Raw genomic sequence first — 56,938 nt, forward strand, 5'->3', positions numbered from 1 at the left:
GTGTGCGCAACACCCTGGCGCACAAAAAGCCGGGCTATGTCGCCGTGACCCTGTCGCTCAAGCCTACCGGCGTCGCCCCCGGCGATATCACCGACAAGCAGCTGGACGCCGTGGCCGACCTGGCCGAGCGCTACAGCTTCGGTCAACTGCGCACCTCCCACGAGCAGAACATCATTCTCGCGGACGTTGAGCAGAGCCAACTGTTCACCCTGTGGGGTGAACTGCGCGAAGGGGGTTTCGCCACGCCGAACATCGGCCTGCTGACCGACATCATCTGCTGCCCGGGCGGCGACTTCTGCTCCCTGGCCAACGCCAAGTCGATCCCGATCGCCGAATCGATCCAGCGCCGTTTCGACGACCTGGACTACCTGTTCGACATCGGCGAGCTGGACCTGAACATTTCCGGTTGCATGAACGCCTGTGGTCACCACCACGTCGGCCACATCGGCATCCTGGGCGTGGACAAAAAAGGCGAAGAATTCTACCAAGTGTCCCTGGGTGGCAGCGCCAGCCGCGATGCGAGCCTGGGCAAGATCCTCGGCCCATCCTTCGCCCAGGAAGCCATGCCCGAGGTGATCGGCAAACTGATCGATGTGTACATCGAGCAGCGCACCGAAGATGAGCGTTTCATCGACACCTACCAGCGCATCGGCATTGACCTGTTCAAGGAGCGCGTCTATGCAGCGAATCATTAAGAACAACGAAGTCGTCGACGAAACCTGGCACCTGCTGCCCAAGGACGCGACCTTCGACGGCATCTCCAACTGCGACGACCTGATCGTGCCGCTGGCGCTGTGGCGCGAGCACGGTCATGCGCTCAAGGCCCGTGACGGCGGCCTGGGCGTGTGGCTGGACGCCGATGAAGAAGCCGAAGAGATCGGTGACGACGTGGCGCACTTCCAGGTCATCGCCCTGAACTTCCCGGCCTTCACCGACGGGCGCAACTACTCCAATGCGCGCCTGCTGCGTGACCGCTACGGTTACAAAGGCGAATTGCGCGCGATTGGCGACGTGTTGCGCGACCAACTGTTCTACCTGCACCGCTGCGGGTTCGATGCCTTCGCCTTGCGCCCCGACAAAGACCCGTATGAAGCGCTGGAAAGCCTCAAGGACTTTTCCGTGACGTACCAGGCTGCAACGGACGAGCCGCTGCCGCTGTTCCGTCGCCGTTAAGCGTTAGCATCGCGAAAAGCCCTGGCATGCCAGGGCTTTTTTATACATCGAGTTTGATCGACGCCAGCACCTGCTTCTGCTCCATGGAACACGGCGCACCCTCCGGCTGCGCGCGCACCGCCGCGATCACGCCCAGCAACTGCGCCTTGCTGTGCGCCAGTTGCGCCTGCATCCCTTCGATCTGCTGCACCTTACGCTCCAACGCCTCAATCAGCGCCTCGCGCTTGTGCTCGCCCGGCGTCGGCATCAGCGCCTTGAGTTCCTGCAAGGTAAACCCGGCCTGTTGCGCGCTCTGGATCAGTTGCAGGGTTTGCAGGGCCTCGGGGGCATAACGCCGATAGCCGTTGGCCTGCCTGCCCACCTGGCTGATCAACCCTTCGGCCTCATAAAACCGAATACGCGACGCCGCCAGCCCGCTCTGTTTCGCCAGTTCACCAATATTCATCGCCATGCCCGCTTGACATTAAAGTTAACTTTAAGCTTAGCCTGAGGCCTCCCCCGCTCAGGAGTCAACCATGTCACCTTTCGAACCCTTGCAACTGCCCAACGGCCAAGTCCTTGTCAACCGTATCGCCAAGGCTGCGATGGAGGAGAATATGGCCGACGCCCAACAAGCGCCGTCCCGTGAATTGAAGCAGTTGTACCAGGCCTGGGCGGATGGCGAGCCCGGCTTGCTGCTGACCGGTAACGTGATGATCGACCGCCGCGCCATGACCGGCCCCGGCGGCGTTGCGCTGGAGGACGAGCGGTCACTGGACAGCTTTCGCGAATGGGCCGCCGTCGGACGCAACAACGGCGGGCACTTCTGGGTGCAGCTCAATCATCCGGGGCGCCAGACGCCGGCCAACCTGCGCCAGCAAGCCTTGGCGCCGTCCGCCGTGGCCCTCGACCTGGGTATTTTTTCGAAGATGTTCGCCAAGCCCAGGGCTATGTCCGAAGACGAGATCCAGAACGTGATCACGCGCTTTGCCACCAGCGCGCGCCTGGCCGAGAAAGCCGGGTTTACAGGCGTGCAGATCCACGCAGCGCATGGCTATTTGCTCAGCCAGTTTCTCTCGCCCTTGAGTAACCGGCGCACCGATCACTGGGGCGGCTCGCTGCAGAACCGCGCACGCTTGCTGATTGAAGTGATCAAGGCCGTTCGCGCCAGTGTCAGCCCCTCGTTTTGCGTGGGGGTGAAACTCAACTCGGCAGACTTCCAGCGCGGCGGCTTCGACGCGGACGACGCGCGCGCCGTGATTGAGCTGCTCAATGCCCTGCCCATCGACCTGCTGGAGCTGTCCGGCGGCAGCTACGAAGCACCGGCCATGCAGGGCGAAGCCCGGGACGGGCGGACCCTGGCCCGCGAAGCGTATTTCCTGGAAATGGCCCGCGAACTGGCGACCCTCGCAAACATGCCGGTGATGGTCACCGGTGGCATTCGCCGCTTGCCGGTGGTGCAGCAAGTCCTCGACAGCGGCATCGCCATGGCCGGTATCGCCACCGCCCTGACCCTGGAACCGCAACTGATCAAACACTGGCGCGAAGGTCGCGACCCCAACCCGCAACTCACATCGATCAGTTGGCAGCGCAAGCCCCTCGCCGCCCTCGCCGTGGTGCGTCACCAGATGCGTTGCCTGAGCCGCGGCCATCGCCCCAATCCCAAGGTTGCGCCGTGCATGGCACTGGTCCGCGATCAATGGTTTATCGCCCGGCGCACTCGCCAATACCGCGCAACCATGACGCAATCTTCACATTAAGCACGGAGCATTCGCCGTGATCGAACTGTCCTCTATTGATCAGCCACTTTTAACCTCACTGACGATTGGAGTTCTTCATGGCGAAAATCAACCTGGCCCAGCAATTGGCAACCACCCTTGAACAGGCGGGCATCAAGCGCATCTGGGGCCTGACCGGCGACAGCCTCAATGGCCTCACCGACGCACTGCGCACCATGGACAGCATCGAGTGGATGCATGTGCGCCACGAAGAGGTCGCCGCGTTCGCCGCCGGTGCCGAAGCCGCCGCCACCGGCGAGTTGGCGGTGTGCGCCGGCAGTTGCGGGCCGGGGAATCTGCATTTGATCAACGGCCTGTTCGACTGCCATCGCAACCATGTACCGGTGTTGGCCATCGCCGCACAAATCCCGTCTTCCGAAATCGGTTTGAACTACTTCCAGGAAACCCATCCCCAGGAACTGTTCAAAGAGTGCAGCCACTTCATCGAACTGGTGACCAACCCCGAGCAGATGCCCCAAGTGCTGCATCGCGCCATGCGCGCGGCAATCCTCAATCGCGGCGTGGCGGTGGTGGTGATCCCCGGGGATGTGTCGCTGCTGGAAGTGGAAGACACGCTCAAACCCTGGCCGGCCCTGCATGCGCCGCGCACCCTGCCGGCGGAACAGGACCTGCAACGCCTCAGCGAAATCCTCGACAGCAGCCAGAAAGTCACCTTGCTGTGCGGCAGCGGTTGCGCTGGCGCCCATGCCCAAGTGGTGGCCCTGGCCGATGCCTTGGGCGCGCCGGTGGTACACGCCTTGCGCGGCAAGGAGCACGTGGAATGGGACAACCCGTTCGACGTGGGCATGACCGGCCTGATCGGTTTCAGCTCCGGTTACCACGCCATGCTCAATTGCGACACGCTGATCATGCTCGGCACCGACTTTCCGTACCGCCAGTTCTACCCCACCGACGCGAAGATCATCCAGATCGATCGCAACCCCCAGGCGCTGGGTCGACGTGCCACCCTGGACCTGGGCATCGCCGCTGACGTGAGCGAGACGCTCGACGCACTGCTGCCGCGCCTGACCCGCAAGGCCGACCGCAGCTTCCTCGAAACGTCCTTGAAACACTACGAGAAAGCCCGCCAGGGCCTCGATGACCTGGCGCAAGCGTCGAAGGCCAACCGGCCGATTCACCCGCAATACGTGGCGCGCCTGCTCAGTGAACTGGCCGACGACGATGCGATCTTCACCGCCGACGTCGGCTCGCCCACCGTGTGGGCGGCGCGCTACCTGAAAATGAACGGCAAACGGCGCTTGATCGGCTCGTTCAACCACGGCTCGATGGCCAACGCCATGCCCCAGGCCATCGGTGCCCAGGCGGCTTTCCCCGGGCGACAGGTGATCTCAATGTCCGGCGACGGCGGTTTTACCATGTTGATGGGGGATTTCATTTCGTTGGCGCAGTTGAAACTGCCGGTGAAGGTCATCGTGTTCGATAACGCATCACTCGGTTTTGTCGCCATGGAAATGAAAGCCGCCGGCTACCTTGAGGCCGGCACCGAGCTGAAAAACCCGGACTTCGCCGCCATGTCCAACGCCATGGGCATCCTGGGCATTCGCGTGGAGCAATCCGAAGACCTCGAACCGGCCCTGCGCCGCGCCCTGGCCCATGACGGCCCGGTGCTGGTGGACGTGGTGACGGCGACCCAGGAGCTGGTGATGCCACCCAGTATCAAGCTGGAACAGGCCAAGGGTTTCAGCCTGTACATGCTCAAGGCAGTGATGAGCGGGCGCGGGGATGAAGTGATCGAGCTGGCGCGCACCAACTGGTTACGCTGATGTGAACACAGGCTGACGGGCTTGCCCGCGATTGCGCGGCTTCAGTGCATGCATCTTCAACTGATACATCGCCATCGCGAGCCAGCCCGTTTCCACATCGGCGATCAGCCGTGCTGTTTTTCTACCCACTTGCCGTAGGCATCGATAAACGCCTGCAGGAACGGCTTGGTTTTCTCCGACAGCTTGCCCGCCTCGTCGAACACACTGCCCGCGCCGCCCAGGTAGGCTTCCGGCTGCTGCATGCACGGCACGTCGAGGAACACCAGGGACTGGCGCAGATGGTGGTTGGCGCCAAAGCCGCCGACAGCCCCCGGCGACACACTGATAATCGCCCCCGGCTTGCCGCTCCAGGCGCTTTGCCCGTAAGGGCGCGAGCCCACATCGATGGCATTCTTCAGCGGGGCGGGCACGGAGCGGTTGTATTCGGGGGTCACGAACAGCACTGCGTCGGATGAACGCACTTGTTGACGGAAAGTACTGTAGGCTGCGGGCGGTGATGCCCCGTCGATGTCCTCGTTGTAGAGCGGCAAATCGCCAATTTCGACAATGTTCAATGTGAGGTTGGCGGGGGCCAGTTCGGCCAATGCCAGGGCGACCTTGCGGTTGATCGACTCTTTTCTCAAGCTGCCCACCAGGACGGCAATCGTGTAGACCTTGCTCATTGAGGTTTCCCGACGTCTGACTAAAGGAGCTTGTAGTTATAGAGCCTTCGCGACGCGTTCACCAGAAGGTTTTGATAATTCCCCCGGCGTCTGCCTCGCGACCACCCGCGTAGGAAGCGTCTGAAAACATCAACGAATAGTATTTTTTTTCCATAGGTAAACTACCCCGCTCCATGACGGTCTACAGAACCGCAAATTGAGTGTTTATCTCCAGAGGTTCTAAACAGATGGCAGCAGTACTTGTCGGACAGTTCCATGCCAGAGACGCAGAAGGACGCGTGTATTCGGTGCATGAGTTCCAGGAATCCACCCCGCCGCTAGACGGCCTGGCTGGCTCGGCGCCCACCACAACCTACAAGCTGGCCATTGGCGACCGTGTAGAAAAACTGGAAGGCGATGAATTCAAATTGATTCAGTCCGGGACCATTATCGTCCGCGAATCGGAAACCGTCCGCGCGCAATAAGCTTGAGCCCCCGAGCGTACCTGCTCAGTCCTGGCCATTGACGGCATTGACTGGGCCGGGCGATCACGGGCGGCGAACCTCCGTCACTTCAATCCCCGGGTCTCCCTCAACCTGTTTGAGCGTGACCATCAGTCGCCCCTTCTCGCCCTCGACGTCATACATCAAGCGCTTGTAGCCCGGCGTACCATACGCGGGATACGCCACCACCTGCCTGACCAGCGTGATGCCCAACACCGCACCCACCTGCGCGCCCACCTGTTCCTGGGAACGGATGAACGCATCGAGTGCGAGGTTTTCGGACGTAGTGTCGTCGGGATTGCTCAAGAGATAAGCGGCCACGCCTCCCACGGTCACCAGGACCAGCAGTTGCCTGGCCGTTACCCCGAAGAAGTTCGCGGGCATCGGCATTTGAGACCAGACCTGTTTTTGTTGTAAGTACCGGGTAACCGGCATTGGTCGTTGATGATCAGACCAACCATTCTAAACAGGTCGATGGGTAATGCCAGATGAATCAGTTGTCGCCGTAGGTAATATCCTTGTTATCCCCGACACCGCCCAACGTCCGATCCTTGCCGAAGGAGAACAGGTCGAACGGAACCTGAGGTTGGCTCGGCGGAAAGTGATACTGATAGGCAACGCCCCACGGATCGGTCAGCAGCTCCTCGTTGACATAGGGGCCTTTCCAATTCGCGTCGGCGGCGGGCGGCTTGATCAACCCCTCCAGGCCTTCCTCATCGGTCGGATAGCGGCCAGTGTCTTGATGGAAGTGCTCGACGGCCTTGCCCAGCTCGGCGACCTGGGCCTTGGCCGTAGCGATTTCCGTCAGGGTCATCTCGCCAAACAGCCGCGGCCATAATGCCAGGGCCAACACGCCGATGACGACGAGTACCACCAGCACCGCCCACCGCGTAAAGCCGCCGTGGGTGCGCCGGTTGCCGACTATGACTGGTGCAGACATTCTGAGCTCCCTTGTCGCTCGGTTGATACGCTCGTTATATGCCCTGCTTGTTGCAGTTGCGCAAGGCTAACGTAAGTCGATGCGAATCAACGCTCCCGCTGTTTTTTTCCAGGCCATTGAATCCCGGCCCTGCTGACCCTAGACTCCGGCCATGCGTTTACGTCATATCGAAGTGATTCAGGCCATCTTGCAGACCGGACACCTCGGCACGGCCGCCGAATGGTTGCAGCTTTCTGTGGGCGATGTGGACGCGACGCTCAAGGACGCCGAGCAGCAATTGGGCTTTATGTTGTTCGCCAGCGTGCGTGGACGCCTGCAGCCAACACGGGAAACCCTGGAGTTACAGGCGCAAATCGCCCATGTGTATGAAGCGCTGGAGCCGGTACAACGCTTGGCCAGCCGCCTGAAGCACCATCACGCGCCAACTCTGCGTGCCCTGTGTACGCCGCCCCTGGCCAATCAACTGCTGCCGCAAAGCATCGCCGTGCTGCGCCGACGCTTCCAGGACACGCCGTGCAACCTGTCGAGCCAGCCGACCCGCGAGATCGTCAGGAGCCTGTTGCTGCACGAGGCCGACGTGGGCCTGAGCCTGCATGACCCGGAACATCCGCAAATCCAAAGCAGCGTATTGGCCCAGGGCAAACTGCAACTGCTCGCGCCCCATGGCTGGCTCAAACCCAAGCAGAAGTACATCGCCCTGCAGGACCTGGCCGGGCAGTCGATGATCGGGCTGGAGGGCCAGGACCCGCTCAGTCGCCTGCTCGACGCCAAGCTGCAAGCCCTGCGCCCGCTGCCGGTGGTGCAGACGCGGGTGCAGACTTACCAGATGATGCGCAGCATGGTGGAGGCCGGTGAAGGCCTGGCGATCGTCGATCCGTTCACTGCGTTCGGCGCCCGGGAGGCCGGGCTGGACGCGTGCCCGGTATCGCCGCCGATCATGGTCAGCCTGTATGCGCTGACCCTCCGGGAGGGCGTGACCTCACCGGCACTGAATGCACTGCTGGAGATTGTCACGCAGAAAGCCGAAGGCCTGCTCGCGAGCTGAACGCGTCAGACCGCCTCGACTTCCGTCTTGAACAAGCGATACCAGAAAATCGCCACCTCACGGGTTTGCGGGTCGATCCCGCGATAGCGCAGGTGGTCGATCCCGCCCACCACATACCCACAACGCTCATACAGGCGGCAGGCGCCGAGGTTGTTGTTCTGGGTCTCCAACATCATGCCCGGCAGGTTTTTCTTGCGACTCCAGAACTGCGCCACGTCCAGCAGCGCCTTGGCCACGCCGTGACGGCGCGCGGGCAACGCCACGGCCAGCTCATCGACGTGCGCGAAGCCATTCCAATTGGTACTGACCACGACATGCCCGACCGGTCTGTCGTCCAGAAAGGCCATGAAGATCGCGCTGTCGGGCGCGTCGCGAAAGCTGGCGAACTCCTCCGGGTCGATGCCGTAGCACTTGCGGTACGGCAGGATGCGCTCCACGAGCCACTGTTCGACCCGCTTGCCCAGCTCCGGCACGCCATAGGCGCTGACCTCAAAACTGAAATCATTGCCCCACACGTAGGCGTCGAAGCCTTCGTCGGCGACCCGCACACTGAGCCCTGGATACTTCGGGTTCATTACAGCTTGCATAAACATCCTTATCCCTTGATGCAATCGACGGTGTAACAACGACCACTGCCGTCGTCTTCGTGTTGCAACCCATGAACATCCGCGACAAAGCCGGGGAAACTGCTATCGAACGTGCGGGCAAAGGCCAGGTAGTCGATGATCGAACGCGTTGACTCGGTAAAGCGCTCACCCGGCATGATCAACGGAATGCCCGGCGGATAAGGCACCAGCATCACCGCGGCGATGCGCCCAGCCAAGGCATCGATGGACACCGCCTCGACGTCACCCCTGACCAATTGGTCATAGGCGTCGGCCGGTTTCATCGCGATGTCGGGCAACACGGTGTACATCCGCTTGAGGTGTTTGGCGGTGGCGTTGCTACGGTAACAGCTATGTAATTGGTCGCACAGGTCGCGCAGCCCCAGGCCTTGATAACGCACTGGGCCCTGGGCAAATACCGAAGGCAGGCAACTGGCAAGGCTGACATTGGCGTCGTAGTTGCGTTTGAATTCCAGCAATTCGGTGAGCAAGGTACTCCATTTGCCCTTGGTGATGCCCATGGAAAACAGCACGAGGAACGAATACAGGCCGGTTTTTTCCACCACCAGGCCACGCTCCCAGAGGAATTTGCTGACCACCGCAGCGGGAATCCCGCAGTCGCTCAACGCACCGCCGGCAGTGAGCCCGGGCATCACCAACGTGACTTTGATGGGGTCCAGCAGCACGTAATCTTCGGCCACGTCGCCAAAGCCATGCCAGTCATCCTCGGGCTGCAACAGCCAATCCGCCGTGGCGACCCGGTCGATGCCAGCCACGGACGGCGGCTGCCAGATGGAAAACCACCAGTCTTCGGCGGCGATGTGCTGGCGCAGGTTGGCCAGGGCACGGCGGAAGCTCAAGGCTTCGTCGAACATTTCCTGCAGCAGCGAGCGCCCCGCCGGGCCTTCCATCATCGCCGACGCCACGTCCAGCGAGGCGATGATGCTGTATTGCGGCGAGGTGGAGATATGCATCATGAACGCTTCGTTGAACCGATCGCGGTCCAACTGCCGCGCGCCGCCGTCCTGCACATGGATCATCGAGGCCTGGCTGAATGCCGCCAGCAACTTGTGCGTGGAATGCGTGGTGAACACCAGCGGGCTGTCCGGCGTGCGCGACGTGCCCATGCCATAGCGCCCGGCAAAGAACTCGTGGAACGCCGCGTAGGCGTACCAGGCCTCGTCGAAGTGCAGCACCTCGACACTGTTGCCCAATTGCTGCTTGATCAGCTCGGCGTTGTAGCACAGGCCGTCGTAGGTGGAGTTGGTGACCACCGCCAGCTTCACTTTCGCCGGCCGCCCGCAGGTCAATGGGCTGGCCTCGATCTTGGCGCGGATCGACGCGGGGCTGAATTCACTGAGGGGAATCGGGCCGATAATGCCCAGTTCGTTGCGCTCCGGGCACAAGTACAGCGGGATCGCGCCGGTCATGATGATCGAGTGCAACACCGATTTGTGGCAATTGCGGTCGACCAGCACCAGATCATCTCGAGCGACCATCGAGTGCCAGACGATTTTGTTGGCGGTCGAGGTGCCATTGATCACAAAGAAGGTGTGATCGGCACCGAAATTCCGCGCAGCACGCGCTTCGGCTTCGGCCAGCGGCCCGGTGTGATCGAGCAGCGAGCCCAGCTCCGGCACAGACACGGACAGGTCGGAGCGCAGCGTGTTTTCCCCGAAGAACTGATGAAACGCCTGCCCCACCGGGCTTTTGCGATAGGCCACGCCGCCACCGTGACCGGGGGTGTGCCAGGAATAATTGGAGTCGGCGGTGTGTTGTACCAGGGCTTTGAAGAAGGGCGGCAGCAGGCCATCAAGGTACGTGCGCGCGGCGCGGGCGACTTGCCTGGCGAGAAACGGCACGGTGTCTTCGAACAGGTAAAGAATGCCGCGCAGTTGGTTGAGTTCGCTCATCGCATCGGCCGGGGCGTTTTCCAGGGTGACTTGTTCACCCAGGGCGAAAATCGGCAGGTTGGGCGCCCTCAGCCGCGCCAGGCGGATCAGTTCGACCATGTTTTGCAGCAGATGGGTGTTTTCCCCAGCACCTTCGGCGGCGATCAGCATGCAGGCCAGGCCATGGTGGGTCGAGGCCACCAGCCGGCCTTCGGCATAGTCCACCGCAGAAAAGATACTGAAGCCCTCTTGTTCCAACTCTTGAGCGATACCCCGAACCCGGTCGCCGGCAACGGTGTCGGCCTTGATGTCGCGATGCACGATAAGGATGGGGAACTTCAGGTCTTTGTACATGGGGGCTTTGAGTCCTGAGGATGATGCACTCAGGGTAGAAGCTGTGAGCGGATGTAGCGAATGAAGATTTTGAAAGCAGCGACTCACCAATGTGGGAGGGAGCTTGCTCCCGATAGTGGCGGGCCAGTCGACATTGATGCCACAGATCCACCGCTATCGGGAGCAAGCCCCCTCCCACATTGTTTGACTGCGCTCAGCCAGATTATTGCTGGGTCAGTTGGGTCCACAACGCCGGCGCACCCGCCGACTTGGCAATCGCTTCAAGCCGCGCCGCATGCTCGGCCAGGTCCTGCTCGCTGGCGCGGATGATCGGCGTCGGTTTGCGATCCGCCGGCAGGCGACGGATTTCCGAAGGGCGATTGCCCGAACCCTCCGCCGAACCGGCACCGTCGGAGGCATTGCCGGCCAGGGACAGGCTGGTCTGCCCGCCGGTCATGGTCAGGTAAACGTCGGCTAGGATCTCGGAGTCGAGCAACGCGCCGTGCAGCTCACGGCCGGAGTTGTCGACGCCATAGCGTTTGCACAAGGCATCCAGGCTGTTGCGCTGGCCCGGGTGACGCTCACGGGCCATCATCAAGGTGTCGAGGATCGAGCAGTGCCGGGAAATATCCGCGCGATCCGTCTGCCCCATCAGGGCAAATTCGTTATTGATGAAGCCGACGTCGAACGCCGCGTTATGGATGATCAACTGCGCGCCGTTGATGAACTCGAAGAACTCGTCGGCGACTTCCGCGAAGCGCGGCTTGCCTTTGAGGAATTCGTCGGTGATACCGTGGACGCCGATCGCGCCCTCGTCACTTTCGCGGTCCGGTTGCAGGTAAACGTGGAAGTGACGACCGGTAAGGCGACGGCCCATGAGTTCGACACAGCCGATTTCAATGATCCGGTGACCATCGGTCACCGGCATGCCGGTGGTTTCGGTATCGAGTACAACAGATCGGATGGCCATCAGGGTTCAGCTCTCAACGGTGTGGTGTATTTCAAGGGGCGCAATCTTAACACGTCAGCCGGCATCAGCCCTGCTTGTAGCCCCGCACTTCGTCGACGCCACGGTTGGCCAACTGGTCGGCACGCTCATTGCCATGGTGGCCGATGTGCCCGCGCACCCATTTCCAGGTGATGTTATGGCGGTTGCATTGCTCATCGAGCAGTTGCCACAGGTCGGCGTTCTTGACCGGCTCTTTGGCCGCCGTCTTCCAGCCGCGCTTCTTCCAGTTGACCATCCACTCGTTGATACCCTTCATCACATATTGCGAGTCGGTCACCAGCAGCACGTCGCAACGCCGCTTGAGCTCTTCGAGGCCGCGAATGGCGCCCATCAGCTCCATGCGGTTGTTGGTGGTGTTGGCTTCGCCGCCCCACAGTTCCTTCTCCACGCCCTTGCACACCAGCAAGGCGCCCCAGCCGCCGGGGCCAGGGTTGCCTTTACAGGCGCCATCGGTGAAGAGTTCAACGCTATCGGTCATCGGTTACATCCATCAAAACGGGTTGCCGGGCTTAGGCCGGCAGTATCCCGAGGCCGACTGATCCGGCCTGAAATCAAAAAGAGGGTTCTACGGTTGGCTTTGCTTGCGGTTGACCTTGGCCATCGGCATCGGCACCAGCTTGCCCATGGGTTGGCGTAGCACCTGACGCACCGGCCGCAGCCCGACCACGATCTTGCGTGCGACCAGTAAATAGAAGCCGCCACCCGACAGTTGCCAAGCCCCCGCCCGACGCTCCCAGCCGGCCAGACGGGCCTGCCACTTGGTCGACGCCAGCGGCGGACGATAGCACCCGAAGCGGCGTTTCTCCAGCGCGAAGCCCAGCAGGTTCAGCCAGTCCCCCACCCGCGACGGCGAAATGCAACGGGCCTGGCGCAGGCCGTCATGGGCGAACACATGGCGCAGGCCCCAGCTGCTCCAGGGGTTGATACCGACAATCAGCAAATGGCCACCTGGACGCACGCTGCTGGCGGCTTCGCGCAACAAACCATGGGGTGACAGGCAGAAATCCAGGCCATGCTGCAGCACCACCACATCGGCGGCGTGCTCGCTCAACGGCCAGGCCTGCTCTTCGCAGACGATCTCCACCCCCGGCAACGGCGCGCCCAGGCGCACATTGCGTTGCACCTGCGGCGCGGACGGCGGCGTCTGGGCCGACGGGCCGTAATGCACCAGGTAACCGCCAAAGAACCGGCCCAGCTCGTCTTCGAGCATGCGCCGTTCTTCATCCAGCAAAAATTGCCCGATCGGCCCGGACAGCCAGTCACGGGCCGCGCTGATCAGGGCCAGCCATTCAGGATCGGCCTGGGCGAACGCTTTATCAGTCATTGCATTCTCCAACTCGCCTAGACGTTCTAAGATGCACCAATGTGTTCAGCTTGGCGAATCGAAGAATGATACAGATCAGTGCCCTGCCCGCCTTCACCGATAACTACATCTGGTTGTTACAGGAACCCCAGTCCCGCCGCTGCGCCGTGGTCGACCCCGGCGATGCCGCCCCCGTGCTGGCCTGGCTCAAGCAGAACCCGGGGTGGACGCTCAGCGACATTCTCGTCACCCACCATCACCATGATCATGTGGGCGGCGTCGAAGCGCTGAAACGCGTGAGCGGCGCCACGGTCTACGGTCCGGCCCACGAAACGATCCCGGCGCGGGACGTTGCCCTGCAGGACAACCAGCGCATCAGCGTGCTCGGCTGGGACTTCGCGGTGTACGCCGTACCCGGCCACACCCTCGGCCATATCGCCTTTTACCACCCAGGCGTGCTGTTCTGCGGCGACACGCTCTTCGCCGGCGGTTGCGGCCGCCTGTTCGAAGGCACGCCGGCACAAATGCATGCCTCGCTGCAACGCCTGGCCGCCCTGCCCGCCGACACGCGGGTGTACTGCACCCATGAATATACACAGAGCAATCTCAGGTTTGCCCAGGCAGTGGAACCGGACAACGCCGATATCGCCGAACGGGTGGAAAACGTCAACCGACTGCGCGCCCGTGGCGAGATCACGCTGCCGTCCAACCTGGCCCTGGAAAAACGCACCAACCCGTTCCTGCGTACCGCTGAAACATCCGTTAAACAAAAAGCGGACGAACGGAACGGCCGCGACAACCGCTCTGGGGACGAGGTATTTGCTAGCTTGAGGGCTTGGAAAGATAAGTTCTAACGTGACGCAATCTGATACGTAATTTCTGAATGGTTGACCGGAACCAAAGCGCTTTCTAGAATCGCCCGACATTTTTGCCCGGAACTTACTTCCAGCCAATGTCGTCATCTACTCGTAAATCCAATCATTCAGACGCATTGACCCGCCTGGCTCAAGCCGTGGCGGTGGCTGTCTCCGCAACTCTGGCGGGCTGCCAATCAACAAATTTCGCTGCACAATCCACCGTGCAACCCAAACCGAATCTTGCTGCCAAGATCAAGCAAAAACCTATTTGGCTCTCAGAGAAGCCGAGCCCCGAAGCGCCCCAGGATGTCTGGGAACGCATGCGTCGGGGCTTTCAATTGCAAGACGGTCTCGGCGTCAACCCGCGTATCGAGCAACAACGCCTGTGGTTCGCCAGCAACCCGTCCTTCCTGGAGAACGCCGGCGAACGCGGCAGCCTCTACATTCATTACATCGTCGAACGCCTTGAAGAACGCAACATGCCCCTGGAGCTGGCGCTGCTGCCAGTGATTGAAAGTGCCTACAACCCAATGGCCTATTCGCGCAGCGATGCCGTCGGCTTGTGGCAGTTCATTCCCTCCACCGGGCGCTACTTCAACCTGCGCCAGACCCGCGCCTACGACGGTCGTCGCGATATCACCGCGTCCACCACCGCCGCCCTGGACTATCTGACACGTCTGCATGACATGTTCAACGGCGACTGGCTGCTGGCCCTGGCCGCGTATAACGCCGGCGAAGGCACGGTAAGCCGGGCGATCGAACGCAATGAGAAGCTCGGCCTGCCGACCGACTACTGGAACCTGCCCCTGCCCCAGGAAACCAAGGACTACGTGCCCAAGTTCCTGGCGCTGTCCCAGGTGGTGCTGGCCCCCGAGGCCTACGGCATCAACCTGAACCCGATTGCCAACACGCCGTACTTCAAAATGGTTGAAGTCAAGCAAAGCATGGACCTGTCACGGGTCGCCGCGCTGGCCGAGATCGACGAAGACGAACTGTTCCAGCTCAACCCGGCGCTGAAACAACGCACCACCCTGGACGGTCCCCAGCATTTGCTGGTGCCCAGCTCCAAGGCACAACTGCTGACCAGCAGCCTTTCGGCGATGAAGCCTGAAGAATTGCTGGCATTACGCCCTAAAAAGCCGGTTTTCGACGAAGTCGAGAGCAAATCCGTGGCCGGTCGCAGCCGTAGCTACAAAGTGCGCAACGGCGACAACCTGACGCTGATCGCCAAGGCCAACAAGGTCGACGTGCATGACCTGCAGCGCTGGAACAAGCTCAACGGCCAGGCACTCAAGGTCGGCCAGACCCTGGTGATGCAGGACACGCGCAAGCTGGTGGCCAAGGCCGACAGCAAGAAGCCGGTGCAGTACAAGGTCAAGAAAGGCGACTCGCTGTATATCGTCGCCAAGCGTTTCAACGTCGAGATGCAACATCTCAAGCGCTGGAACCCACGCACTGGCATGGCGCTCAAGCCTGGGCAGATGCTGGTGGTTTCCGGGCCAAGATAAACCGCAGGCAAGCGCGCTCCTGTGTGAGCTGGCTTGCCTGCGATGCAGACACCGAGGTGTATCAGTTACATCAGGGTGATGCCATCGCAGGCAAGCCAGCTCCCACATTTGATCTCTACGCCGCTCAATACCTCGCCAGCCTCCTGCCACCCTTCCCAACAGCCTTTTTCCAACCGGAACAAGCTGTTACTGTACCGATCATAAAGCCCAAGCTGCCTGGATCGGATCTCTGACTTGACGCGTCCCCTCCTTCTACTAATAAGTCTGGCCTTGAGCTTTGCTGCGCACGCGACGATTACCGAAAGCCACGGTTATGCGCAGTTCGGCACGCTCAAGTACCCGACCAAATTCACCCACTTCGATTGGGTAAACCCTGCAGCGCCGAAAGGCGGGACGTTGCGGGTCATGGCGTTTGGCACGTTCGACACCCTCAACCCTTATACCTTCAAGGGTTCGAGCCCGGTTTCCACACCGAACTTCCTGCAATACGGCGTCAATGAGCTGAACGAACCGTTGATGGTCGGCACCGGCCAGTACGCGCCGTCCGGCGATGAGCCGACGTCCAGCTACGGGCTGATTGCCCAATCGGTGGAGTACAGCGAGGACCGCAGCTGGGTGGTGTTCAACCTGCGCCCGGAAGCGCGCTTTCACGATGGCAAGCCGATCACCGCGTATGACGTGGCGTTTTCCTATCGCACCCTGCTGACCGAAGGTCATCCGCAGTACCGCACCAACCTGCAGGAAGTCGCGCGGGTCGACGTCCTCAACCGCCACCGTATCCGTTTTGTGTTCAAGCGCGCCGGCAACCCGTTGCTGATCCTGCGCCTGGGCGAACTGCCAGTGCTGCCCCAGCATTACTGGAAAAACCGCGACTTCAAGGCCACCACCTTCGAACCACCGCTGGGCAGCGGGCCCTATCGCCTCAGCAAGGTCACCCCGGGCCGGCAACTGGTGTTCGAGCGGGTCAAGGACTATTGGGGCAAGGACCTGCCGGTCAACCAGGGTTTCTATAACTACGACAAGGTCGAAGTGGAGTTCTACCGCGACAGCGACGTCGCCTTCGAAGCCTTCAAGGCCGGCGAGTTCGATATCTATATCGAGCATCAGGCCAAAAACTGGGCGAATGGCTATGACTTCCCGGCGGTCAGCCGCGGCGACGTGATCAAGGCGCAGATCGCCCACCAGATCCCGACCCAAAGCCAGGGCCTGTTCATGAACACGCGGCGCCCGACCTTCAGCCAGGCCAAGGTGCGTGAAGCCCTGGGGCTGATGTTCGACTTTGAATGGACCAACCGCACCCTGTTCAGCAACGCCTATAAACGCACCTTGAGCTATTACCCCAACAGCGAATTTTCGGCGACCGGCGTCCCGGTCGGCCATGAATGGTTGATGCTCTCGCCCTACCGCGACCAACTGCCGGCCAATCTCTATACCCAACCGTTCAGCCTGCCCCGGACCGACGGGCACGGCATCCCTCGCGAGACCTTGCGCCGTGCCCTGGCCCTGCTCGGCGAAGGCGGCTGGAAGCTGTCCGGGCAGCGCCTGCTCAACAAGGACGGGCAACCGCTGCGCTTCGAGATCCTGCTGGTCAACCCGAACCTGGAGCGCATCCTGCAGCCCTACGTGGAAAACCTGAACAGTGTCGGTATCGACGCGCGCCTGCGCACGGTCGACCGGGCGCAGTACAAACAACGCCTCGATCAGTTCGACTTCGACATGATCCTGATGACCCTCAACCAGACCCTCAGCCCCGGCCTTGAGCAGTGGCAGTACTTCCACTCCAGCCAGGCGGCGATCAAGGGCAGCAAGAACTACGCCGGCATCGCCAACCCGGTGGTCGACCGCCTGCTCGAACAACTGCTGGCGGCACACACCCGCGACGAACAACTGGCCGCCGGCCGGGCCCTGGACCGGGTCCTGCTGTGGCAGCACTACAGCATTCCCAACTGGTACCTCAACTATCATCGCCTGGCCTACCGCAACCGGTTCGCCTTTGTCACCACGCCGCCCTACAGCCTGGGCCTGAGCGCGTGGTGGCTGAAAGCTTCGGAGAAAGCCCAATGATGTCTTTGCGTACGGCACTGCTCGGCAGTCTGTTGCTCTGCACGGCGGCCAACGCCGCCCCGCAACATGCGCTGACCCTCTACGACGAGCCACCCAAGTACCCCGCCAGCTTCAAGCACTTCGACTACGTCAACCCCGATGCCCCCAAGGGCGGCACCTTTCGCGAGTCGAGCATGGGTGGTTTCGACAGCCTCAACCCCTACATCAGCAAGGGCGTGCCGGCGGACAATATCAGCCTGATCTACGACACCCTGGCCATGCAGAGCCTGGACGAACCCATCACCGAATACGGCCTGGTGGCCGGCAAGATCGAAAAAGCCCCGGACAACAGCTGGGTGCGCTTCTACCTGCGCCCCGAAGCACGCTTCCACGATGGCCACCCGATCCACGCCGAAGACGTGGTGTTCACCTTCCAGATGCTGATGAAGGAAGGCTCGCCGCTCTACCGCACTTACTACGCCGACGTCGACGAAGTGGTCGCCGAAGACCCGCTGCGGGTGCTGTTCAAATTCAAGCGCACCAACAACCGCGAATTGCCGCTGATCCTCGGGCAACTGCCGGTATTGCCCAAACATTGGTGGGCCACCCGCGACTTCACCAAGGGCAACCTGGAAATCCCGCTGGGCAGCGGGCCGTACAAGGTCGCCGAGGTCAAGGCCGGGCGCATGATCCGCTACGAGCGGGTCAAGGACTACTGGGCCAAGGACCTGCCGGTCACCCAAGGTTTCTACAACTTCGATCAGCGCATCACCGACTATTACCGTGACAGCACGGTAGCCCTGGAAGCGTTGAAGGCCGGGCAGTTCGACTACTGGCTGGAGTTCAGCGCGAAGAACTGGGCCAACGCCTACAACATTCCGGCGGTGGCCGAGGGGCGCCTGGTCAAGGAAGAGATCCCCAACGGCAACCCCACCGGCATGCAGGGTTTCGTGTTCAACACACGCAAGCCGATGTTCCAGGACGTGCGCGTGCGCAAGGCCATCAGCCTGTTGCTGGATTTCGAATGGAGCAACAAGCAGCTGTTCAACGGCGCCTACACCCGCACCCGCAGCTACTTCGAGAACTCGGAGATGGCCGCCACCGGCCTGCCCGGCCCGGACGAACTGGCGATCCTCGAACCGCTGCGCGACAAGATCCCCGCCGAAGTCTTCACCCAGGCCTTCGAACCGTCCAAGACCGACGGCAGCGGCATGATCCGCACCCAGCAGCGCGAGGCCTACCAGCTGTTGCAGGAAGCCGGCTGGCGCATCGTCGACGACAAGATGGTCGACGCCACCGGCAAACCGGTGAGCATTGAATTTTTGCTGGCGCAGACCGAGTTCGAACGCATCCTGCTGCCCTTCAAGCGCAACCTGGCAGACCTGGGCATCGACCTGGTGATTCGCCGGGTCGACGTCTCGCAATTCGTCAATCGCCTGCGCTCGCGGGATTTCGACATGCTGGTGGGCAGCTTCCCGCAGTCCACCTCGCCGGGTAATGAACAACGCGAATTCTGGAAATCCTCCAGTGCCGACAAGCCCGGCAGCCGCAACTACATGGGCCTCAAGGACCCGGCCGTCGACCAACTGGTCGAAGAACTGATCGACGCCGACTCGCGCAAAAGCCTGATCGCCCATGCCAAGGCCCTGGATCGCGTGTTGCAATTTGGCTACTACGTGATCCCCAACTGGCACATCAAGACCTTCCGCGTGGCGTACTGGGACCATCTCGGTCATCCCAAAGTGCCACCGCGTTATGACGTCGGCACCGCCACCTGGTGGGCCAAACCCGACGTCAAACCTGCCACCACCCTGGACACGAGCGCCGACCCGGCGAGCGGAGGCGATTAAATGCTGGCCTATATCATTCGCCGCCTGTTGCTGATCATCCCCACGCTGTTCGGGATTCTGCTGATCAACTTCGTCATCATCCAGGCCGCCCCGGGTGGCCCGGTGGAGCAGATGATCGCCAAGCTCGAAGGCTTCGAAGGCGCCACCAGCCGCATTGCCGGCGGCGGCGCCGAAGTCGCGGTGGCCGGCTCCAGCTACCGTGGCGCCCAAGGCCTGGACCCGGCGCTGATCAAGGAAATCGAAACCATGTACGGTTTCGACAAGTCGGCACCGGAACGCTTGTGGATCATGGTCAAGAACTACGCCCGGCTGGATTTCGGCGACAGCTTCTTTCGCGACGCCAAGGTCATCGACCTGATCAAGGAAAAGATGCCGGTGTCGATCTCCCTCGGGCTGTGGAGCACGCTGATCATGTACCTGGTCTCGATCCCGCTGGGGATCGCCAAGGCCACGCGACACGGCAGCCACTTCGACGTATGGACCAGCTCGGCGATCATCGTCGGCTACGCGATCCCGGCGTTCCTGTTCGCGATCCTGCTGATCGTGGTGTTTGCCGGCGGCAGTTACTTCGACTGGTTCCCCTTGCGCGGGCTGACCTCCAACAATTTCGATGAGCTGAGCTGGGGCGGCAAGATCCTCGACTACTTCTGGCACCTGGCCTTGCCCATCACCGCGCTGGTGATCGGCAACTTCGCGACCATGACCCTGCTGACCAAAAACAGCTTTCTCGACGAGATCAACAAACAGTACGTGGTCACCGCCAAGGCCAAGGGCCTGACCAACCACCGCGTGCTCTACGGCCATGTGTTCCGCAACGCCATGCTGCTGGTGATCGCCGGTTTCCCCTCGGCGTTCATCGGGATCTTCTTCACCGGCTCGCTGCTGGTGGAAGTGATCTTCTCCCTCGACGGCCTCGGCCTGATGAGCTTTGAAGCCGCGATCAACCGCGACTACCCGGTGGTGTTCGGCACGCTGTTTATCTTCACCCTGCTCGGGCTGGTGGTGAAGCTGATCGGTGACCTCACCTACACCCTGGTCGATCCGCGTATCGACTTCGCCAGCCGGGAGCATTGAGATGAATCTATCCCCCCTCAATCGCCGCCGGTTCGAGCGGTTCAAGGCAAACAAACGTGGCTGGTGGTCGCTGTGGCTGTTCCTGATCCTGTTCGGCCTGAGCCTGGGCGCCGAGCTGATCGCCAACGACAAACCGCTGGTGGTGCATTACGACGGCGACTGGTATTTCCCGGCGCTCAAACGCTACCCGGAAACCACCTTCGGCGGCGAGTTCCCCCTGGAGGCCAACTACAAGAGCCCGTATATCCAGGAGCTGCTCAAGGCCAAGGGCGCGTGGACGCTGTGGGCGCCGATCCCGTTCAGCTATCAGAGCATCAACTACGACCTGAAGGTGCCAGCCCCCGCGCCGCCGTCTTCGGTCAACCTGCTGGGCACCGACGACCAGGGCCGCGACGTCTTGGCGCGGGTGATCTATGGCTTTCGCGTGTCGGTGCTGTTTGCCCTGACCCTGACCGTGCTCAGCTCGATCATCGGCGTGATCGCCGGGGCCCTGCAGGGCTTCTATGGCGGCTGGGTCGACCTGGCCGGGCAACGCTTCCTGGAGATCTGGTCGGGCTTGCCGGTGCTGTACCTGCTGATCATCCTCGCCAGTTTCGTGCAGCCCAACTTCTGGTGGCTGCTGGGGATCATGCTGCTGTTCTCGTGGATGAGCCTGGTGGACGTGGTCCGCGCCGAGTTCCTGCGCGGGCGCAACCTGGAATACGTGCGCGCGGCCAGGGCGCTGGGCATGCAGAACGGCGCGATCATGTTCCGCCATATCCTGCCCAATGCCATGGTCTCGACCATGACCTTCATGCCGTTCATCCTCACCGGCGCCATCGGCACCCTGACCGCCCTGGACTTCCTCGGCTTCGGCCTGCCGGCGGGTTCGCCGTCGCTGGGGGAACTGGTGGCCCAGGGCAAATCCAACCTGCAAGCGCCGTGGCTGGGCATGAGTGCCTTTGCCGTGCTGGCGATCATGTTGAGTTTGCTGGTGTTTATCGGCGAGTCCGCTCGCGATGCCTTCGACCCGAGGAAATGAGATGAATCAGGACAATCTGATCGAAGTCCGCGACCTCTGCGTCGAGTTCGTCACCGGCGAGCATCACCACCGCGTGGTGAACCACGTCAGCTTCGACATCAAGCGCGGCGAAACCCTGGCGCTGGTCGGCGAAAGCGGCTCCGGCAAATCGGTGACCGCCCACTCGATCCTGCGCCTGCTGCCCTACCCCTTGGCGCGGCACCCCGCCGGCACCATCGAATACGTCGGCCAGGACCTGCTGACCCTCAACGAAAAAACCATCCGGCATATTCGCGGCAACCGCATTGCGATGATCTTCCAGGAGCCGATGACCTCGTTGAACCCGCTGCACTGCATCGAGAAGCAGATCAACGAAGTGCTCGGCCTGCATAAAGGGCTGACCGGCAAAGTCGCGACCCGGCGCACCCTCGAGTTGCTCGAACTGGTGGGCATTCCCGAGCCGCATAAACGCCTCAAGGCGCTGCCCCACGAACTGTCCGGCGGCCAGCGCCAACGGGTGATGATCGCCATGGCCCTGGCCAACGAGCCGGAGCTGTTGATCGCCGACGAACCGACCACCGCCCTCGACGTGACGGTGCAGTTGAAGATCCTCGAGCTGCTCAAGGAACTGCAGGCGCGCCTGGGCATGGCGTTGCTGCTGATCAGCCACGACTTGAACCTGGTGCGGCGCATTGCCCACCGTGTGTGCGTGATGCAACAGGGTTGCATCGTCGAGCAAGCCGATTGCGAAACCTTGTTCCAGTCGCCGCAGCACCCTTACACTCAGGAGCTGCTCGCCGCCGAACCCAGCGGCGGGCCGGCCGCCACCGCCGTCGGGCCACCGTTGCTGGAAGTGGACGACTTGAAAGTCTGGTTTGCGATCAAGAAAGGCTTTTTGCGCAACACCGTCGATTACGTCAAGGCGGTGGACGGCATCAACTTCAGCCTGCCCCAGGGACAAACCCTGGGCATCGTCGGCGAAAGCGGCTCGGGCAAGTCCACCCTCGGCCTGGCGATCCTGCGCCTGATCGCGAGCAAAGGTGGGATTCGCTTCGAAGGCCAGCAACTCGACCGCCTGAGCCAGCAACAGGTGCGCCCGTTGCGCCGGGAAATGCAGGTGGTGTTCCAGGACCCGTTCGGCAGCCTCAGCCCGCGCATGTGCGTCAGTGAGATCGTCGGCGAAGGCCTGCGCATTCACAAGATGGGCAGCCCGGCGGAGCAGGAAGCGGCGATTATCGCAGCGCTCAAGGAAGTCGGCCTCGACCCGCAGTCGCGGCATCGCTACCCCCACGAGTTCTCCGGCGGCCAGCGCCAACGCATCGCCATTGCCCGCGCCCTGGTGCTCAAGCCACGCCTGATTCTGCTCGACGAACCGACCTCGGCGCTCGACCGCACGGTGCAGCGCCAAGTGGTGGAATTGCTGCGCGGTTTGCAGGCCAAGTACAACCTGACCTATCTGTTCATCAGCCATGACCTGGCGGTGGTCAAAGCGTTGAGTCACCAGTTGATGGTGGTCAAGCATGGGCAGGTGGTGGAACAGGGCGACGCGCCGGCGATTTTCGCCAACCCGCAGCATGCCTATACCCGGCAGTTGCTGGAGGCGGCGTTTCTGGTGCCGACGCCTTAGCCCAGGGCCGTGACCTATCCGTTCAGCGCGAAAGGATAGGTCGCTCGCCTCAGGCCGCCAGCCCGCGCCCGGCCCGCTCCAGGTTGCGCCACAACCAGCCCGGCAATACGTCCGGGTCCAGGCTGTCGATCAGGTTCTTCAAGCCCAGCCCCAACTCCGTGTCGCCTTCAATCACCAAGCGACGCCGGAAGAACAAGGTGTCTGGATCTTCCTGGCGACTGGCCAGCAACAAGAACTCGCGCCAGTTACCACTGATGGTCACCTGGGCCTCGGCTTTTTCAGCGATGCGCAAGCCATCCCGCGCCAGCGTCAGGTACCAGCACAGCCCAAGGTCGGGGATGCGCAGGCACATCCAGCGCCCGCGCAGCAGGTCGAAGCCACCGTCGCGCAACGGCTCGGCCAGGCAGCGGTTGAGGCCTTGCTGCAAGGCCAGGCGCTGCACCCGGAACGGCACGTGGCGCACCAGCGGCAACAAGCGATCGGCGCCCTTGAGCAGCCATTGTTTGCGACTCAACACAGGCCCACCTCCTCGACCCGCAGCATGCCGGCCTGGCCATGCCAGTAACCGTTGCAGCCGTCGACGCACAACGGCGGCATCGCGCCCTGGCGCACCTGGTCGAACGCCTGGACCACGCCGACCATCCCTTCGGCGCGTGGGCTCAGGCGCAACAGGTCAGCGCCACACGCGACCAGGCCGGGGTAATCGGCGAGCAGGTTGGTGACATCGGCCGACATCGTCTGAATCCCGTTCAAGGTGAACAACGGTTGCCCTTCCTGGCTGGTCAGGGCCATGCCGTCGGGGTAGTTGATGCAACAGAACTGGCAATCGTCCTTGGGCCGGTTTTCCGCGCGGGCGGTGAAGCAACGGGCCGAGTACGCCAGGGGCAAATGCCCATAGGCGAAGATCTCCACTTCGGGCAGCGGCCGGCCGAGTTCGCGCACCTGTTCCAGCACATCGGCGATCAGGCTTTGCGAGCACTCCACCGGCGGCACCCAGCGCTGCATGCCCGCATCGAGCAATTGCGCCAGGGCGTGGCCGTTGTACAGGTTGAGCGCCGGGCCGCCGACAAAAGGCAACTTGCGCTCGATCAGCAACTGCACCGCGCCCATGTCGTTGGCCTCGACCAGCACCTCGCCGTTGTCGCACAGGCGGCGCAGGCTCGACAGTTCAGAGGCGGCTTCGATCAAGGTCAGGCTCGACAGCACGATCTGCGCCGAGCTGCACGACTGCAACTCGCGGCCCAGGCCCAACCATTGATCCAGGGAAAACGCGCGGCGTTTGGAGCACACGGTTTCCCCCAGGTAAATCACGTCCAGGGGCAAGCCGGCCATGTCTGAATAGAAGCGCCCCAAGTGTTCCTTATCCCAATAAAACAGCACCGGTCCCAGGCTGAGCTTCATCTGTGTTTCCTCATTGCCATGCGCGATGGTAAGCACCCAGGGTGGTCTGGCTGCCTTCGGAAAGTCCGGCCAGCACCTGGCGCCACTGGTCCTTGACCACAAAATTGGCCGGGGCGCTGCGGTGGGCGTCGAGGGCGGCGCGCCAGACTCGGGTGACTTGTTCCACATAGGCCGGGCTGCGTTGCCGGCCTTCGATCTTCACCGCCTCCACGCCGATGGCGCTGAGTTCGGGCAACAGGTCCAGGGTGTCGAGGCTGGTCGGTTCTTCGAGGGCATGGAAGCGCTTGCCGCCGACCAGGAAGCGGCCTTTGCACAAGGTCGGGTAGCCGGCCGGTTCCTCCGGGGTGTAGCGGTCGATCAGCACTTCACTGAGGCGCGCGCTGAGGCCATCGGCGTCGTCGCTCCAGCGCACCGCCTTGGCCGGCGAGCACACGCCGCACAGGTTGGGCGACTCACCGGTGATATACGACGACAAGTGGCAACGCCCTTCGGCCATGATGCACAGGCTGCCGAAGCCGAACACTTCGATCGGCACCACGCTGCTCGCCGCCACCTGTTTGACCTGGGCCAGCGACAGCACCCGCGGCAGCACCGCACGGCGGATGCCATAACGTTCGACGTAGAACTTCAGCGCCGCCGCATGGGTGGCGGAGCCCTGCACCGACAAGTGCAACGCCATCTGCGGATGGTGCGCGGCAGCATAGCCGAGCACACCCGGGTCGCCGGCGATCAGCGCATCCACGCCATGATCGGCCGCACGGTCGACGGCGCGTTGCCAGCGTGACCAGATCTTCGGTTGCGGGTAGGTATTGACCGCCACATACAGCTTGCGCTGGTGCTGGCGGATATGGGCGACGGCGGCGTCGAACTGCTTGTCGTCCATGTTCAGCCCGGCGAAATGCCGGGCATTGGTGTCATCGCGAAAACCGACATACACCGCATCGGCGCCTTGGCGCACCGCGGCTTTCAGCGCAGGCAGGTTGCCTGCCGGGCAGACCAGTTGCATGGAGACTCCTCATTGAAACTCGGCGAAAGACAAGAAAGGCACCGGTGCATCCTTGAGCAGCAGTTGCTCGCGCTCGACAATCACCAGGCCATCGGCCCAGCAGGCGGCGGTGAGCATCGCCGAGCTTTGCTGGGGGTGCAGGACGGCGCGCAATTGCCCATCCGCGCCGGGGCTCAAGCGCGCGCGCAGGTACTGGCGGCGCTTGTTGGGGGTAGGCCATTCAAAACCGGCCGGCACCTGGACCGGCACCGGCAACACGCGCTCGACGCCCTGGGCGCGCAACAGGAACGGGCGCACCACCACCAACGCAGTGATCAGCGCGGCAGACGGGTTGCCGGGCAGGCCGATCCACGGTTTGCCCGCCACTTCGCCAAACGCCAGGGGCTTGCCGGGCTGGATCGCCAGGCGCCAGAAATCCACGCGACCGAGTTCCTGGATAGCTTGTTTGAGATGATCCTCCTCGCCCACCGACACGCCGCCGGTGGTCAGCAGCAGGTCGCATTCGGACGACGCGAGGATCAACGCGTCGCGGCTGGCGGCCAACGCGTCGGCCATCACCCCGTAGTCGAGCACCTCCACGCCCCAACCGCGCAATAACGCGGTCACCAGGTGGCGGTTGCTGTTGTAGATCTGCCCCGGCGCCAGCGACTCGCCCGGCTCGCGCAGTTCATCGCCGCTGCTCAGCAGGCACACGCGCAGGGGTCGATAGACCTTGACCCACGGAATGCCGGCCGACGCCAGCAGGCCGACTTCCTGGGCGCGCAGGCGCTGGCCGACACGCAACAGGCGTTGCCCGCGCTGCATTTCTTCACCGCGCTTGCGCACATGTTCGCCCAGGCGCAGCGGCGGGCACCAGATACGCTGGCCGTAGACGCGGCAACGCTCCTGGGGCACCACGCTGTCGGCGCCGGGCGGCAGCGGCGCACCGGTGAAAATCCGTACTGTCTGCCCGGCCTGTAAAAGCTCATCGCTGCTGTGCCCGGCAGCAATCCGCCCGGCCAGCACCAAGTAGCCGCCCTGCTCCGGCACATCGGCGGCGCGCAGGGCGTAGCCGTCCATAGCGCTGTTGTCCCAGCACGGCAGGTCGAGAGGTGAAAACAGTTCTTCGGCGATCACCCGACCTGCGGCCTGGCCGAGGGGGATGACTTCGGTGGGCGGCGCAGGTGGCGCCTGCGCCAGCAGTTGCTCGATCGCCTCGTCCACCGGCATCAATTGCCCGCTGTCGCACACGCGGGTGTTCATGACCGCGCCTCGCAGGCGCTGAGCGCTTGTTCGAACTGAGGCTTGAGGTGCGCAACGAAGTTGCACGGGCCGGTGCGGCTGTCCAATTGACTGAGCAGAATCTGGTCCCAGGCGGTACGGCACGCGCCGGGCGAACCAGGCATGCAGCACACCAGCACGCCATTGCTCATGCCCGCCAGGGCGCGGGACTGCAAGGTGGACATGCCGATTTCCGCCAGGGACACCTGGCGGAACAGCTCGCCGAACCCGTCCACTTGTTTATCCAGCAGCGGCAACACCGCTTGCGGCGTGTTGTCGCGAGCGGTGAAGCCGGTGCCGCCGGTCATCAGGATCACTTGCACCTGAGGGTCGGCGATCCACTGCGAAACACGGGCGCGGATCTGGTAGATATCGTCCATCACCAGGCCACGGTCGATCAGCACATGGCCGGCACCTTCAAGGCGCTCTACCAGGGTCTGCCCGGAGGTATCGGTGTCAAAGGTGCGGGTGTCGCTGATGGTCAGTACGGCGATGTTCAGGGAGACAAAACTGCGTTGGGTCAAATGGGCCATGATCAAGGCTCCAGGCAGGTAAAAAGATGCGCTCAGCCTGCGCCGCAACGGGCGCAGGGCCTATTCCTCGAAGGAGGTACCTCGTCAGGGCGCCAGCCGTGTGCGCTGCCAGGCGCCGTTTCGCAGGCGGTAGTCGAGGCGGTCATGCAGGCGATCGGGGCGGCCTTGCCAGAACTCGATGCGGCGCGGTTGCAGGCAGTACCCGCCCCAGTGCTCGGGTCGTGGCGGTTGCTGGCCGGCGAACCGCTCGGTGACCTCACGCAGCAAACCTTCCAGCTCGCTGCGGTGGGTCAGCGGCTGACTCTGCGGCGAGGCCCAGGCACCGAGTTGGCTGGCGGCCGGGCGGTCGAGGAAATAGGCGTCCGACAGCGCCGGATCGAGGCGCTCGACCGCACCTTCAATACGCACCTGGCGCTCCAGGCCGGGCCAGAAAAACGTCATCGCGGCATGGGGGTTGCTCGCCAGTTCCTCGCCCTTGGCGCTCTGGTAATTGCCAAAAAACACAAAACCTTCGGCGCTGAAGCCCTTGAGCAGCAGGATGCGGCAATGGGCGTACCCTTCGCTGTCGACCGTGGCCAGGGCCATGCTGTTGGCCTCGGCGGGAGGCGCTTCGGTCTTGCGCGCCTGGCTCAGCCACTGGCCGAACAACACCAGCGGATCGTCTTGCTCGCCGTCGTCCCGCAGGCCGTAGAGGGTGTAGTTGCGGCGCAGCTGCGCGAGGGACAGGGGCATGGGACGAACCTCCAGAGAATTCGCCACAGTGTGGGAACTGCGCAGGTTTTAGCCCTTGACCGCGATCAACAATCCGCCGCGTCATGGCGCCGCAGGCGGCTCACCACAATGACTTCGCCAGCACCACAATCACCACCATGTGCGCGAGAATGCTGCGTCGTATCCACAGCGCACGCTTGGGGCTCAGGCGCTCGCGGGTCAGCCAGTAGGCCAGCAGCAGGTAGTGCCCGATGATGCTCAGGGCGAGGAAGATTTTCAGGCTCAGGAACAGTCCGAAATGACTGTTCCATGGCAGGCCGCGGTAATGCCAGGCCAGGCCGATACCCGCGCCATACAGCAGCACCACCACGCCATGCAGCACCCGCCGCGAACGCCGGGCGATCGCGTGTTCCGCGGTGAAACGCGCCGACCAGGCCAGCTCCTCGCGGGCGCTGTGCCAGATCACCACTTCAAAGAACAGCGTGCCGATAAAGGCGATCGCCGCCAGCAGATGCACGATCAACAACCACGAATACAGCATGCAATGCTCCTAACCGGGGTGCCCGTCGACCCGCGCCCGCCACAACATCGGGCCATACCGCCACAGGTACAAGCCCAGGCCGACCGACCAGCACAGCCCCGCCAGCCACAAGGCCGCCACGGGCCAGATCAACACCAGTGCCACCCGGCACACAGCCGCCAGGTTCAACAGGGCGAACGCCAGGGTCATCCCGCCCGGTGGCTGCAACGGCCGACCGGTATGGCCCAGGCTGACCCGCGCCACCATCGCCAGGATCAGCCCGGCCATGGCGCCGATCGTCAGCGCATGCACGGCCAGGCTCGGGTTGAGCGGCGCACCGAAATGCCACAGCGCCATGCCCAGGCAGGCCACGGCCAACCATGCGTAGGCCAGGTGCAGCGACCACAGCAGCGGCACGCGCCACAGGCCACGGTCATGCCAGCGCGCCAGGCGCAGCAAGTGGCCCAGGCCGAGCACAGCGAACAGTGCGCCGCTCCACCAGCTGGGGAACACCGCCAGCCCGCTGGCGTAAAGCAACGCCACCAGGATCGAACCGCCCAGCAACACACGGTCCAGCCACGGCCACGGCTTGACAGCATCGACCCGGCCCAGGCCACGTTGGGTGAAAAATGGAATCACCCGACCGCCGATCAGCCCCATCATCGCCGCCACCAGCCACAACCCCGTGAGCACCGCCTGGCGCTCCACGCCTTCGTCATGGGTCAGCAACCCATACAACGCCAACGCGTCTGCCACGGCGAGCAAGCCCAGCACCAGTACAATCGGGTAGTTACGGGTTTGCCTGACCTTCCACAGCGTCCAGCCCATCACCCCGGCCACCGCCAGCGGAAAACTCAGTTCCAGCACCGCCAGCAGCGGCCACGGCAGGTTCAGCAACCAACCCAGGCGCGCCGCCAGCCATAACCCGGCGAGCAACGCCAGGGGCGCGCCGCTGAGGCCGGGGCGGCCGGTCCAGGTCTGCACCGCGGTCAGCAAAAAGCCGGCGATGATCGCCACGCCAAAACCGAACAGCAGCTCATGCCGGTGCCAGGCCAGCCAGCCGCCGGCCGGTTGCCAAGTACCGGTGGCGCCGCCCAGGGCGAACAGCCACAGAGGAATGACCAGCACCGCCAACAGGCAGGCACCGAGGAAAAACGGGCGGAATGCCAGGCGAAACAATGGGGGAATAGCCATGGCCTTGCGTCGATCGAGCACTTGCATAGCACGGCTCCTAAACAGATGAATGCGACAATCTTGCGCTGCAGCCTGCGCTTTGCCCTTGTCGTAGATCAAGCACGCCCGCCACAGACAGGGGAACTTTGCCAGGAAATAACCGCCTGAATCCGGTACGCTCAGCGTTTTTACTCAAGGAGTTAATTCCCATGGCCAAAGCCACTGCCCGTCACATCCTCGTTGCCACCGAAGACAAGTGCAACGAACTCAAGGCCCAGATCGAAGGCGGCGCCGATTTCGCAGAAGTCGCCAAAGCCAATTCCAGCTGCCCATCCAGCCGTCAAGGCGGCGACCTGGGCTCGTTCGGTCCAGGCCAGATGGTTAAAGAATTCGACACCGTCGTGTTCAGCGCCCCGGTCAACACCGTGCAAGGCCCGGTGAAAACCCAGTTCGGTTATCACCTGCTGGAAGTCACCAGCCGTCAGGACTGATTCAGTCCACGCTGATGCTTGAAACAACGGCCCGCCTTTTGGTGGGCCGTTGTGCATGGGATGACTGGCGATGCTCAGGCCGTTAGCGTACAAATCCCTATTCTCCTTCACCCGGCGCTCAAGGCAGATAATGCGACTGGCTTTTTCGACTCTATTCAGCTCCACCCTGGCCCTGCTGCTGGCCAGCACCGCTGTGATCGCGGCCCCGCAAACCTACCTGACCGTGTATGGCGAACCGGCCAAATATGGCGCCGGCTTCAGCCATTTCGACTATGCCAACCCCAACGCGCCCAAGGGCGGCAGCCTGCGGCGTTCGGCCATCGAGATCGGGCGCTTCGACCATGTGCTGCCCTATATCGACAAAGGCATCGGTGTGTCCCAGATCGACGGCTGGTTGTATTCGCCGCTGGCCCTGCGCTCCCTGGACGAGCCGTACACGGTCTACGGCCTGGTCGCCGAGAAGATGGAACGCGCGGACGACGGCCTGTCGCTGCGCTTCTACCTCAACCCCAAGGCACGGTTCGCCGATGGCACACCGATCACCGCCGAAGACGTGCGCTACAGCTTCGATTTGCTGATGACCCAGGGCAGCCTGCGCTTTCGCACGCTGTTCGCCGACGTCAAACACGTCGAAGTCGAAGGCGAGCGGCAGGTGCGCTTCGATTTTTCCAGCGATGAAAACCGCACCCTGCCGCTGGATATCGCCACCCTGCCGGTGTTCCCCGAGCACTGGTGGAAAACCCGCGACTTCGCCAACGGCGGCGGCTACGAAGCGCCGCTGGGCAGCGGCCCGTATAAGGTCAGCAAGATCGACGCGGGCAGCACCATCACCTTTACCCGCAACCCTGACTGGTGGGGCAAGGACTTGCCGGTCAGCCGTGGCCTGTACAACTTCGATCACCTGAGCCTGGAATATTTTGGCGACACCGAAGTGGCGCGCCAGGTGCTGCGTGGCGGCGCGTATGACTTCAACCGCGAGTTCTCCGCCACCGGTTACTCCATCGGCTACAACGGCCCGGCGCTGGACGACGGGCGCCTGCAACGCGCGCACCTGGCCAAAGAGATGCCGCAACCGGCCCAGGGCTATGTGTTCAACGTGCAGAAACCGATGTTCCAGGACCGCCGCGTGCGCCAGGCCCTGGCGATGCTGTGGGATTTCGAATGGGCCAACCGGCAGATGATGCGCAACCTGTACATCCGCCAACAGAGCTACTTCTCCAATAGCCCGCTGGCCGCGAGCGAATTGCCGACCCCGGAAGAGCTGGCGATCCTCGAACCCCTGCGCGGCCAGGTGCCCGACGAGGTGTTCAGCCAGGTCTTCAAAGCCCCCGTCACCGACGGCAGCGGCATGATCCGCGACAAGCAACTGCAAGCCTTGGCCCTGCTGGAAGAAGCCGGCTGGAACCCCGACGGCGACAAGCTGGTCAACGCCGAGGGCGAGCCGCTGGAGTTCACCTTCCTCTATGCCCAACCCGGCCTCGAGCGTCTGTTGCTGCCGTACAAGCGCAACCTGGCGCAGATCGGCATCACCCTGATCATCCGTCGCATCGACTCCTCGCAGTACGTCAACCGGCTGATGACACGGGACTACGACATGATCGTCACCGGTTTCCCGGTCACCACCTCGCCGGGGATGGAGCTGTACAACTACTTCGGCTCCGCCGCCGCGTTCGACCCGGGCGCCAACAACTACACAGTGCTCAAGGACCCGGCCGTCGACAGCCTGATCAAGGGCCTGGTGAAAGCCAACACCCAGGCGCAGATGCTCACCTACGCCCACGCCCTGGACCGGGTGCTGCAATGGAACTACCTGTGGATCCCCAATTACTACCCGCCCGGCACGTCCGCCGCGTGGTGGAACCGCTTCGGCCGCCCGGCGATCGAGGCGAAGAATGACGAAGCCCTGGAAACCTGGTGGGAAATCAGCCCCACGCCACTGACGAACGCACAAATGAGCGCGGAGCTTAAAAAACGCGGAGGGATGCGCTGATGTTTGCCTATATCGTGCGGCGCCTGCTGTTGATCATCCCGACGCTGGTGATCATCCTGCTGGTCAATTTCGTGATCGTGCAGGCCGCGCCCGGCGGGCCGGTGGAACAGGCGATCGCCCACCTGCAAGGGATCGGCGGCGGCAGCATCGGCGGTTCCGCCGGCGAAGGCCTCGGCAGCGGCTCGCGGGCCAGCCGCGGCCTGGACCCGAAACTGATCAAGGACATCGAAAAACAATACGGCTTCGACAAACCGGCACCGGAACGCCTGTGGCTGATGCTCAAGAGCTACGCCCAACTGGACTTCGGCAATAGCTTTTTTCGCGGCGCGACAGTCACCGACCTGATCCTGGAAAAGATGCCGGTGACCATCTCCCTCGGCCTGTGGGCCACGCTGATCACCTACCTGGTGTCGATCCCATTGGGCATTCGCAAGGCAGTGCGCCATGGCAGCAGCTTCGATGTGTGGAGCAGCACCGCCATCGTGATCGGCTATGCGATGCCGGCGTTCCTGTTTGCGATGTTCCTGATCGTGGTGTTCGCCGGCGGCACGTCGCTGAACTGGTTCCCGGTGCGCGGCCTGGTCTCGGAAAACTTCGACGAACTGAGCACGGTGGGCAAGGTCGCCGACTATTTCTGGCACCTGGTCTTGCCGGTCACGGCGCTGGTGATCGGCGGGTTCGCCACCCTGACCATCCTGACGAAAAACTCGTTCCTCAATGAGATCACGCGCCAATACGTGGTCACCGCCCGCGCCAAAGGCTTGAGCGAACGGCAGGTGCTGTACGGGCATGTGTTCCGCAATGCGATGCTGCTGGTGATCTCGGGGATTCCCCAGGCGTTTATCAGCGTGTTCTTTGCCGGCTCGCTGCTGATCGAGGTGATCTTTTCCCTCGACGGCCTCGGGCGCATGAGCTACGAAGCCGCGGTGTCCCGCGACTACCCGGTGGTGTTCGGTTCGCTGTTTATCTTCACCCTGTTCGGCCTCTTGATAAAACTGATCGGCGACCTCTGCTACACCCTGGTGGACCCGCGTATCGACTTCGCCGCGAGGAACGCCTGATGTTCAATCTATCTCCCGTGGCCCGTCGGCGTTTCGAGCGGTTCAAGAAGAACCGCCGCGGCTGGTGGTCACTGTGGCTGTTTATCGGCCTGTTCATCCTGACCCTGGGCGGCGAGTTGATCGCCAATGACAAGCCCTTGGTGTTGAGCTTCAAGAACGAGCTGTATTTTCCAGTGTTCAAGCGCTACACCGAGCAGCAGTTCGGCGGGCAATTGCCGTTCCAGGCCGACTATCGCAGCGACTACGTGCAGAAGCTGATCAAGCAGGACGGCGGCTGGATGCTGTTCCCGCCAGTGCCGTTCAGCGACGACACGCCCAACTACGAACTGACCCGCCCGGCCCCCAGCCCGCCCTCGGCGGTGAACTGGCTGGGCACCGACGACCAGTCGCGCGACGTGGTGGCGCGGGTGATCTTCGGCGCGCGGGTGTCGATCCTGTTTGCCCTGGCGCTCACCGCGATCAGTGCGAGCATCGGCATCGCCGCGGGCGCGTTGCAGGGTTACTACGGCGGCTGGGTCGACCTGATCGGTCAGCGGGTGCTGGAAGTGTGGTCCGGGTTGCCGGTGCTGTACCTGCTGATCATCCTGTCCGGCTTTGTCGAACCGAACTTCTGGTGGCTGCTGGGGATCATGGCGCTGTTTTCCTGGCTGGCCCTGGTGGACGTGGTGCGCGCCGAGTTCCTGCGCGGGCGCAACCTGGAGTACGTCAAGGCGGCGCGGGCCCTGGGTTTGAGCGACGCCAAGATCATGCGCCGACACATCCTGCCCAATGCCATGACGGCCACCCTGAGCTACCTGCCGTTTATTTTGACCGGCGCGATTTCCACCTTGAGCGCCCTGGATTTCCTCGGTTTCGGCATGCCGGCGGGCAGCGCGTCGCTGGGTGAGTTGATCGCCCAGGGCAAGCAGAACCTGCAAGCGCCATGGCTGGGCCTGACGGCGTTTTTCACCTTGGCGCTGATTCTGTCGCTGCTGGTATTTATCGGCGAGGCGTTGCGCGATGCCTTCGACCCCCGTGCATGAGTGAGTCTGTATGAGCGACAACCTGATCGAGATCCGCGACCTCTGCGTCGCCTTCAGCGGCCAGACCGTGGTGCGCAACCTGAGCCTGGATGTGCGCCCCGGCGAGTGCCTGGCGCTGGTCGGCGAGTCGGGCTCGGGCAAGTCGGTGACGGCCCTTTCGATTCTGCAACTGCTGCCCGAAGCCGGCACGCAAACCAGCGGCTCCGTGCGCTATCGCGGCCAAGAGTTGATCGGCGCATCGGCGGCCACCCTGCAAAAGCTGCGTGGCGACCGCATCGCCATGATCTTCCAGGAGCCGATGACCTCCCTCAACCCGCTGCACAGCATCGAAAAGCAGATCGGCGAAACCCTGCTGTTGCACAAAGGTATGGGCGGCAAAGCAGCACAGGCGCGCATCATTGAACTGCTCGAACTGGTCGGCCTCCAGAACCCCCAGGAACGGCTCAAGGCCTATCCGCACCAACTCTCCGGCGGCCAGCGCCAACGCGTGATGATCGCCATGGCCCTGGCCTGCGAGCCGGAACTGCTGATCGCCGACGAGCCCACCACCGCGTTGGATGTGACCGTGCAGCGCAAGATCCTGTTGCTGCTCAAATCCTTGCAGCAACGCCTGGGCATGTCGCTGCTGCTGATCAGCCACGACCTCAACCTGGTGCGCAGCATGGCGCAGCGCGTGTGTGTGATGCATACCGGCGAGATCGTCGAACAGGCCGACTGCGAAACCTTGTTCAACGCGCCACAACACCCCTACAGCCGCTTGCTGCTCGACGCTGAACCGGCGGGCGAGGTGCTGTGCGGCGAAACGCGCGAAACGGTGTTGCAGGTCGACGACCTGAGCGTGCAATTCCCCCTCGGCGGCGGCCTGTTTCAGCGCAAGACCTACCTGCGCGCGGTGGACGGCATCAGCCTCAGCGTGCAGCGCGGCAAGACGCTGGGCATCGTCGGCGAGTCGGGCTCGGGTAAATCCACCCTGGGCCAGGCGATCCTGCGCCTGCTGGACTCCACCGGCAGCATCCGCTTCCAGGGCGTCGCCCTCGACGCGCTCAACCACAAACAGATGCGCCCGTGGCGCAAACAGATGCAGGTGGTGTTCCAGGACCCTTACGGCAGCCTCAGCCCGCGCATGTCGGTGCAGCAGATCATCAGCGAAGGCCTGGAAGTCCACGCACCGTGCAGCCTCGCCGAGTGTGACGCGCAGGTGATCCAGGTGCTCAAGGACGTCGGCCTCGACCCGGCCAGCCGGTATCGTTACCCCCACGAGTTTTCCGGTGGCCAGCGCCAACGCATTGCCATCGCCCGCGCGCTGGTGCTCAAGCCGGCGCTGATGCTGCTCGACGAACCCACCTCGGCCCTCGACCGCACGGTGCAGAAGCAAGTGGTGGCGTTGCTGCGCGAGCTGCAGGACAAGTACGGCCTGACCTACCTGTTCATCAGCCATGACCTGGCCGTGGTGCGCGCCATGGCCCACGACATGATCGTGATCAAGGACGGCAAAGTGGTGGAGCATGGCGCCAGCCATGATGTGTTTGAATCGCCGCAACACCCGTACACCCAGGAACTGCTGGCCGCCGCACACATCCCCTTGTAGGAGCGAGCTTGCTCGCGAAAAGCGCAAGGACACCGCGTTCAACCAGCAGGCCCGCGTCATCGTTAACGTTTTTCGCGAGCAAGCTCGCTCCTACAGGATTCTGCACGCATGAACACCAGCCTCAAGGACTACCAACAGGTTCGCGGCCTGGCCATCCAGTCGCTGTTCGAGATCATCGAGCAGTCCAGCGAAGGCACGGTGATTGTCGACCGCGACGCGAACATCGTGTGGATGAACGAGCGCTACGCCAAGCGCTTCGGCCTCAAGAGCGCCGACGAAGCCATCGGCCAACCCTGCGAACAGGTCATCGCCAACAGCCTGTTGCGCCAGGTGGTGCGCAACGACCAGCCGATCCTGCTGGATATCCAGGACACGCCCAAAGGCCCGTTGGTGGTGATGCGCCTGCCGATCCACAACGACGCCGGCGCGGTGATCGGCGCCATCGGCTTTGCGCTGTTCGATGAGCTGCGCAACCTGTCGCCGCTGATCGAGCGTTACCTGAGCATGCAGCAAGAGCTGGCGTCCACCCGTTCGCTGCTGCGTTCACGCCAGAGCAAGTACACCTTTGCGCACTTTATCGGCACCAGCGCCACCAGCCTCGAAGTCAAACGCCGCGCACGGCGCAGTGCGAGTGCCGAGTCGCCGGTGTTGCTGCTCGGCGAGACCGGCACCGGCAAGGAGTTGCTGGCCCAGGCGATCCACGGCGCCTCGACGCGGGCGCACAAGGCATTTGTCAGCATCAACAGCGCGGCCATTCCCCATGACCTGCTCGAAGCCGAGTTCTTCGGCACCGCGCCCGGCGCGTTTACCGGCGCCGACCGCAAAGGCCGCCCCGGCAAGTTGCAGATCGCCCAGGGCGGCACGCTGTTTCTCGATGAAATCGGCGACATGCCCCTGCCGCTGCAAAGCAAGCTGTTGCGGGTGTTGCAGGAGAAGGAATACGAACCGGTCGGCTCCAACGAGATGCGGCACAGCGACGTGCGGGTGATCGCCGCCACGTCCATGGACCTGGAAGCGGCGATCAAACGCGGCGAGTTTCGCGCCGACCTGTATTACCGGCTGAATGTGCTGCCGATCCAGGTGCCGCCGTTGCGCGAACGCCTGGAGGATATTCCGGCGCTGAGCGAAGCGATCCTCGAAGACCTGCGCAGCCACCACGAACTGGACCGCGAGGCCCTGGCGTTGTTGGCGCGGCATGCATGGCCGGGGAATATCCGTGAACTGCGCAACGTGCTGGAACGCGCGGCGTTGTTGAGCGATGACCGGCTGTTGGGCGCGGCTGAGATTCGCGCCGCGATCGGCACGTTCAGCCCGGTGGCGCACGAGGCGATGGAAACGTTCGAAGGCGAGACGTTCGAAGGCGAGACATTCGCGGCGGCGCGGGAGCGCTTCGATCGGCAGCTGATCACGGCGGCGCTCAAGGCCTGCAGCGGGAATGTGGTGGCCGCGGCCCAGCGCTTGGGGCTGGGCAGGTCGACCTTGTACAAGAAAATGGTCGCGCTGGGGCTGGCTACATCTCAATAAAGAGACAAAATTCTCAAAACAAAGACAATCCTTGTGGGAGGGGGCTTGCCCCCGATGGCAGTGCCTCAGTCAGCCTATTCTTTACAGATCCACCGCTATCGGGGGCAAGCCCCCTCCCACCTTTGATGTGTTTTTGTCTCTGAATTGAGACCAGATCTGAAAAGCTTGTTCATGGATACAATAATATCTATGTATTTCAATAGGTTATGAACATGGCACGCATCTCGCTATAGCCCTCCTCCAACGCATCACCCCACAAAAATAACAATCTGATGGAGACACACCATGAGTGTGATCATTGCCTTGGCAGCCCTCGCGCTGCTGATGCTGGCTGCCTACCGTGGCTACAGCGTCATCTTGTTTGCCCCCATTGCCGCCCTCGGCGCTGTCCTGCTCACCGACCCGTCCGCGGTCGCCCCGGCGTTTACCGGGGTGTTCATGGAGAAAATGGTCGGTTTCATCAAACTGTATTTTCCGGTGTTCCTGCTCGGTGCCGTGTTCGGCAAGCTGATCGAGCTGTCGGGTTTCTCGCGCTCGATCGTGGCGGCCGCAATCCGCTTGCTCGGCACGCGCCAGGCGATGCTGGTGATCGTGCTGGTCTGCGCCCTGCTCACCTACGGCGGCGTGTCGCTGTTCGTGGTGGTGTTTGCGGTGTACCCGTTCGCGGCGGAGATGTTCCGCCAGAGCGACATCCCCAAGCGCCTGATCCCGGCGACCATCGCCCTCGGCGCGTTCTCGTTCACCATGGACGCGCTGCCCGGCACGCCGCAGATCCAGAACATCATCCCCAGCACGTTCTTCAACACCACCGCCTGGGCTGCGCCGTGGCTGGGGCTGATCGGCACGATCTTCGTGTTCTGCACCGGCATGCTCTACCTGGCGCACCAGCGCAACAAGGCGCAACGGGCCGGTGAAGGCTACGGCACCGAACTGCGCAACGAGCCGGAAACCGCCGAGAACCTGAGCCTGCCCAACCCCTGGATCGCGCTGTCGCCGCTGCTCCTGGTGGGCGTGATGAACCTGCTGTTCACCCACTGGATCCCGCAGTGGTACGGCAAGACCCACAGCCTCAGCCTGCCGGGCATGAGCGCGCCGGTGACCACCGAAATCGCCAAGCTCACCGCGATCTGGGCGGTGCAGGCGGCGTTGCTGGTGGGCATCGTCATGGTGCTGGTGTTCGGCTGGTCGGCGATCAAAAGCAAGCTCGCCGAAGGCAGTAAGAGCGCGGTCAGCGGTGCGCTGCTGGCGGCGATGAACACCGCCTCGGAATACGGCTTCGGTGCGGTGATCGCCTCGCTGCCGGGCTTTCTGGTGCTGGCGGACTGGCTCAAGGGCATCCCCAACCCGCTGGTCAACGAAGCGATTACGGTGACGCTGCTGGCCGGTATCACCGGCTCGGCGTCCGGCGGCATGAGCATCGCCCTGGCGGCGATGTCCGAGAGTTTCATTGCGGCGGCCCATGCGGCGAATATTCCCCTTGAAGTGCTGCACCGGGTCGCGGCCATGGCCAGCGGCGGCATGGACACCCTGCCCCACAACGGCGCGGTGATCACCTTGCTGGCGGTCACCGGGCTGACCCACCGCGAAGCCTACAAGGACATCTTCGGCATCACGATCATCAAGACCCTCGCGGTGTTCGTGGTGATCGGTACTTTCTACGCCACCGGCATTGTGTGAGGTTTTCATGACGAACTTGAACGGCAAGACCGCCCTGGTCACCGGCTCCACCAGCGGTATCGGCCTGGGCATAGCGCTGAGCCTGGCCGAGGCCGGCGCCAACCTGATCCTCAACGGCTTCGGCGACGCCAGCGCGGTGATCGCCCAGGTACAGGCGTTCGGCGGCAAGGTCGGGCATCACCCGGCGGACGTCAGCGACCCGGCGCAGATCGCCGACATGCTCGCCTACGCCGAGCGCGAATTCGGCGGTGTGGATATTCTGGTCAACAACGCCGGCATCCAGCATGTGGCGGCGGTGGACGAGTTTCCGGTGGAGCGCTGGGATGCGATCATCGCGATCAACCTGTCGTCGGTGTTCCACAGCACGCGCCTGAGCCTGCCGGGCATGAAGGCCAAGGGCTGGGGGCGTATCGTCAATATCGCCTCGGTGCATGGCCTGGTGGGTTCGGTGGGCAAGGCCGCCTACGTCGCGGCCAAGCATGGCGTGATCGGCCTGACCAAGGTAGTCGGCCTGGAAACCGCCACCAGCAACGTGACCTGCAACGCGATCTGCCCCGGCTGGGTGCTGACGCCGCTGGTGCAGAAGCAGATCGATGATCGCGCGGCCAATGGTGTCGACCCGCAGCAGGCGCAACATGATTTACTGGCAGAGAAGCAGCCGTCGCTGGAGTTCGTCACCCCGCCGCAACTGGGTGAGCTGGTGTTGTTTTTGTGCAGCGAGGCCGGTGCCCAAGTGCGCGGCGCGGCATGGAACATCGATGGTGGTTGGCTGGCCCAATAGACCAAACACAGAAAATCCAATGTGGGAAGGGGCTTGCCCCCGATGGCAGTGGGTCAGTACCGCATGTGCTAGCTGATACTCCGCCATCGGGGGCAAGCCCCCTCCCACATTCGAACTCCACTGTTTGGAAGACCTGTACAAGAATAAGAGACGTGCTTATGTCCGAGATCCTCTGGCAACCCTCCCCCGAACGCATCCGTCACACCCGGATGGACCAGTTCCGGCGCTTTATCAATGACCGCTATAGCGTGCAGCTCGACGACTACCCGGCGTTGCACCAGTGGAGCATCGACCAGCGCGCCGACTTCTGGCAGGCGATCGTGGCGTTTTTCGACGTGCAGTTTCGCAGCCCGCCCAGCGCGGTATTGATCGAAGGCGCCGCGATGCCCAGCGCCGAGTGGTTCCCCGGCGCGACCCTGAACTTTGCCGAGCACCTGCTGCGCCGTCGCGACGCTCACCCCGCCGTGGTCGCCATCAGCGAAGACGGCCAGCGCGAGCAACTGAGCTACGCCGAACTGGCCGCCCACGTCGCCGGCCTGCAACGCAGCCTGCGGGCGGCCGGGGTCGGGCTGGGCGATCGGGTTGCCGCGTGTATGCCCAACACCTGGCAAACCCTGGTCGGCATGCTGGCCACCACCAGCCTGGGCGCGATCTGGTCGTGCTCATCGCCGGACTTCGGCACCCAAGGCGTGATCGACCGTTTCGGCCAGATCGAGCCCAAGGTGCTGATCGCCTGCGCCGGTTACCGCTACGCCGGCAAAACCATCGACCAGAGCGCCAAGCTCAACGAGATCCTCGAACGCCTGCCGTCCCTGCAGCACCTGATCGTCGTGCCGTATGCCCGGCCCCAGGCGCGGGTCGAGGACTATCGGAGCGACGCCAACGTCGCGCTGTGGAGTGACTTCTACCAACCGGGCGGCGCGCCTGAGTTCGTCGCGGTGCCGTTCGACCATCCGCTGTATATCCTCTATTCCAGCGGCACCACTGGCGTGCCCAAATGCATCATCCACGGCACCGGCGGCGTGCTGCTCACCCACCTCAAGGAGCACGGCCTGCATGCGGACCTGTCCCGCGAGGATTGCCTGTTCTACTACACCACCTGCGGCTGGATGATGTGGAACTGGCTGGTTTCGGTACTCGCGCTCGGCGCCACCGCCGTGCTGTACGACGGCTCGCCATTTCACCCTGGCCCCGAGCGCTTGATCGACCTGATCGACGCGGAACGGATCAGCGTGTTCGGCACCAGCCCCAAGTTCCTCGCCACCCTGGAAAAAGCCGGCCTGCAGCCGCGCCTGAGCCATGACCTGAGCAGCCTCAAGGGCCTGATTTCGACTGGCTCGCCGCTGTCGCCGCAGAGCTACGACTACGTGTACCGCGAGATCAAGGCCGAGGTGTGCCTGTCATCGATGTCTGGCGGCACCGATATCGTCTCCTGCTTCGTCATCGGCAACCCGGTGCTGCCGGTACGCCGCGGCGAAATGCAATGCAAGAGCCTGGCGATGGCCATCGAGGTGTGGGACGACCAGGGGCGGCCGTTGCTCGGTGAAAAAGGCGAACTGGTGTGTACCCGGCACTTCCCCGCCATGCCCATCGGCCTGTGGAACGACCCGCAGCAGAAAAAACTGCGCGCCTCCTATTTCAGCCAATTCCCCGGCGTGTGGGCCCAGGGCGACTACGCCGAACAGCGGCCCAACGGCAGCCTGCTGATTCACGGGCGCTCCGACGCGGTGCTCAACCCTGGCGGCGTGCGGATCGGCACCGCCGAGATCTATCGGCAGGTGGAAAAAGTCCCGCAGGTGCTGGAAAGCCTGGCCATTGGCCAACGCTGGCAAGACGATGTGCGAGTCGTGCTGTTCGTGCGACTCGACGACGGCGTCGAACTGGATGACGCCCTCGAACAGCAGATCCGCCAGGTGATCCGCGCCAATACCACACCACGCCATGTACCGGCGAAGATCCTCGCTGTCAGCGATATCCCGCGCACCATCAGCGGCAAGATCGTCGAACTGGCGGTGCGCAATGTGGTACACGGCGAACCGGTGAAAAACACCGACGCGCTGGCCAACCCGGAGGCCCTGGCACAGTTTCGCGACCGGCCTGAGCTGGCGCTTTAAGATGAAAGGTTTCAGCGCCAACGCACTCATTTGCAGAAAAAAACCCAATGCATGCTATTTTTCGGGGGTAGTCACCCACCGCTATCCCACCGGATAATCGCTGTTGTCATTTTTCAAAGCGTTACGCTCAGGGCTTTTTATGAAGGAAACATCCACCGGTAGCGAAGCCGCCGCATTGATTGCGCGGCTGGACTGGGCCAAAAGCCCGCTCGGTGAGGCCAATGATTGGCCGCAAAGCCTGCGTACCGCCGTGGATATCGTCGTCCACTCGCCGATGCCGATGCAGCTGTTGTGGGGCCGCGAACTCATCCAACTCTACAACGACGCCTTCGCCCTGCTGGCGGGCAACAAGCACCCCGACGCAATGGGCCAGCCGGCGCACCAGACCTGGCCGGAATTACACAGTTTCACCGCGCCGATCTATGACGCGGTCTTCAGCGGCCAGGTGCGCTCCTTCAGTGAGCAGCGCTTTGTGCTGCAACGCAACCAGCGCGACACCGAGATCTGGCTCGACCTGACCTACAGCCCGATCCGCGATGAACGCGGCAGCGTCGCCGGCATCCTCGTCACCGCCATCGAAACCAACGAACGCCGCCAGTTCACCCAGGAACTGCAACAGCGCTCCGAAGCCAGCCTCAAAGCCCAGCAAAGCACCGAGCAACGCCTGCGCCACCTCAACGAAAACCTCGAAGAGCGTGTGGCCCAGCGCACCCTGGCACTGGCCGAGGCCAACCAGCGCCTGCAAAACGAGATGGTCGAACGCGAACGCGCCGAAGACGCCCTGCGCCACGTGCAAAAAATGGAAGCGGTGGGCCAACTCACCGGCGGCATCGCCCATGACTTCAACAATATGCTCACCGGCATCATCGGCAGCCTGGACCTGATGCAACGCTACATCGCCGCCGGGCGCAGCGACGACATCGGCCGCTTTGCCGACGCCGCCGTGGCCTCCGCCCATCGCGCCGCCGCCCTCACCCACCGCCTGCTGGCGTTCTCGCGGCGCCAGTCACTGGACCGCCGCCCGCTCGACCCGAACCAGTTGGTGGCCTCGCTGGAAGACTTGTTCCAGCGCACCAAGGGCGCGCACATCACGCTCAAGGTGCAACTGGGCCACGATATCTGGCCGGTGAACAGCGACGCCAGCCAGCTGGAAAACGCCCTGCTCAACCTGGTGATCAACGCGCGGGATGCCATGCCCGATGGTGGCGAACTGCTGATCGAAACCGCCAACAGCTACCTCGACGGCACCGACATCACCACCCCGGAACCGGTCAAGGCCGGTGATTACGTGATGCTCGGCGTGCGCGACAACGGCACCGGCATGGCACCGAAAATCCTGGCCAAAGCCTTCGATCCGTTTTTCACCACCAAGCCCATCGGCCAGGGCACCGGCCTGGGGCTGTCGATGATCTATGGCTTCGCCCAGCAATCCGGTGGCCATGTGACCCTCCACAGCGAACCGGGCCAGGGCACCTGCGTGCGCTTGTATCTGCCGCGCCTGCACGGCACTTCCCTGGCAAGCAGCTTGCCGGCCAGCCTCAGTGAGGCCGCGCCCGTGGCCCTGGCCGGAGAGGCCGTAGTGGTGGTCGAGGACGACCCGGCGGTCCGCATGCTGGTGGTCAATGTCCTCGATGAACTGGGCTACACCGCGCACCAGGCCGCGGATGCACGCACCGCCTTGCCGCTGCTGGAATCGGACTTGCGCGTGGATTTGCTGGTGACCGACGTCGGCCTGCCGGGCATGAACGGCCGGCAACTGGCGGAAATCGCCCGTCAGCACCGCCCGGGCCTGCGCATCCTGTTCATGACCGGTTATGCGGAAAAAGCCGCCGAACGCCAGGGCTTTCTGGAAGACGGCATGGACATGGTGGCCAAGCCGTTTTCCATCGACGTGCTCGCCACCAAAATCCGCAGCATGATCAGCGTCGACGATCCAGTTCAGGCATAATCGCGCGCCGTCGCACACCCCGGTAGAGAACCATGAAAGCCCAAGCCCGCCATATCCTGGTGAAAACCAGTGAAGAAGCCGAACAGCTCAAGCAGCGCATCGCCAAGGGCGAAGCGTTCGATGTGCTGGCCAAGAAGTACTCCACCTGCCCGTCCGGCAAGCGCGGCGGCGATCTGGGCGAGATCCGGCCGGGGCAGATGGTCGGCGCGATTGATGCGGTGATCTTCAAGAAGCCGCTGCGGGTGGTGCATGGGCCGGTCAAGAGCAAGTTTGGGTATCACTTGGTGCAGGTGTTTTATCGGGATTGAGGGGTTGGCTTTAGGGCGCTATCGGGGGCAAGCCCCCTCCCACATTCGACCGCATTGCGCTCACTGTGGGAGGGGGCTTGCCCCCGATCCGCCGCAGGCGGCCATTCACCCCCTAGGAATCAACGCCCCCGGCACCTGGATCACCCGGCTCGCCAACCGATGCCCGGCCAAGGCCGCCTCTTGCGGCGAGCCGCCCTTGAGCCGACTGGCCAGGTACGCCGCGCTGAACGAGTCCCCCGCCGCCGTGGTGTCTACCACCGTCTCGACCTTCAACGCCGGCACGACAAAACGCTGGCCTGCGCAACGAATCAAACAGTCCTCGGCACCGCGCTTGAGCACCACTTCCGCGACTGCCGGATACGCTGCGAACACCTGTTCGCTGTCGGCATGACCAAACAATGCGCGCTCGTCATCTTCGGTCAGCAAGGCCATATCCACCTCGGCCAACACTTTGTGATAGGCCGCACGCGCCACCTCGACACTCGCCCACAAACGCGGCCGGTAGTTGTTGTCGAACACCACCCGGCCGCCGCGCCGACGGGTTTCGATCAAGGCCTGCAACAAGCGCTCGCGCCCGACTTCACCGAGCACCGCCAGGGTAATGCCGCTGAAATACACCACGTCATAGCCCGGCAACGCTGCCAGGATCGGAGCGGCGGCGGGCGTGGTGAAGCAGTCGCGCACGGCCGCTTCGTTGCGCCAGTAGAGGAATTTGCGCTCGCCGTTGGCGTCGGTCTGGATGCAGTACAACCCCGGCAACCGCCCGGGCAGGCGCTGGACCATGCTCAGGCCCAGGCCTTCGTCGGTCCACTGTTGGCACATAGCGTCGCTGAAGCTGTCATCGCCCAGGGCGGTGACGTAGTCGACGAGGCCGAGCGCCCCCAACTCGCGGCGCAGGTACACCGCGGCGTTCAGGGTGTCGCCGCCGAAGCTTTGGTGCAGGCTGCCGTCGGCGCGGTGTTGCAGTTCGATCATGCATTCGCCGATGAGGGCGATGCGGGGTGTGGTGTTCATGCCTGTTGTCTCCGGTGCGGCTGATGGCCCCGTCGCGGGCGAGCCCGCTCCTACCTTTGAATGTGTTCACACATCCAAAGGGCGCAGCGGGTTTGCCTGCGATGGAGGCGACGCGGTCTAGAAGCAGGTATGCAGTGACTCGATCACCTGCAGTTGCTCATCCACCAGGCAACCGACCTGCCACTTGTCGAACGTCAGGCACGGGTGGGAAGTGCCGAAGGAAATAATGTCGCCGATGCGCAGCTCAACCCCTGGCGCAACGCTCATGAACGCATGCTGGTCCATCACCGCGGTGACCTTGCACGCGCTCACATCATCGCCTTGCGCCGGCACGATCCCAGCCTTGTAGCGCTTGAGCGGCACCGGCAAACCGGCGTCGTAGGCCACATCGCGCTTGCCCAGGGCGACCACCGCGAAGCCAGGCTCAGGCAACGATTGCACGTGGGCCCAGACTTCCAGCGCCGGGCGCAGGCCTTCGCTGAGGTCGCTGCGCCGGTCGAGCACGCAGCATTGCGCATCTTTGTAGATGCCATGGTCATGGGCCACGTAGCTGCCGGGACGCAGCACGCTGAGGAAACTCCCGGCGGCGTTTTGCGCTTCGAAGGACTCGGCGATCAGGTCATACCAGGCCGACCCCGACGCGGTGACGATGGGCTTGGCCAGGTCGAACGAGCCGTTGTTCTGCAGGTCCACCGCCAGGCGCACCAGGCTCGCGGCGAAGTCGCGGATGCCAGTGATGGCGTGTTCGCCGTGGATCACGCCTTCGTAGCCTTCGATACCGGTCAGGGCCAGCGCCGGCTGGGCCTTGATCGCCGTGGCCAGATCGCGCACCTCTTGCTCGCTGCGGCAACCGCAACGGCCGCCGACCACGCCGTACTCGATCATCACGTTCAGGCGCAGGCCACGGGCGGCGAAGAACAGGCCCAGGTCAGCGACGTTGTCCGGGTGGTCGACCAGGCAGTGGAAGTCGAAGTCTGCGTCGGCCAGCAAGTCGGCGATCAACGCCATGTTCGGTGCGCCCACCAGTTGGTTGGCCATCAACACACGGCGCACACCGCCGGCATAGGCGGCGCGGGTCTGTACCGCGCTGGCCAGGGTGATGCCCCAGGCACCGGCGGCGATCTGGCGCTGGAACAGGGCCGGCATCATGCTGGTTTTGCCATGGGGCGCAAGCTCGGCGCCGCTGTTGCTGACAAAGGCCTGCATCCAGCGGATGTTGTGTTCGAGGGCGTCGCGGTGCAGCACCAGGGCCGGCAGGCTGACGTCACGGACCAGATGGGCGCCGACAGCGGCGGTGCCCTTTGCAACGGCGTTGATGGCAGGCATGAACTGCTCCTATTCGTTGATGCGACGGGCCAGGTTGTTGGCGCTTTCGATCAACACCCGGCGATAGTCGTTGTAGTTTTTACTGGCATCGGCGCGGGGCGCGACGATGCACAGGGTCGCAATGCTGATGCCCTGCGCGTCCCGGACCGGGGCGGCAAAGCAATGGGTAAAGGTGTCGGCCACGCTGTCGAAGGAAAAGAAGCCATCGACGCTGGCCTGACGGATCTGTGCGAGGAAGGTCTCCAGCGGCAAGCGCTGGCCGTCCGGCAGGATGAAATCGTCGGGGTCGATCAGGTCGACGATCTGCTGGTCGCTCAAATGCCCCAGCAACAGGCGCCCGGACGCGGTCCACGGGATCGGTGCGTTTTCGCCGATGTCCGAGGAAATCCGGAAATGCCGCTCGCCTTCACGCATCAGCGCCACCGTATATTTGCGCCCGTTGAGCAGGCACATCTGCGCGGTTTCGTGGGTCTGGCTGACGATCGCCTGCAAGGCGTGGTCGGCCTCGCGGGTCAGGTCGAAATGGCGCAGGTGCGCCTGGCCGAGGAAGTACAGCTGACGGCCGAGGTAGACGTGCCCGTCCTTGCCCACGGTTTCCAGGATGCGGCGTTCCAGTAAGGAGGCGACCAACTCGTAGACCGTGGACTTGGGGCTGCCGATGCCGCTGGCGATATCATTCGGGCGCAGGGGCTGGCCGACTTCCTTGAGGAAATCGAGGATATCGAATGCACGGTCCAGGCCTTTGGCGCGGCGTTTGATGGTGTCTTCGGTCATGGCAGTTTCGGTCCGCTCGAAATGGTAGGGCTGGCGCAGGTCCACTGTGGGAGGGGGCTTGCCCCCGATGGCGGTGTGCCAGTGGACACATCTGTTGCTGATACACCGCTATCGGGGGCAAGCCCCCTCCCACATTGGATTTACTGTGGTTTCAAGAGTGGGGCATTTAGCCCTTTTTCTTGTAGGCCACGCAATCGATCTCGACCTTGCAATCCACCATCATGTTGGCCTGCACGCAGGCGCGTGCCGGGGCGTGTTCGGAGCTGAAGTATTCGCCGAAGACTTTGTTGAAGCTCCAGAAATCCCGTGGGTCTTCCAGCCACACGCCGACGCGCACCACGTCGTTCAAGGCGTAGCCAGCCTCTTCGAGAATCGCCACCACGTTGCGCATCGTCTGGCGGGTTTGCTCGACGATGCCGCCGCTAATGATTTCACCGTCCACCGCTGGCACCTGGCCCGAGACGTAGAGCCAGCCGTCCGCTTCCACCGCGCGGGCGAAAGGCCGAGGCTGGCCGCCGCCGGCGGTGCTGCCGGTGCCGTAACGAGTAATGCTCATAAATAGTGCTCCTTGACTGACAGTTAAAAACGAATGTTCTTCAGGAATTCCGCCAGGCGCGGCGACTGCGGGCGTTCGAAGATGTCCTTCGCCGAGCCCTGTTCTTCAATGCGCCCCTGGTTCATGAAGACGATTTTGTCCGAGACTTCGTAGGCAAAACGCATCTCATGGGTCACCAGCAACATGGTCATGCCCTCTTCCGCCAGGCCCTTGATCACGCTGAGCACTTCGCCCACCAGTTCCGGGTCGAGGGCCGAGGTGACTTCGTCGAACAGCATCAGGCTGGGGTTCATCGCAATCGCACGGGCGATGGCCACGCGCTGTTGCTGGCCGCCGGACAACTGGCCGGGGAAATGATTGCGGCGTTCCAGGAGCCCTACACGGTCCAACCATTTTTCCGCCAAGGCCACGGCTTCGTCCTTAGGCATTTTCTTAACTTTCAACAAGCCCAGGGTGACGTTCTGCAGCGCCGTCAGGTGCGGGAACAGGTTGAACTGCTGGAAGGCCATGCCGGTCATGGCGCGGTGCTGGGCGATTACCCGCTCCGGGTGGCGCACGCGCTTGCCGGCGACGTCGCTGTAGCCGATGGACTCGCCATCCAGGCTGATCTGACCGCCCTGGAACTCTTCGAGCAGGTTGACGCAGCGCAGCAGCGTGGTCTTGCCCGAGCCGCTGGAGCCGATCAACGTCACCACGTTGCCGCGCTGCATGGACAGGTCGACGCCCTTGAGCACTTCCACCGTGCCGTATTGTTTGCGCAGGCCGCGAATGTCCAGCAGCGGTTGGGTCGTTTGAGGTTGGTTCATGGCAAGGCCACCCGCTTTTCAATGTAGCGCCCGAATAACTCGATGGCGTAGTTGATGACAAAAAACAGAAAACCCGCGAACAGGTAGAACTCCAGGGTCATGAAAGTGCGCGCGATCACCTGCTGGGTACTGAGCAGCAACTCGGCGACGCCGATCACCGACAGCAGGGTCGAGGCCTTGACGATTTCCGTGGAGGAATTGACCCAGGTCGGCAAAATCTGCCGCAGCGCCTGGGGCAACAGCACGTAGCCCAGGGACTGGTAGAACGTCAGGCCAATCGCCTTGCCCGCTTCCATTTGCCCGCGGGGAATGGCTTGCAGCGCGCCGCGCACGATCTCCGCGACGTGGGAGCCGCAGAACAGCGTCAGCCCGACCGCACCGGCCTGGAACGCGCTGATCTGCCAACCGAGCGCCGGCAGCATGTAGAAACACGCCAGCACCAGCACAAACACCGGCGTGCCACGGATCAGGTCGACATACAGACGAAACGGCAGACGCATCCAGAATCTGCCGTAGGTCAGGATCAACCCGGCGACGATGCCGATCAGGGTGCCGAAGATAATCGCCAGCGCCGAGACATAGACGCTGGCCTGGAACCCGGCCCAGAGGGTGTCCCGGGCGATCCACAACTCATGCAGCCAGCTGGGGGATTGGTACATGCGAGCCTCTTCTAACGACGGATCGCCAGACGCTGTTCCAAGTAACGGAGCAGCATGGCGATCAGGTAACAGGCGGCCACGTAGAGCGCGGTCGTGACCAGCCAGGTTTCAATCACCCGGTAGCTTTCGACGTTGATCTTGCGGGCGTAATAGGTCAGCTCCGGCACCGCGATCGCGGCGGCCAGCGAGGTGTCCTTGAACAGCGAAATGAAGTTGTTCGACAGCGCCGGCAGCACGTTGCGCAGCATCACCGGCACGGTGATATAGGCGCGGATCCGCCACTCGCCCAGGCCGATGGCCAACCCGGCTTCGCGCAAGCCCTTGGGAATATTCAGCAGCCCGGCGCGGAACACTTCGGTCAGGTAGGCACCGGCGTACAGCGACAGGGTGATGATGAACGACGGGATCTTGTCCAGGCGGATACCCAGGCTGGGCAAGGCGAAGTAGATCAACAGGATCAGCACCAGGATCGGCGTATTGCGCACCACCGTCACATACACCGAGGCCAACAGGCGCAGCGCGCGGTGCTTGGACAGCATGGCAAACGCCATCAGCAGGCCGATCACGCAACCGATGGCGATCGACAGCAGCGCCAATTCGAGGCCGAGCCCCAGCCCCGCCAGCAAGGTGTCGAAGTCGCGCCACACGGCGGCAAAGTTCAACTGATAGTTCATGGTCGACAGTACCTGATGGGGGCGCCGTTCGCGGCGCCCCGGTTTTCACGAATCACTTGAACTCGACGGGGAAACCAATCGCCGGCTCCGGCAGGTCGACGCCGAACCATTGCTTGAACGAGGCCTTGTAGGTGGGGAATTCGACACCGGTCATGGCTTCGTGCAGCGCGGTGTTGACGAAGTTCAGCCAGTCCTGGTCGCCACGCTTGACCGCGCACGCGTAGGTTTGCGGGCTCCAGGCATACGCCGGGCTGCGGTAGCGGCCGGGGTTCTGCACCATCAGGTACTTGACCGAAGACTGGTCGGTGGCGGCCGCATCGGCGCGGCCGGAGTTCACCGCCTGGTACATCAGGTCGACGCTGTCGTACTGGTCGACCTTGGCCTTGGGCAGCGCCTGGTGGACCAGTTCTTCGGCGTAGACGTTTTGCAGCACGGCCACGGTGACGCCGTCGCCGGCGGCCTGCAGGTCTTCGATCTCCTTGTACTTGCTGTTGTTCGGCAGCAGCAGGCCGACGCCTTCGCGGTAGTACGGCAGGGTAAACGCCACCTGCTGCGCACGGCTGGCGGTGACGGTAATGAACTGGCAACTCATGTCGACTTTGTCGGTCAGCAGGTTGGGAATCCGCGCGTCGGAGGACTGCACCACAAACTCGACCTTGCTCGGGTCGTTGAACAAGCCCTTGGCCACGATGCGGCCGATGTCGATATCAAACCCCTGCAACTTGCCATCCGCTCCCTGGAAGTGCCACGGCGCATTGGTACTGCCTGTACCCACGATCAGATGCCCACGCTTGAGCACATCATCGAGCTTGCTGCCCGCCGCCTGCACAGTGCTTGCGAGGGAAGCCGATGCGGCGAAGAGAAAAACACACGCTTTGAACACGGAAGGTCGGTGATGCATGACAAGCACTCCAGGAGTTGTGTATTCCGCTATACCGGAACTTAGTATGTAACAACGGAATAGACAGCAGAAAGTGTGCCATACGCACGAGTGGGAAAATAGGTTGGGAATAAACTCTTTTTAAATCAGCGATATAAACATTCATGCGACACAAGGCGTATCGCCAGCAGGTGCAATCCCGTTGCTACCCAAGGCCCCACACTGCGGTGACAGGCTCACCTGGGCGCACCAGCCTGGCGTTACCGCGCACCATGGCAGTGCGCGCACTTGAACGGGTTCTGACGGGCGTGCGAGCGACCTGTGAAGATTGACAGTAGACACAGGCGTTCTTCCCACCTAGCGTAAGCGCAGGTACAACAGGGAGAAGCCCTCGTGAACTATGTCAACGCGGTGGTTGAGGACAAGGCTGCGTTTGAACGGGAACTGAATACCCCGCAGCCTGTGTTTATCGTGTTCATGTCACATGACTGCACCGCGTGCAGTGACGCGATGCCGCGCTTCATGCGAATCAGCGAGCGTTACAAGGACCAGGCCAAAGTCTTGATCCTTGACTGCGTCAACACGCCCAGGCATCCGCGTGTCGACCGCATTCCGATGCTGCTGATCTACCGCGACCAGGTACTGCTCGACGCCCTCCCCGGCCTTGCCGAAGACGCGCTGGAAAGCGCCTTCGAGCAGTACACCCAAGCCTATCCGGTCACGCCTGTGGCACCAGCCCCCGGAAAACCTGCATGAACCATGGCGTCCGGCAACTCACCGGCAATGGACTCAAGAATATCGGTCATGCTCAACACGCCGATGAACTCACCGCACTCGTTGATCACGAAGGCGATGTGGGTCGAGGCCTGGCGCATCTGTTCTAGGGCGTTGAGGATCGAGCAACTCGCCAGCAAGTTGATCGCCCGACGCGCCAGTTGCTCAAGGTCCGGTTCGTTACCAGCCAGGTAATCCTTGAGCAATTCCTTCTTATGCACAAAACCTAATGGCTCATCGACAGCACCGTTACGGATCAACGGCAGGCGCGAGTAGGACGAACGCATCAGTTTCAGGCGGATAGTGTCGCGATCGTCCGCCAAATCGATAAAGTCGACCTTGGCCCGCGGGGTCATCAAGCTGCGGATCGGCCGCGCGGCCAGTTGCAGCACGCCGCTGATCATTACGCGCTCACGTCGGTCGAACAGCGGGCCCTGAGTCACATCCGGTTCACCCAGCAGGTCAGCCACCTCTTCGCCCACCTCGTCCTCCGCCAGGCTGCGCCCGCCAAGCAAGCGCATCACCGCGTGGGCGGTGCGCTCACGCACGGGCAACACGCCTTGCGCCGACTTCTTGCGCCGGACCCGGGCAATCTGGTTGAACACCTCGATCAGGATCGAGAAACCAATCGCCGCATACAGGTAGCCTTTCGGAATGTGGAAGCCCAGGCCTTCGGCGGTCAGGGCGAAACCGATCATCATCAAGAAGCCCAGGCACAGCATGATCACCGTCGGGTGCGCGTTGACGAAGCGGGTCAGCGGTTTGCTCGCGACGATCATCAGGCCGATGGAAATGACCACCGCGATCATCATCACCGCCAGCTCATCGACCATGCCCACGGCGGTAATCACCGCGTCGAGGGAGAACACCGCGTCGAGCACCACGATCTGCGCGACGATCGGCCAGAACATCGCATAGGCCACATTGCCCGAGCGTTGCGCCACATGGCCCTCAAGGCGTTCATGCAATTCCATGGTGGCCTTGAACAACAGGAACACACCGCCGAACAGCATGATCAGGTCACGCCCGGAAAAGCTCTTGTCGAACACCTCGAACAACGGCTGGGTGAGGGTCACCAACCAGGAAATACTCGCCAGCAAGCCCAGGCGCATCAGCAAGGCCAGGGACAAGCCGATCAACCGCGCACGGTCGCGCTGCTCCGGCGGCAACTTGTCCGCCAGGATCGCGATAAACACCAGGTTGTCGATGCCCAGCACCAGTTCCAACACAATCAACGTCAACAGGCCAAGCCAGGCCGTAGGGTCCGCTAACCATTCCATTTATAGAGTCTCTTTATCAGTGTTCAGAATGCCGGGCACGGCAAAGCGCGGTCAGGGGACCGGGAAAGGGTTAACCATTGGAATACGAGGTGCTTCAGCGGGAACAGCAACAACGGTTGTCTTGGGGAAAGACGACTGGGGGGCTCCGAAAGGGCGTTCATGCAAGTCCTGAAATAACAAAAGGACCTCAATCCTACATTCGAAATACAAATTCCCTACAACACAAAACCATTACAAAACCTGTCCCCAAACCCCATGTGGGAGGGGGCTTGCCCCCGATGACGGTGTATCAGCCAGCATATGAGTAACTGAAAAACCACTATCGGAAGCAAGTCAAATCGTCGCACCGCCCTCCCACACCTTGACCTGTGGCGTATCACGCTTTACGGGTCGCTTCATCCAGCGCCAATATGGTATGAGCATTCGTGACCGTGGTCGCAAGAGTGTTGATCACCCCCGACCGCAACGCCCCCAGCGTGGCCGCCGCCTTGGTGTTCTCGCTGGCAATCGCCACCACATCCGGAATCCGGAACAACTCCTGCACCGTCAGCCCGATCACCCGCCCCTGGATGGCGTTGACCGCCGGCTGCCCGTGGATATCGATAAAGTCATACCCCATCATGTCGCCCACCGTGCCGGACAACCGCGCCTGGGCAATCTCCTGGGGCGAGAACCAGCCCATGCGTACCATGTTGCTGTTCTCGCTCATGTCGCCGATGCCGATCAGCGCAATGTCGGCACGCCGCGCCCGATCGAGGGTCGAGCGCACCGTGTCGTTATTGATCAGCACGCCGCGCAGTTCCGGGTTGGCCACCAGGGCCGGCGCGTACAGGCTTTCACTCTCGCCGCCAAAGCGCAGGGCCAGGCGCCGGCAGATATGGTCGGGGTTCATGTATTCGCCAGCCTTGAGCGAACCGCCGATGGCGCAGACAAATGTGCAATTGCGCGTCACCGGCAGGAACACGTTATCGGCCACCGCGCCAACATTACGCCCCATGCCCACGGCGACGATCATGCCGTCGCTCAAAGTCTTGTTCAGGTAATTGGCCACCAGGCTGGCGACGGCCGAGCGCTGGGTGTCGGGGTCGCTGTGGTCGACGGCGATCAGGGCGCGGTCGAGCTTGAAGCGCTCCACCAAGGCGCGTTCCAGCTCATTGTTCATCGCCGGGTGCTGCAACACGCGCACTTCGACAATGCCTTCATCGCGCGCACGTTTGAGCAGGCGACTGACTTTTGCCCGCGACAGGTCAAAGCGCTTGGCGATGGCTTCCTGAGTGACGTTTTCGAGGTAATAGAGCATCGCCACTTCGGTCATCTGATCGATATCGCTGGCAATGCGCTGGCTACTGTCACTCATGGGGACGGGCTTCCGTTTCGGCGTCAAAGGCACATTCTCCCGACTCTTGCCCCGCCACGTCCACTACTGATGCCCATCGCGCTCGATCGCATTGATGCGCGCGACCTTGGCCCCGGAACGCGCCGCCTCGAACTCCGAAGCCAGGAACGCGGTGACGATGCTCTTGGCCAGCTCGGCGCCGATCACCCGTGCGCCGATGGACAGGATCTGCGCATCGTTGCTCTTGCGCGCGCGCTCCGCCGAGTACGTGTCATGGGCCTGCGCCGCGCGAATCCCCAACACCTTGTTCGCCGAGATGGCCATGCCGATCCCAGTGCCGCACACCAGCACGCCCAGGCGCTGCTGCCCGGCATTGATGGCATTGGCCACGGCCAGCGCGATGTCCGGGTAGAGCACCGGCGCGGTGGAATGGGTGCCGAAGTCGGTCACCGGGTAGCCCAGCGTCTCGATATGGCGCTTTAACAGCTCTTTGAGCTCAAAACCCGCTTCATCGCATCCGATAGCCACCGGGAAAGGTGTGTTCATGGCGTCTGGCTCCGCTGCCGAGGTCGTACTTATGACTGATCAGATGATCACTCAGTGAAATATCGTTCAGTCATTTCGCGGGCATCACCCCCTCTCTGTCAAGCATGATTTAACTGACCCGGCAGTCAAAGCGGTCTAGAAAGGCGTTATTGGCGAAAAACATCAGAATCCCAGCTTTTACATGAAAGAGATTGACTGATCAGAATTTCATTTGATACACATATGCTCACAGCGAAACATGACTGTGCGACCTAATAAGAATTCACAGCACGAGGACACGCCGATGGCCACGCCATTACTGCTCCAGGCTGAACACGTCGCCAAGGCTTACGCCGGTATCCCTGCCCTGCGTGACGGGCGCCTCTCTCTGCGTGCCGGCAGCGTCCACGCCCTGTGCGGCGGTAATGGCGCGGGCAAGTCGACGTTCCTGAGCATCCTGATGGGCATCACCCCGCGCGACGCCGGCACCATCCTGCTCAACGGCACAGCGGTGCAGTTCAACCGCCCGAGTGAAGCCCTGGCATCGGGGATCGCAATGATCACCCAAGAGCTGGAACCCATCCCCTACATGACCGTCGCCGAAAATATCTGGCTGGGCCGCGAACCACGCCGTGCCGGCTGCATCGTCGATAACAAGGCCCTGAACCGGCGCACCCGCGAGCTGCTCGAAAGCCTGGAGTTCGACGTCGACGCCAGCAGCCCGATGCACCGCCTCAGCGTGGCGCAGATCCAACTGGTGGAAATCGCCAAGGCGTTCAGCCATGACTGCCAGGTGATGATCATGGACGAACCCACTTCGGCCATCGGCGAGCACGAAGCGCAGACCCTGTTCAAGGCGATCCGCCGCCTCACCGCCCGTGGCGCCGGCATCGTGTATGTGTCGCACCGCCTGAGCGAACTGGCGCAGATTGCCGATGACTACAGCATCTTCCGCGACGGCGCCTTCGTGGAAAGCGGGCGCATGGCGGATATCGACCGCGACCATTTGGTGCGCGGCATCGTCGGCCAGGAACTGACGCGCATCGACCACAAGGTCGGCCGCGAATGCGCCGCCGCCACCTGCCTGCAGGTCGATAACCTGAGCCGTAAAGGCGAGTTCCACGACATCAGCCTGCAACTGCGCCAGGGCGAGATCCTTGGCATCTATGGCCTGATGGGTTCGGGGCGCAGCGAGTTCCTCAATTGCATCTACGGGCTGACGGTGGCCGATTCCGGCAACGTCACCCTGCAAGGCAAGCCCATGCCGATCGGGCAGCCCAAGGCAACCATCGATGCCGGCATGTCGCTGGTCACCGAAGACCGCAAAGACAGCGGCCTGGTGCTGACCGGCAGCATTCTGTCGAACATCGCCCTGTCGGCCTACAAACGCCTGTCGAGCTGGTCGCTGATCAACGCGCGCAAGGAAACCCGCTTGGCCCAGGACATGGTCAAGCGCCTGCAGATCAAGACCACCTCCCTGGAACTGCCGGTGGCCTCCATGAGCGGCGGCAATCAGCAGAAAGTCGTGCTCGCCAAATGCCTGTCGACCGAACCGGTGTGCCTGCTGTGCGACGAGCCCACTCGCGGCATCGACGAAGGCGCCAAGCAGGAGATCTACCACCTGCTCGACCAGTTCGTGCGTGCCGGCGGCGCCGCCATCGTGGTGTCGTCGGAAGCCCCGGAACTGCTGCACTTGAGCGATCGCATCGCCGTATTCAAAGGCGGCCGGCTGGTGACCATCAGCACCGACACCGCCCTTTCCCAGGAAGCCTTGTTGAGTCTTGCCTCATGAATGCCAAAACCCTGTCCACCCCAGCCACCTCCATCACCGCCGCGCCGCGCAACCGCCTGCGCCTGTCCCTCGACCGCTTCGGCCTACCGCTGGTGTTTATCCTGCTGTGCGTGGTGATGGCGTTTTCCAGCGAATACTTCATGACCTGGCGCAACTGGATGGACATCCTGCGCCAGACCTCCATCAACGGCATCCTCGCCGTGGGCATGACCTACGTGATCCTGACCAAGGGCATCGACCTGTCCGTGGGTTCGATCCTCGCGTTTGCCGGGCTGTGCAGCGCGATGGTCGCGACCCAGGGTTACGGCCTGCTGGCGGCGGTGAGCGCCGGGATGTTCGCCGGGGCGATGCTCGGCGTGGTGAATGGCTTCATGGTCGCCAACCTGTCGATCCCGCCGTTCGTGGCCACCCTCGGCATGCTCAGCATTGCGCGCGGCATGACCTTCATCCTCAACGACGGCAGCCCGATCACCGACCTGCCGGATGCCTA

Annotated in this window: 54 protein-coding genes and 1 pseudogene (2 of these 55 only partly in view); 27 read left to right on the forward strand and 28 right to left on the reverse strand. The window is 62.8% G+C overall.

Annotated features, from left to right (window positions below; all coding sequences use genetic code 11):
• Together MOQ67_RS18420 and MOQ67_RS18425 are read left to right on the forward strand one after the other, a co-directional pair.
• On the forward strand, positions 1 to 695 hold the end of the coding sequence (locus MOQ67_RS18420) for a nitrite/sulfite reductase (protein WP_017846606.1). The gene continues 964 nt to the left of window position 1, outside the view; 695 of the gene's 1,659 nt are visible here — the last part of the coding sequence; its start codon lies beyond the left edge, outside the window; its stop codon occupies positions 693 to 695.
• On the forward strand, positions 679 to 1,173 hold the full coding sequence (locus MOQ67_RS18425) for a DUF934 domain-containing protein (RefSeq protein ID WP_017846607.1): 495 nt from the start codon (positions 679 to 681) through the stop codon (positions 1,171 to 1,173). Before MOQ67_RS18420 ends, MOQ67_RS18425 begins: the two co-directional genes overlap by 17 nt.
• Before the next feature lie 40 nt (positions 1,174 to 1,213).
• On the opposite strand, the gene MOQ67_RS18430 is transcribed toward MOQ67_RS18425, so the two are convergent.
• A complete protein-coding gene (locus MOQ67_RS18430) occupies positions 1,214 to 1,618 on the reverse strand; it encodes a MerR family transcriptional regulator (protein WP_198717955.1) in 405 nt (134 codons plus the stop codon).
• 70 nt (positions 1,619 to 1,688) lie between these two features.
• Here MOQ67_RS18430 and MOQ67_RS18435 point away from each other — a divergent pair, with 70 nt between their 5' ends.
• The gene (locus tag MOQ67_RS18435; protein WP_046485990.1) at positions 1,689 to 2,912 is read left to right on the forward strand and encodes an NADH:flavin oxidoreductase/NADH oxidase family protein; all 1,224 of its coding nucleotides are present in this window, start codon (positions 1,689 to 1,691) and stop codon (positions 2,910 to 2,912) included.
• A gap of 77 nt (positions 2,913 to 2,989) precedes the next feature.
• A complete protein-coding gene (gene poxB, locus MOQ67_RS18440) occupies positions 2,990 to 4,714 on the forward strand; it encodes a ubiquinone-dependent pyruvate dehydrogenase (RefSeq protein ID WP_046485992.1) in 1,725 nt (574 codons plus the stop codon).
• A gap of 104 nt (positions 4,715 to 4,818) precedes the next feature.
• Here the strand turns inward: poxB and MOQ67_RS18445 are convergent, their stop codons facing one another.
• Positions 4,819 to 5,376: an NADPH-dependent FMN reductase gene (locus MOQ67_RS18445; RefSeq protein ID WP_017846611.1), complete on the reverse strand. Its 558-nt coding sequence runs from the start codon at positions 5,374 to 5,376 to the stop codon at positions 4,819 to 4,821.
• Positions 5,377 to 5,603: 227 nt separating this feature from the next.
• On the opposite strand from MOQ67_RS18445, the gene MOQ67_RS18450 reads away from it, so the two are divergent.
• A complete protein-coding gene (locus tag MOQ67_RS18450; RefSeq protein ID WP_046383133.1) occupies positions 5,604 to 5,840 on the forward strand; it encodes a hypothetical protein in 237 nt (78 codons plus the stop codon).
• A gap of 63 nt (positions 5,841 to 5,903) precedes the next feature.
• Here the strand turns inward: MOQ67_RS18450 and MOQ67_RS18455 are convergent, their stop codons facing one another.
• Together MOQ67_RS18455 and gspG are read right to left on the reverse strand one after the other, a co-directional pair.
• Positions 5,904 to 6,248 (reverse strand): hypothetical protein, encoded by a 345-nt coding sequence (locus MOQ67_RS18455; RefSeq protein ID WP_017846613.1) that lies wholly within the window; start codon positions 6,246 to 6,248, stop codon positions 5,904 to 5,906.
• 103 nt (positions 6,249 to 6,351) lie between these two features.
• On the reverse strand, positions 6,352 to 6,798 hold the full coding sequence (gene gspG / locus MOQ67_RS18460; RefSeq protein ID WP_057005423.1) for a type II secretion system major pseudopilin GspG: 447 nt from the start codon (positions 6,796 to 6,798) through the stop codon (positions 6,352 to 6,354).
• Positions 6,799 to 6,949: 151 nt separating this feature from the next.
• On the opposite strand from gspG, the gene MOQ67_RS18465 reads away from it, so the two are divergent.
• The gene (locus MOQ67_RS18465; protein WP_017846615.1) at positions 6,950 to 7,843 is read left to right on the forward strand and encodes a LysR substrate-binding domain-containing protein; all 894 of its coding nucleotides are present in this window, start codon (positions 6,950 to 6,952) and stop codon (positions 7,841 to 7,843) included.
• Positions 7,844 to 7,848: 5 nt separating this feature from the next.
• Here the strand turns inward: MOQ67_RS18465 and MOQ67_RS18470 are convergent, their stop codons facing one another.
• From MOQ67_RS18470 to MOQ67_RS18490, 5 genes are all read right to left on the reverse strand, one after another.
• Positions 7,849 to 8,418, reverse strand: a complete 570-nt coding sequence (locus MOQ67_RS18470; protein ID WP_046485995.1) for a GNAT family N-acetyltransferase — start codon at positions 8,416 to 8,418, stop codon at positions 7,849 to 7,851.
• Between the two features lie 20 nt (positions 8,419 to 8,438).
• Positions 8,439 to 10,694 (reverse strand): Orn/Lys/Arg family decarboxylase, encoded by a 2,256-nt coding sequence (locus MOQ67_RS18475; protein WP_198717956.1) that lies wholly within the window; start codon positions 10,692 to 10,694, stop codon positions 8,439 to 8,441.
• 202 nt (positions 10,695 to 10,896) lie between these two features.
• Positions 10,897 to 11,637 carry a DNA polymerase III subunit epsilon gene (gene dnaQ, locus MOQ67_RS18480; RefSeq protein ID WP_173677823.1) on the reverse strand — a complete coding sequence of 247 codons (741 nt, stop codon included), beginning with the start codon at positions 11,635 to 11,637 and terminating at the stop codon, positions 10,897 to 10,899.
• A 70-nt stretch (positions 11,638 to 11,707) separates the two neighbouring features.
• Positions 11,708 to 12,160, reverse strand: coding sequence for a ribonuclease HI (gene rnhA / locus MOQ67_RS18485; protein WP_017846619.1), 453 nt, complete (start codon positions 12,158 to 12,160; stop codon positions 11,708 to 11,710).
• Between the two features lie 87 nt (positions 12,161 to 12,247).
• Positions 12,248 to 13,006 carry a class I SAM-dependent methyltransferase gene (locus tag MOQ67_RS18490; protein WP_017846620.1) on the reverse strand — a complete coding sequence of 253 codons (759 nt, stop codon included), beginning with the start codon at positions 13,004 to 13,006 and terminating at the stop codon, positions 12,248 to 12,250.
• Positions 13,007 to 13,071: 65 nt separating this feature from the next.
• Between MOQ67_RS18490 and gloB the strand changes: the two genes are divergently transcribed.
• From gloB to MOQ67_RS18525, 7 genes are all read left to right on the forward strand, one after another.
• Positions 13,072 to 13,839: a hydroxyacylglutathione hydrolase gene (gene gloB, locus MOQ67_RS18495; RefSeq protein WP_017846621.1), complete on the forward strand. Its 768-nt coding sequence runs from the start codon at positions 13,072 to 13,074 to the stop codon at positions 13,837 to 13,839.
• Positions 13,840 to 13,937: 98 nt separating this feature from the next.
• Positions 13,938 to 15,350, forward strand: coding sequence for a lytic transglycosylase domain-containing protein (locus MOQ67_RS18500; protein WP_026139979.1), 1,413 nt, complete (start codon positions 13,938 to 13,940; stop codon positions 15,348 to 15,350).
• A 234-nt stretch (positions 15,351 to 15,584) separates the two neighbouring features.
• Positions 15,585 to 17,414: an extracellular solute-binding protein gene (locus MOQ67_RS18505; protein ID WP_198717957.1), complete on the forward strand. Its 1,830-nt coding sequence runs from the start codon at positions 15,585 to 15,587 to the stop codon at positions 17,412 to 17,414.
• Entirely contained in the window at positions 17,411 to 19,243 is a 1,833-nt protein-coding gene (locus MOQ67_RS18510; RefSeq protein WP_198717958.1) for an extracellular solute-binding protein, read from the forward strand. The genes MOQ67_RS18505 and MOQ67_RS18510 overlap by 4 nt, the downstream gene beginning before the upstream one ends.
• Positions 19,244 to 20,317 carry a microcin C ABC transporter permease YejB gene (locus MOQ67_RS18515; RefSeq protein ID WP_017846625.1) on the forward strand — a complete coding sequence of 358 codons (1,074 nt, stop codon included), beginning with the start codon at positions 19,244 to 19,246 and terminating at the stop codon, positions 20,315 to 20,317. It begins immediately after the preceding gene.
• A gap of 1 nt (position 20,318) precedes the next feature.
• Positions 20,319 to 21,338 carry an ABC transporter permease gene (locus MOQ67_RS18520; RefSeq protein WP_017846626.1) on the forward strand — a complete coding sequence of 340 codons (1,020 nt, stop codon included), beginning with the start codon at positions 20,319 to 20,321 and terminating at the stop codon, positions 21,336 to 21,338.
• A gap of 1 nt (position 21,339) precedes the next feature.
• Positions 21,340 to 22,944 carry an ABC transporter ATP-binding protein gene (locus tag MOQ67_RS18525; protein WP_017846627.1) on the forward strand — a complete coding sequence of 535 codons (1,605 nt, stop codon included), beginning with the start codon at positions 21,340 to 21,342 and terminating at the stop codon, positions 22,942 to 22,944.
• A 49-nt stretch (positions 22,945 to 22,993) separates the two neighbouring features.
• Here MOQ67_RS18525 and ubiT read toward each other — a convergent pair whose 3' ends face one another.
• The 8 genes from ubiT to MOQ67_RS18565 all read right to left on the reverse strand — a co-directional run bounded on the left by ubiT (position 22,994) and on the right by MOQ67_RS18565 (position 29,596).
• A complete protein-coding gene (gene ubiT, locus MOQ67_RS18530) occupies positions 22,994 to 23,461 on the reverse strand; it encodes a ubiquinone anaerobic biosynthesis accessory factor UbiT (RefSeq protein WP_017846628.1) in 468 nt (155 codons plus the stop codon).
• Positions 23,455 to 24,345, reverse strand: a complete 891-nt coding sequence (locus MOQ67_RS18535) for a U32 family peptidase (protein WP_046383125.1) — start codon at positions 24,343 to 24,345, stop codon at positions 23,455 to 23,457. The genes ubiT and MOQ67_RS18535 overlap by 7 nt, the downstream gene beginning before the upstream one ends.
• Before the next feature lie 10 nt (positions 24,346 to 24,355).
• Positions 24,356 to 25,351, reverse strand: coding sequence for a ubiquinone anaerobic biosynthesis protein UbiU (gene ubiU / locus MOQ67_RS18540; protein ID WP_017846630.1), 996 nt, complete (start codon positions 25,349 to 25,351; stop codon positions 24,356 to 24,358).
• Between the two features lie 9 nt (positions 25,352 to 25,360).
• Positions 25,361 to 26,593, reverse strand: coding sequence for a molybdopterin molybdotransferase MoeA (locus MOQ67_RS18545; protein ID WP_046383124.1), 1,233 nt, complete (start codon positions 26,591 to 26,593; stop codon positions 25,361 to 25,363).
• Entirely contained in the window at positions 26,590 to 27,144 is a 555-nt protein-coding gene (moaB, locus tag MOQ67_RS18550; RefSeq protein WP_046383123.1) for a molybdenum cofactor biosynthesis protein B, read from the reverse strand. The genes MOQ67_RS18545 and moaB overlap by 4 nt, the downstream gene beginning before the upstream one ends.
• Before the next feature lie 84 nt (positions 27,145 to 27,228).
• On the reverse strand, positions 27,229 to 27,876 hold the full coding sequence (gene pdxH, locus MOQ67_RS18555) for a pyridoxamine 5'-phosphate oxidase (protein WP_102618078.1): 648 nt from the start codon (positions 27,874 to 27,876) through the stop codon (positions 27,229 to 27,231).
• A 100-nt stretch (positions 27,877 to 27,976) separates the two neighbouring features.
• Positions 27,977 to 28,396, reverse strand: a complete 420-nt coding sequence (locus MOQ67_RS18560) for a hypothetical protein (protein ID WP_057005429.1) — start codon at positions 28,394 to 28,396, stop codon at positions 27,977 to 27,979.
• Positions 28,397 to 28,405: 9 nt separating this feature from the next.
• Positions 28,406 to 29,596 (reverse strand): NnrS family protein, encoded by a 1,191-nt coding sequence (locus MOQ67_RS18565; protein WP_198717959.1) that lies wholly within the window; start codon positions 29,594 to 29,596, stop codon positions 28,406 to 28,408.
• Between the two features lie 161 nt (positions 29,597 to 29,757).
• Here MOQ67_RS18565 and MOQ67_RS18570 point away from each other — a divergent pair, with 161 nt between their 5' ends.
• From MOQ67_RS18570 to MOQ67_RS18620, 11 genes are all read left to right on the forward strand, one after another.
• Positions 29,758 to 30,039 (forward strand): peptidylprolyl isomerase, encoded by a 282-nt coding sequence (locus MOQ67_RS18570; RefSeq protein ID WP_003208024.1) that lies wholly within the window; start codon positions 29,758 to 29,760, stop codon positions 30,037 to 30,039.
• Between the two features lie 130 nt (positions 30,040 to 30,169).
• Positions 30,170 to 32,029 carry an extracellular solute-binding protein gene (locus MOQ67_RS18575; RefSeq protein WP_104903028.1) on the forward strand — a complete coding sequence of 620 codons (1,860 nt, stop codon included), beginning with the start codon at positions 30,170 to 30,172 and terminating at the stop codon, positions 32,027 to 32,029.
• Entirely contained in the window at positions 32,029 to 33,090 is a 1,062-nt protein-coding gene (locus MOQ67_RS18580) for a microcin C ABC transporter permease YejB (protein WP_198717960.1), read from the forward strand. Before MOQ67_RS18575 ends, MOQ67_RS18580 begins: the two co-directional genes overlap by 1 nt.
• Entirely contained in the window at positions 33,090 to 34,112 is a 1,023-nt protein-coding gene (locus MOQ67_RS18585; protein WP_017846638.1) for an ABC transporter permease, read from the forward strand. The genes MOQ67_RS18580 and MOQ67_RS18585 overlap by 1 nt, the downstream gene beginning before the upstream one ends.
• A 10-nt stretch (positions 34,113 to 34,122) precedes the next feature.
• The gene (locus MOQ67_RS18590; RefSeq protein WP_104903026.1) at positions 34,123 to 35,700 is read left to right on the forward strand and encodes an ABC transporter ATP-binding protein; all 1,578 of its coding nucleotides are present in this window, start codon (positions 34,123 to 34,125) and stop codon (positions 35,698 to 35,700) included.
• Between the two features lie 108 nt (positions 35,701 to 35,808).
• Entirely contained in the window at positions 35,809 to 37,224 is a 1,416-nt protein-coding gene (locus tag MOQ67_RS18595; RefSeq protein WP_104903025.1) for a sigma-54 interaction domain-containing protein, read from the forward strand.
• 285 nt (positions 37,225 to 37,509) lie between these two features.
• The gene (locus MOQ67_RS18600; RefSeq protein ID WP_017846641.1) at positions 37,510 to 38,901 is read left to right on the forward strand and encodes a GntP family permease; all 1,392 of its coding nucleotides are present in this window, start codon (positions 37,510 to 37,512) and stop codon (positions 38,899 to 38,901) included.
• Positions 38,902 to 38,908: 7 nt separating this feature from the next.
• A complete protein-coding gene (locus MOQ67_RS18605; protein ID WP_017846642.1) occupies positions 38,909 to 39,682 on the forward strand; it encodes a 3-hydroxybutyrate dehydrogenase in 774 nt (257 codons plus the stop codon).
• A gap of 158 nt (positions 39,683 to 39,840) precedes the next feature.
• Positions 39,841 to 41,796, forward strand: a complete 1,956-nt coding sequence (locus MOQ67_RS18610; protein WP_198717655.1) for an acetoacetate--CoA ligase — start codon at positions 39,841 to 39,843, stop codon at positions 41,794 to 41,796.
• Between the two features lie 139 nt (positions 41,797 to 41,935).
• Positions 41,936 to 43,744, forward strand: a complete 1,809-nt coding sequence (locus MOQ67_RS18615) for an ATP-binding protein (RefSeq protein WP_198717654.1) — start codon at positions 41,936 to 41,938, stop codon at positions 43,742 to 43,744.
• A 32-nt stretch (positions 43,745 to 43,776) separates the two neighbouring features.
• On the forward strand, positions 43,777 to 44,052 hold the full coding sequence (locus MOQ67_RS18620; RefSeq protein WP_046383114.1) for a peptidylprolyl isomerase: 276 nt from the start codon (positions 43,777 to 43,779) through the stop codon (positions 44,050 to 44,052).
• A gap of 105 nt (positions 44,053 to 44,157) precedes the next feature.
• On the opposite strand, the gene MOQ67_RS18625 is transcribed toward MOQ67_RS18620, so the two are convergent.
• The 8 genes from MOQ67_RS18625 to MOQ67_RS18660 all read right to left on the reverse strand — a co-directional run bounded on the left by MOQ67_RS18625 (position 44,158) and on the right by MOQ67_RS18660 (position 50,762).
• Positions 44,158 to 45,066, reverse strand: a complete 909-nt coding sequence (locus MOQ67_RS18625) for a sugar kinase (protein WP_198717653.1) — start codon at positions 45,064 to 45,066, stop codon at positions 44,158 to 44,160.
• Between the two features lie 117 nt (positions 45,067 to 45,183).
• On the reverse strand, positions 45,184 to 46,392 hold the full coding sequence (locus tag MOQ67_RS18630) for an amino acid deaminase (protein ID WP_198717652.1): 1,209 nt from the start codon (positions 46,390 to 46,392) through the stop codon (positions 45,184 to 45,186).
• 9 nt (positions 46,393 to 46,401) lie between these two features.
• On the reverse strand, positions 46,402 to 47,166 hold the full coding sequence (locus MOQ67_RS18635) for an IclR family transcriptional regulator (protein WP_026139982.1): 765 nt from the start codon (positions 47,164 to 47,166) through the stop codon (positions 46,402 to 46,404).
• 166 nt (positions 47,167 to 47,332) lie between these two features.
• Positions 47,333 to 47,722, reverse strand: a complete 390-nt coding sequence (locus MOQ67_RS18640) for a RidA family protein (protein ID WP_198717651.1) — start codon at positions 47,720 to 47,722, stop codon at positions 47,333 to 47,335.
• A gap of 23 nt (positions 47,723 to 47,745) precedes the next feature.
• Positions 47,746 to 48,528 (reverse strand): amino acid ABC transporter ATP-binding protein, encoded by a 783-nt coding sequence (locus MOQ67_RS18645; RefSeq protein ID WP_102618084.1) that lies wholly within the window; start codon positions 48,526 to 48,528, stop codon positions 47,746 to 47,748.
• Positions 48,525 to 49,187, reverse strand: a complete 663-nt coding sequence (locus tag MOQ67_RS18650; RefSeq protein WP_017846651.1) for an amino acid ABC transporter permease — start codon at positions 49,185 to 49,187, stop codon at positions 48,525 to 48,527. Before MOQ67_RS18650 ends, MOQ67_RS18645 begins: the two co-directional genes overlap by 4 nt.
• Before the next feature lie 11 nt (positions 49,188 to 49,198).
• Positions 49,199 to 49,861 (reverse strand): amino acid ABC transporter permease, encoded by a 663-nt coding sequence (locus tag MOQ67_RS18655; protein ID WP_017846652.1) that lies wholly within the window; start codon positions 49,859 to 49,861, stop codon positions 49,199 to 49,201.
• A gap of 52 nt (positions 49,862 to 49,913) precedes the next feature.
• Complete coding sequence (locus MOQ67_RS18660) at positions 49,914 to 50,762, reverse strand: transporter substrate-binding domain-containing protein (RefSeq protein WP_017846653.1); 849 nt, start codon at positions 50,760 to 50,762, stop codon at positions 49,914 to 49,916.
• A gap of 372 nt (positions 50,763 to 51,134) precedes the next feature.
• On the opposite strand from MOQ67_RS18660, the gene MOQ67_RS18665 reads away from it, so the two are divergent.
• Positions 51,135 to 51,497 (forward strand): thioredoxin family protein, encoded by a 363-nt coding sequence (locus MOQ67_RS18665; protein ID WP_046487241.1) that lies wholly within the window; start codon positions 51,135 to 51,137, stop codon positions 51,495 to 51,497.
• 5 nt (positions 51,498 to 51,502) lie between these two features.
• On the opposite strand, the pseudogene MOQ67_RS18670 reads toward MOQ67_RS18665, so the two are convergent.
• The 3 genes and pseudogenes from MOQ67_RS18670 to rpiB form a co-directional block, all read right to left on the reverse strand.
• A pseudogene (locus MOQ67_RS18670) lies at positions 51,503 to 52,795 on the reverse strand (TerC family protein); the annotation flags it as partial.
• Between the two features lie 376 nt (positions 52,796 to 53,171).
• Entirely contained in the window at positions 53,172 to 54,152 is a 981-nt protein-coding gene (locus MOQ67_RS18675; protein ID WP_017846656.1) for a sugar-binding transcriptional regulator, read from the reverse strand.
• A gap of 63 nt (positions 54,153 to 54,215) precedes the next feature.
• Entirely contained in the window at positions 54,216 to 54,677 is a 462-nt protein-coding gene (gene rpiB, locus MOQ67_RS18680; protein ID WP_017846657.1) for a ribose 5-phosphate isomerase B, read from the reverse strand.
• A gap of 283 nt (positions 54,678 to 54,960) precedes the next feature.
• Here rpiB and MOQ67_RS18685 point away from each other — a divergent pair, with 283 nt between their 5' ends.
• Both MOQ67_RS18685 and MOQ67_RS18690 read left to right on the forward strand, forming a co-directional pair.
• Positions 54,961 to 56,448, forward strand: a complete 1,488-nt coding sequence (locus MOQ67_RS18685) for a sugar ABC transporter ATP-binding protein (protein ID WP_169883980.1) — start codon at positions 54,961 to 54,963, stop codon at positions 56,446 to 56,448.
• Positions 56,445 to 56,938: the 5' portion of an ABC transporter permease gene (locus MOQ67_RS18690; RefSeq protein ID WP_017846659.1), read on the forward strand. 493 nt of this gene lie beyond the right edge of the window; 494 of the gene's 987 nt are visible here — the first part of the coding sequence; the start codon lies at positions 56,445 to 56,447; its stop codon lies off the right edge, out of view. Before MOQ67_RS18685 ends, MOQ67_RS18690 begins: the two co-directional genes overlap by 4 nt.

It is taken from the genome of Pseudomonas sp. LY-1 (genome assembly GCF_053502595.1).

Coding starts and splice junctions, on each gene's coding strand:
- MOQ67_RS18570 (WP_003208024.1), top strand. CDS start 29,758: ATGGCCAAAGCCACTGCCCGTCACATCCTCGTTGCCACCGAAGACAAG.
- MOQ67_RS18425 (WP_017846607.1), top strand. CDS start 679: ATGCAGCGAATCATTAAGAACAACGAAGTCGTCGACGAAACCTGGCAC.
- moaB (WP_046383123.1), bottom strand. CDS start 27,144: ATGGCCCATTTGACCCAACGCAGTTTTGTCTCCCTGAACATCGCCGTA.
- MOQ67_RS18610 (WP_198717655.1), top strand. CDS start 39,841: ATGTCCGAGATCCTCTGGCAACCCTCCCCCGAACGCATCCGTCACACC.
- MOQ67_RS18525 (WP_017846627.1), top strand. CDS start 21,340: ATGAATCAGGACAATCTGATCGAAGTCCGCGACCTCTGCGTCGAGTTC.
- MOQ67_RS18500 (WP_026139979.1), top strand. CDS start 13,938: ATGTCGTCATCTACTCGTAAATCCAATCATTCAGACGCATTGACCCGC.
- pdxH (WP_102618078.1), bottom strand. CDS start 27,876: ATGCCCCTGTCCCTCGCGCAGCTGCGCCGCAACTACACCCTCTACGGC.
- MOQ67_RS18545 (WP_046383124.1), bottom strand. CDS start 26,593: ATGAACACCCGCGTGTGCGACAGCGGGCAATTGATGCCGGTGGACGAG.
- MOQ67_RS18675 (WP_017846656.1), bottom strand. CDS start 54,152: ATGAGTGACAGTAGCCAGCGCATTGCCAGCGATATCGATCAGATGACC.
- rpiB (WP_017846657.1), bottom strand. CDS start 54,677: ATGAACACACCTTTCCCGGTGGCTATCGGATGCGATGAAGCGGGTTTT.
- MOQ67_RS18510 (WP_198717958.1), top strand. CDS start 17,411: ATGATGTCTTTGCGTACGGCACTGCTCGGCAGTCTGTTGCTCTGCACG.
- MOQ67_RS18430 (WP_198717955.1), bottom strand. CDS start 1,618: ATGAATATTGGTGAACTGGCGAAACAGAGCGGGCTGGCGGCGTCGCGT.
- MOQ67_RS18475 (WP_198717956.1), bottom strand. CDS start 10,694: ATGTACAAAGACCTGAAGTTCCCCATCCTTATCGTGCATCGCGACATC.
- MOQ67_RS18520 (WP_017846626.1), top strand. CDS start 20,319: ATGAATCTATCCCCCCTCAATCGCCGCCGGTTCGAGCGGTTCAAGGCA.
- MOQ67_RS18580 (WP_198717960.1), top strand. CDS start 32,029: ATGTTTGCCTATATCGTGCGGCGCCTGCTGTTGATCATCCCGACGCTG.
- MOQ67_RS18650 (WP_017846651.1), bottom strand. CDS start 49,187: ATGTACCAATCCCCCAGCTGGCTGCATGAGTTGTGGATCGCCCGGGAC.
- MOQ67_RS18605 (WP_017846642.1), top strand. CDS start 38,909: ATGACGAACTTGAACGGCAAGACCGCCCTGGTCACCGGCTCCACCAGC.
- MOQ67_RS18435 (WP_046485990.1), top strand. CDS start 1,689: ATGTCACCTTTCGAACCCTTGCAACTGCCCAACGGCCAAGTCCTTGTC.
- MOQ67_RS18515 (WP_017846625.1), top strand. CDS start 19,244: ATGCTGGCCTATATCATTCGCCGCCTGTTGCTGATCATCCCCACGCTG.
- MOQ67_RS18560 (WP_057005429.1), bottom strand. CDS start 28,396: ATGCTGTATTCGTGGTTGTTGATCGTGCATCTGCTGGCGGCGATCGCC.
- MOQ67_RS18455 (WP_017846613.1), bottom strand. CDS start 6,248: ATGCCGATGCCCGCGAACTTCTTCGGGGTAACGGCCAGGCAACTGCTG.
- MOQ67_RS18685 (WP_169883980.1), top strand. CDS start 54,961: ATGGCCACGCCATTACTGCTCCAGGCTGAACACGTCGCCAAGGCTTAC.
- MOQ67_RS18655 (WP_017846652.1), bottom strand. CDS start 49,861: ATGAACTATCAGTTGAACTTTGCCGCCGTGTGGCGCGACTTCGACACC.
- MOQ67_RS18470 (WP_046485995.1), bottom strand. CDS start 8,418: ATGAACCCGAAGTATCCAGGGCTCAGTGTGCGGGTCGCCGACGAAGGC.
- MOQ67_RS18645 (WP_102618084.1), bottom strand. CDS start 48,528: ATGAACCAACCTCAAACGACCCAACCGCTGCTGGACATTCGCGGCCTG.
- MOQ67_RS18585 (WP_017846638.1), top strand. CDS start 33,090: ATGTTCAATCTATCTCCCGTGGCCCGTCGGCGTTTCGAGCGGTTCAAG.
- rnhA (WP_017846619.1), bottom strand. CDS start 12,160: ATGACCGATAGCGTTGAACTCTTCACCGATGGCGCCTGTAAAGGCAAC.
- MOQ67_RS18630 (WP_198717652.1), bottom strand. CDS start 46,392: ATGCCTGCCATCAACGCCGTTGCAAAGGGCACCGCCGCTGTCGGCGCC.
- gspG (WP_057005423.1), bottom strand. CDS start 6,798: ATGTCTGCACCAGTCATAGTCGGCAACCGGCGCACCCACGGCGGCTTT.
- poxB (WP_046485992.1), top strand. CDS start 2,990: ATGGCGAAAATCAACCTGGCCCAGCAATTGGCAACCACCCTTGAACAG.
- MOQ67_RS18465 (WP_017846615.1), top strand. CDS start 6,950: ATGCGTTTACGTCATATCGAAGTGATTCAGGCCATCTTGCAGACCGGA.
- MOQ67_RS18640 (WP_198717651.1), bottom strand. CDS start 47,722: ATGAGCATTACTCGTTACGGCACCGGCAGCACCGCCGGCGGCGGCCAG.
- MOQ67_RS18450 (WP_046383133.1), top strand. CDS start 5,604: ATGGCAGCAGTACTTGTCGGACAGTTCCATGCCAGAGACGCAGAAGGA.
- MOQ67_RS18660 (WP_017846653.1), bottom strand. CDS start 50,762: ATGCATCACCGACCTTCCGTGTTCAAAGCGTGTGTTTTTCTCTTCGCC.
- gloB (WP_017846621.1), top strand. CDS start 13,072: ATGATACAGATCAGTGCCCTGCCCGCCTTCACCGATAACTACATCTGG.
- MOQ67_RS18575 (WP_104903028.1), top strand. CDS start 30,170: ATGCGACTGGCTTTTTCGACTCTATTCAGCTCCACCCTGGCCCTGCTG.
- MOQ67_RS18445 (WP_017846611.1), bottom strand. CDS start 5,376: ATGAGCAAGGTCTACACGATTGCCGTCCTGGTGGGCAGCTTGAGAAAA.
- MOQ67_RS18620 (WP_046383114.1), top strand. CDS start 43,777: ATGAAAGCCCAAGCCCGCCATATCCTGGTGAAAACCAGTGAAGAAGCC.
- MOQ67_RS18590 (WP_104903026.1), top strand. CDS start 34,123: ATGAGCGACAACCTGATCGAGATCCGCGACCTCTGCGTCGCCTTCAGC.
- MOQ67_RS18625 (WP_198717653.1), bottom strand. CDS start 45,066: ATGAACACCACACCCCGCATCGCCCTCATCGGCGAATGCATGATCGAA.
- MOQ67_RS18615 (WP_198717654.1), top strand. CDS start 41,936: ATGAAGGAAACATCCACCGGTAGCGAAGCCGCCGCATTGATTGCGCGG.
- MOQ67_RS18600 (WP_017846641.1), top strand. CDS start 37,510: ATGAGTGTGATCATTGCCTTGGCAGCCCTCGCGCTGCTGATGCTGGCT.
- ubiU (WP_017846630.1), bottom strand. CDS start 25,351: ATGCAACTGGTCTGCCCGGCAGGCAACCTGCCTGCGCTGAAAGCCGCG.
- MOQ67_RS18595 (WP_104903025.1), top strand. CDS start 35,809: ATGAACACCAGCCTCAAGGACTACCAACAGGTTCGCGGCCTGGCCATC.
- MOQ67_RS18535 (WP_046383125.1), bottom strand. CDS start 24,345: ATGAAGCTCAGCCTGGGACCGGTGCTGTTTTATTGGGATAAGGAACAC.
- MOQ67_RS18635 (WP_026139982.1), bottom strand. CDS start 47,166: ATGACCGAAGACACCATCAAACGCCGCGCCAAAGGCCTGGACCGTGCA.
- MOQ67_RS18490 (WP_017846620.1), bottom strand. CDS start 13,006: ATGACTGATAAAGCGTTCGCCCAGGCCGATCCTGAATGGCTGGCCCTG.
- MOQ67_RS18565 (WP_198717959.1), bottom strand. CDS start 29,596: ATGCAAGTGCTCGATCGACGCAAGGCCATGGCTATTCCCCCATTGTTT.